This window comes from Phormidesmis sp. 146-33, from assembly GCF_052939515.1.
In genome coordinates, this window is record NZ_JBJPHU010000010.1 from 1 (window position 1) to 56,265 (window position 56,265).

56 protein-coding genes (1 of these 56 only partly in view) are annotated in these 56,265 nt (G+C 49.4%); 32 read left to right on the forward strand and 24 right to left on the reverse strand.

All coding sequences use genetic code 11. The features are described from left to right. The 4 genes from ACJ2PR_RS06160 to ACJ2PR_RS06175 form a co-directional block, all read right to left on the reverse strand. On the reverse strand, positions 1-316 hold a 316-nt coding region (locus tag ACJ2PR_RS06160; protein WP_446876383.1), incomplete at its 3' end, for a winged helix-turn-helix transcriptional regulator. 48 nt (positions 317-364) lie between these two features. After that, entirely contained in the window at positions 365-922 is a 558-nt protein-coding gene (locus ACJ2PR_RS06165) for a hypothetical protein (RefSeq protein ID WP_446876384.1), read from the reverse strand. A 203-nt stretch (positions 923-1,125) separates the two neighbouring features. Further along, on the reverse strand, positions 1,126-2,583 hold the full coding sequence (gene glmM, locus ACJ2PR_RS06170; protein ID WP_446876385.1) for a phosphoglucosamine mutase: 1,458 nt from the start codon (positions 2,581-2,583) through the stop codon (positions 1,126-1,128). 63 nt (positions 2,584-2,646) lie between these two features. Continuing rightward, a complete protein-coding gene (locus ACJ2PR_RS06175; RefSeq protein ID WP_446876386.1) occupies positions 2,647-2,946 on the reverse strand; it encodes a DUF7734 family protein in 300 nt (99 codons plus the stop codon). Positions 2,947-3,158: 212 nt separating this feature from the next. Between ACJ2PR_RS06175 and ACJ2PR_RS06180 the strand changes: the two genes are divergently transcribed. Further along, positions 3,159-3,728 (forward strand): hypothetical protein, encoded by a 570-nt coding sequence (locus tag ACJ2PR_RS06180; RefSeq protein WP_446866382.1) that lies wholly within the window; start codon positions 3,159-3,161, stop codon positions 3,726-3,728. A 124-nt stretch (positions 3,729-3,852) separates the two neighbouring features. Here ACJ2PR_RS06180 and ACJ2PR_RS06185 read toward each other — a convergent pair whose 3' ends face one another. After that, the gene (locus ACJ2PR_RS06185; protein WP_446876387.1) at positions 3,853-4,458 is read right to left on the reverse strand and encodes a DUF3177 family protein; all 606 of its coding nucleotides are present in this window, start codon (positions 4,456-4,458) and stop codon (positions 3,853-3,855) included. A 249-nt stretch (positions 4,459-4,707) separates the two neighbouring features. After that, positions 4,708-4,929 carry a CP12 domain-containing protein gene (locus tag ACJ2PR_RS06190; RefSeq protein ID WP_446861914.1) on the reverse strand — a complete coding sequence of 74 codons (222 nt, stop codon included), beginning with the start codon at positions 4,927-4,929 and terminating at the stop codon, positions 4,708-4,710. A 442-nt stretch (positions 4,930-5,371) separates the two neighbouring features. Between ACJ2PR_RS06190 and ACJ2PR_RS06195 the strand changes: the two genes are divergently transcribed. Together ACJ2PR_RS06195 and trmB are read left to right on the forward strand one after the other, a co-directional pair. Continuing rightward, on the forward strand, positions 5,372-6,643 hold the full coding sequence (locus ACJ2PR_RS06195) for an FIST signal transduction protein (RefSeq protein ID WP_446876388.1): 1,272 nt from the start codon (positions 5,372-5,374) through the stop codon (positions 6,641-6,643). Further along, the gene (trmB, locus tag ACJ2PR_RS06200) at positions 6,594-7,466 is read left to right on the forward strand and encodes a tRNA (guanosine(46)-N7)-methyltransferase TrmB (RefSeq protein WP_446876389.1); all 873 of its coding nucleotides are present in this window, start codon (positions 6,594-6,596) and stop codon (positions 7,464-7,466) included. Before ACJ2PR_RS06195 ends, trmB begins: the two co-directional genes overlap by 50 nt. Positions 7,467-7,547: 81 nt before the next feature. Here trmB and ACJ2PR_RS06205 read toward each other — a convergent pair whose 3' ends face one another. Continuing rightward, entirely contained in the window at positions 7,548-9,023 is a 1,476-nt protein-coding gene (locus tag ACJ2PR_RS06205) for a dolichyl-phosphate-mannose--protein mannosyltransferase (protein ID WP_446876390.1), read from the reverse strand. 244 nt (positions 9,024-9,267) lie between these two features. Here ACJ2PR_RS06205 and ACJ2PR_RS06210 point away from each other — a divergent pair, with 244 nt between their 5' ends. The 8 genes from ACJ2PR_RS06210 to ACJ2PR_RS06245 all read left to right on the forward strand — a co-directional run bounded on the left by ACJ2PR_RS06210 (position 9,268) and on the right by ACJ2PR_RS06245 (position 14,888). Continuing rightward, complete coding sequence (locus tag ACJ2PR_RS06210) at positions 9,268-10,110, forward strand: response regulator (RefSeq protein ID WP_446876391.1); 843 nt, start codon at positions 9,268-9,270, stop codon at positions 10,108-10,110. 276 nt (positions 10,111-10,386) lie between these two features. Then, positions 10,387-10,638, forward strand: coding sequence for a hypothetical protein (locus ACJ2PR_RS06215; protein ID WP_446861909.1), 252 nt, complete (start codon positions 10,387-10,389; stop codon positions 10,636-10,638). Between the two features lie 218 nt (positions 10,639-10,856). Further along, positions 10,857-12,344 (forward strand): argininosuccinate lyase, encoded by a 1,488-nt coding sequence (argH, locus tag ACJ2PR_RS06220; RefSeq protein ID WP_446876392.1) that lies wholly within the window; start codon positions 10,857-10,859, stop codon positions 12,342-12,344. Positions 12,345-12,359: 15 nt separating this feature from the next. Next, positions 12,360-12,818: a thioredoxin-dependent thiol peroxidase gene (gene bcp, locus ACJ2PR_RS06225; RefSeq protein ID WP_446876393.1), complete on the forward strand. Its 459-nt coding sequence runs from the start codon at positions 12,360-12,362 to the stop codon at positions 12,816-12,818. Positions 12,819-12,923: 105 nt separating this feature from the next. After that, positions 12,924-13,379: an NUDIX hydrolase gene (locus tag ACJ2PR_RS06230; protein ID WP_446876394.1), complete on the forward strand. Its 456-nt coding sequence runs from the start codon at positions 12,924-12,926 to the stop codon at positions 13,377-13,379. 30 nt (positions 13,380-13,409) lie between these two features. After that, on the forward strand, positions 13,410-13,613 hold the full coding sequence (locus ACJ2PR_RS06235; protein ID WP_446866372.1) for a hypothetical protein: 204 nt from the start codon (positions 13,410-13,412) through the stop codon (positions 13,611-13,613). Beyond that, on the forward strand, positions 13,610-14,482 hold the full coding sequence (locus ACJ2PR_RS06240; RefSeq protein ID WP_446876395.1) for a nucleotidyltransferase domain-containing protein: 873 nt from the start codon (positions 13,610-13,612) through the stop codon (positions 14,480-14,482). Before ACJ2PR_RS06235 ends, ACJ2PR_RS06240 begins: the two co-directional genes overlap by 4 nt. Before the next feature lie 193 nt (positions 14,483-14,675). Further along, positions 14,676-14,888: a DUF6887 family protein gene (locus ACJ2PR_RS06245; RefSeq protein WP_446876396.1), complete on the forward strand. Its 213-nt coding sequence runs from the start codon at positions 14,676-14,678 to the stop codon at positions 14,886-14,888. A gap of 17 nt (positions 14,889-14,905) precedes the next feature. Here ACJ2PR_RS06245 and ACJ2PR_RS06250 read toward each other — a convergent pair whose 3' ends face one another. Beyond that, positions 14,906-15,700: a pantothenate kinase gene (locus tag ACJ2PR_RS06250; protein ID WP_446861903.1), complete on the reverse strand. Its 795-nt coding sequence runs from the start codon at positions 15,698-15,700 to the stop codon at positions 14,906-14,908. Positions 15,701-15,854: 154 nt separating this feature from the next. Between ACJ2PR_RS06250 and ACJ2PR_RS06255 the strand changes: the two genes are divergently transcribed. Continuing rightward, on the forward strand, positions 15,855-17,597 hold the full coding sequence (locus ACJ2PR_RS06255) for a diflavin flavoprotein (RefSeq protein ID WP_446876397.1): 1,743 nt from the start codon (positions 15,855-15,857) through the stop codon (positions 17,595-17,597). Positions 17,598-17,860: 263 nt separating this feature from the next. After that, positions 17,861-19,576 carry a diflavin flavoprotein gene (locus ACJ2PR_RS06260; RefSeq protein ID WP_446876398.1) on the forward strand — a complete coding sequence of 572 codons (1,716 nt, stop codon included), beginning with the start codon at positions 17,861-17,863 and terminating at the stop codon, positions 19,574-19,576. 102 nt (positions 19,577-19,678) lie between these two features. Here ACJ2PR_RS06260 and ACJ2PR_RS06265 read toward each other — a convergent pair whose 3' ends face one another. After that, complete coding sequence (locus tag ACJ2PR_RS06265) at positions 19,679-20,725, reverse strand: squalene/phytoene synthase family protein (protein WP_446876399.1); 1,047 nt, start codon at positions 20,723-20,725, stop codon at positions 19,679-19,681. Positions 20,726-21,634: 909 nt separating this feature from the next. Between ACJ2PR_RS06265 and accD the strand changes: the two genes are divergently transcribed. The 6 genes from accD to petJ all read left to right on the forward strand — a co-directional run bounded on the left by accD (position 21,635) and on the right by petJ (position 25,779). Then, on the forward strand, positions 21,635-22,561 hold the full coding sequence (accD, locus tag ACJ2PR_RS06270; protein ID WP_446861899.1) for an acetyl-CoA carboxylase, carboxyltransferase subunit beta: 927 nt from the start codon (positions 21,635-21,637) through the stop codon (positions 22,559-22,561). 481 nt (positions 22,562-23,042) lie between these two features. Beyond that, positions 23,043-23,534 (forward strand): photosystem II cytochrome c-550, encoded by a 492-nt coding sequence (gene psbV / locus ACJ2PR_RS06275; protein WP_446876400.1) that lies wholly within the window; start codon positions 23,043-23,045, stop codon positions 23,532-23,534. 96 nt (positions 23,535-23,630) lie between these two features. Next, positions 23,631-24,125 carry a photosystem II cytochrome PsbV2 gene (gene psbV2, locus ACJ2PR_RS06280; protein ID WP_446876401.1) on the forward strand — a complete coding sequence of 165 codons (495 nt, stop codon included), beginning with the start codon at positions 23,631-23,633 and terminating at the stop codon, positions 24,123-24,125. Positions 24,126-24,195: 70 nt separating this feature from the next. Next, positions 24,196-24,744 (forward strand): protein-tyrosine phosphatase family protein, encoded by a 549-nt coding sequence (locus ACJ2PR_RS06285; RefSeq protein WP_446866364.1) that lies wholly within the window; start codon positions 24,196-24,198, stop codon positions 24,742-24,744. Positions 24,745-24,894: 150 nt separating this feature from the next. After that, entirely contained in the window at positions 24,895-25,308 is a 414-nt protein-coding gene (gene petE, locus ACJ2PR_RS06290) for a plastocyanin (RefSeq protein ID WP_446861895.1), read from the forward strand. A 147-nt stretch (positions 25,309-25,455) separates the two neighbouring features. Next, positions 25,456-25,779: a cytochrome c6 PetJ gene (petJ, locus tag ACJ2PR_RS06295; RefSeq protein WP_446876402.1), complete on the forward strand. Its 324-nt coding sequence runs from the start codon at positions 25,456-25,458 to the stop codon at positions 25,777-25,779. 81 nt (positions 25,780-25,860) lie between these two features. On the opposite strand, the gene ACJ2PR_RS06300 is transcribed toward petJ, so the two are convergent. After that, positions 25,861-26,544, reverse strand: coding sequence for a DUF1997 domain-containing protein (locus tag ACJ2PR_RS06300; RefSeq protein ID WP_446876403.1), 684 nt, complete (start codon positions 26,542-26,544; stop codon positions 25,861-25,863). A 445-nt stretch (positions 26,545-26,989) separates the two neighbouring features. Between ACJ2PR_RS06300 and ACJ2PR_RS06305 the strand changes: the two genes are divergently transcribed. Continuing rightward, the gene (locus ACJ2PR_RS06305) at positions 26,990-27,646 is read left to right on the forward strand and encodes an SDR family oxidoreductase (protein WP_446866361.1); all 657 of its coding nucleotides are present in this window, start codon (positions 26,990-26,992) and stop codon (positions 27,644-27,646) included. A 129-nt stretch (positions 27,647-27,775) separates the two neighbouring features. On the opposite strand, the gene ACJ2PR_RS06310 is transcribed toward ACJ2PR_RS06305, so the two are convergent. Further along, the gene (locus tag ACJ2PR_RS06310; protein ID WP_446861891.1) at positions 27,776-28,132 is read right to left on the reverse strand and encodes a metal-sensing transcriptional repressor; all 357 of its coding nucleotides are present in this window, start codon (positions 28,130-28,132) and stop codon (positions 27,776-27,778) included. A gap of 243 nt (positions 28,133-28,375) precedes the next feature. Here ACJ2PR_RS06310 and ACJ2PR_RS06315 point away from each other — a divergent pair, with 243 nt between their 5' ends. The 4 genes from ACJ2PR_RS06315 to ACJ2PR_RS06330 all read left to right on the forward strand — a co-directional run bounded on the left by ACJ2PR_RS06315 (position 28,376) and on the right by ACJ2PR_RS06330 (position 35,936). Next, the gene (locus ACJ2PR_RS06315) at positions 28,376-29,599 is read left to right on the forward strand and encodes an HhoA/HhoB/HtrA family serine endopeptidase (protein WP_446866360.1); all 1,224 of its coding nucleotides are present in this window, start codon (positions 28,376-28,378) and stop codon (positions 29,597-29,599) included. A 338-nt stretch (positions 29,600-29,937) separates the two neighbouring features. Continuing rightward, entirely contained in the window at positions 29,938-30,873 is a 936-nt protein-coding gene (argF, locus tag ACJ2PR_RS06320) for an ornithine carbamoyltransferase (protein ID WP_446876404.1), read from the forward strand. 368 nt (positions 30,874-31,241) lie between these two features. Then, positions 31,242-33,842, forward strand: a complete 2,601-nt coding sequence (locus ACJ2PR_RS06325) for a M1 family aminopeptidase (RefSeq protein WP_446866357.1) — start codon at positions 31,242-31,244, stop codon at positions 33,840-33,842. A gap of 192 nt (positions 33,843-34,034) precedes the next feature. Continuing rightward, complete coding sequence (locus ACJ2PR_RS06330) at positions 34,035-35,936, forward strand: iron uptake porin (protein ID WP_446876405.1); 1,902 nt, start codon at positions 34,035-34,037, stop codon at positions 35,934-35,936. A gap of 166 nt (positions 35,937-36,102) precedes the next feature. Here ACJ2PR_RS06330 and ACJ2PR_RS06335 read toward each other — a convergent pair whose 3' ends face one another. Both ACJ2PR_RS06335 and ACJ2PR_RS06340 read right to left on the reverse strand, forming a co-directional pair. After that, positions 36,103-37,287, reverse strand: a complete 1,185-nt coding sequence (locus ACJ2PR_RS06335) for an NAD(P)/FAD-dependent oxidoreductase (RefSeq protein WP_446876406.1) — start codon at positions 37,285-37,287, stop codon at positions 36,103-36,105. A gap of 17 nt (positions 37,288-37,304) precedes the next feature. Beyond that, positions 37,305-37,445 carry a hypothetical protein gene (locus tag ACJ2PR_RS06340; protein ID WP_446859402.1) on the reverse strand — a complete coding sequence of 47 codons (141 nt, stop codon included), beginning with the start codon at positions 37,443-37,445 and terminating at the stop codon, positions 37,305-37,307. Between the two features lie 25 nt (positions 37,446-37,470). On the opposite strand from ACJ2PR_RS06340, the gene ACJ2PR_RS06345 reads away from it, so the two are divergent. The 3 genes from ACJ2PR_RS06345 to ACJ2PR_RS06355 all read left to right on the forward strand — a co-directional run bounded on the left by ACJ2PR_RS06345 (position 37,471) and on the right by ACJ2PR_RS06355 (position 39,846). Then, positions 37,471-38,340 (forward strand): M23 family metallopeptidase, encoded by an 870-nt coding sequence (locus tag ACJ2PR_RS06345; protein WP_446866354.1) that lies wholly within the window; start codon positions 37,471-37,473, stop codon positions 38,338-38,340. A 188-nt stretch (positions 38,341-38,528) separates the two neighbouring features. After that, positions 38,529-39,014 (forward strand): rhodanese-like domain-containing protein, encoded by a 486-nt coding sequence (locus ACJ2PR_RS06350; protein ID WP_446876407.1) that lies wholly within the window; start codon positions 38,529-38,531, stop codon positions 39,012-39,014. Positions 39,015-39,168: 154 nt separating this feature from the next. Then, entirely contained in the window at positions 39,169-39,846 is a 678-nt protein-coding gene (locus ACJ2PR_RS06355; RefSeq protein WP_446876408.1) for an SOS response-associated peptidase, read from the forward strand. Between the two features lie 142 nt (positions 39,847-39,988). Here the strand turns inward: ACJ2PR_RS06355 and ACJ2PR_RS06360 are convergent, their stop codons facing one another. The 7 genes from ACJ2PR_RS06360 to ACJ2PR_RS06390 form a co-directional block, all read right to left on the reverse strand. Further along, complete coding sequence (locus ACJ2PR_RS06360) at positions 39,989-40,828, reverse strand: helix-turn-helix domain-containing protein (protein ID WP_446876409.1); 840 nt, start codon at positions 40,826-40,828, stop codon at positions 39,989-39,991. Continuing rightward, positions 40,825-41,628 (reverse strand): pseudouridine synthase, encoded by an 804-nt coding sequence (locus ACJ2PR_RS06365; RefSeq protein ID WP_446876410.1) that lies wholly within the window; start codon positions 41,626-41,628, stop codon positions 40,825-40,827. Before ACJ2PR_RS06365 ends, ACJ2PR_RS06360 begins: the two co-directional genes overlap by 4 nt. 163 nt (positions 41,629-41,791) lie before the next feature. Further along, positions 41,792-43,120 carry an ATP-binding protein gene (locus ACJ2PR_RS06370; protein WP_446876411.1) on the reverse strand — a complete coding sequence of 443 codons (1,329 nt, stop codon included), beginning with the start codon at positions 43,118-43,120 and terminating at the stop codon, positions 41,792-41,794. 573 nt (positions 43,121-43,693) lie between these two features. After that, entirely contained in the window at positions 43,694-44,485 is a 792-nt protein-coding gene (locus tag ACJ2PR_RS06375; protein WP_446859451.1) for a response regulator transcription factor, read from the reverse strand. Positions 44,486-44,619: 134 nt separating this feature from the next. Further along, a complete protein-coding gene (locus tag ACJ2PR_RS06380; RefSeq protein WP_446876412.1) occupies positions 44,620-45,615 on the reverse strand; it encodes an AEC family transporter in 996 nt (331 codons plus the stop codon). 98 nt (positions 45,616-45,713) lie between these two features. After that, complete coding sequence (gene hpxZ, locus ACJ2PR_RS06385; protein ID WP_446859410.1) at positions 45,714-46,088, reverse strand: oxalurate catabolism protein HpxZ; 375 nt, start codon at positions 46,086-46,088, stop codon at positions 45,714-45,716. A gap of 35 nt (positions 46,089-46,123) precedes the next feature. Beyond that, on the reverse strand, positions 46,124-46,828 hold the full coding sequence (locus ACJ2PR_RS06390; RefSeq protein ID WP_446859411.1) for a 2,3-bisphosphoglycerate-dependent phosphoglycerate mutase: 705 nt from the start codon (positions 46,826-46,828) through the stop codon (positions 46,124-46,126). A 123-nt stretch (positions 46,829-46,951) separates the two neighbouring features. Between ACJ2PR_RS06390 and ACJ2PR_RS06395 the strand changes: the two genes are divergently transcribed. Beyond that, a complete protein-coding gene (locus ACJ2PR_RS06395) occupies positions 46,952-48,052 on the forward strand; it encodes a DNA topoisomerase IB (protein ID WP_446876413.1) in 1,101 nt (366 codons plus the stop codon). Between the two features lie 46 nt (positions 48,053-48,098). On the opposite strand, the gene ACJ2PR_RS06400 is transcribed toward ACJ2PR_RS06395, so the two are convergent. Next, positions 48,099-48,512 carry a hypothetical protein gene (locus tag ACJ2PR_RS06400; protein ID WP_446859414.1) on the reverse strand — a complete coding sequence of 138 codons (414 nt, stop codon included), beginning with the start codon at positions 48,510-48,512 and terminating at the stop codon, positions 48,099-48,101. A 62-nt stretch (positions 48,513-48,574) separates the two neighbouring features. Here ACJ2PR_RS06400 and ACJ2PR_RS06405 point away from each other — a divergent pair, with 62 nt between their 5' ends. The 3 genes from ACJ2PR_RS06405 (at position 48,575) to ACJ2PR_RS06415 (ending at position 49,915) form a co-directional block, all read left to right on the forward strand. Next, positions 48,575-48,751 carry a hypothetical protein gene (locus ACJ2PR_RS06405; RefSeq protein ID WP_446876414.1) on the forward strand — a complete coding sequence of 59 codons (177 nt, stop codon included), beginning with the start codon at positions 48,575-48,577 and terminating at the stop codon, positions 48,749-48,751. A gap of 413 nt (positions 48,752-49,164) precedes the next feature. Further along, positions 49,165-49,584: a RusA family crossover junction endodeoxyribonuclease gene (locus ACJ2PR_RS06410; protein WP_446859416.1), complete on the forward strand. Its 420-nt coding sequence runs from the start codon at positions 49,165-49,167 to the stop codon at positions 49,582-49,584. Positions 49,585-49,603: 19 nt separating this feature from the next. Next, positions 49,604-49,915 (forward strand): hypothetical protein, encoded by a 312-nt coding sequence (locus ACJ2PR_RS06415; protein ID WP_446866344.1) that lies wholly within the window; start codon positions 49,604-49,606, stop codon positions 49,913-49,915. A gap of 94 nt (positions 49,916-50,009) precedes the next feature. Here the strand turns inward: ACJ2PR_RS06415 and pdhA are convergent, their stop codons facing one another. Next, a complete protein-coding gene (gene pdhA / locus ACJ2PR_RS06420; RefSeq protein ID WP_446876415.1) occupies positions 50,010-51,041 on the reverse strand; it encodes a pyruvate dehydrogenase (acetyl-transferring) E1 component subunit alpha in 1,032 nt (343 codons plus the stop codon). A 443-nt stretch (positions 51,042-51,484) separates the two neighbouring features. Between pdhA and ACJ2PR_RS06425 the strand changes: the two genes are divergently transcribed. Next, positions 51,485-53,659: an IMS domain-containing protein gene (locus ACJ2PR_RS06425; RefSeq protein ID WP_446876416.1), complete on the forward strand. Its 2,175-nt coding sequence runs from the start codon at positions 51,485-51,487 to the stop codon at positions 53,657-53,659. Positions 53,660-53,767: 108 nt separating this feature from the next. Here ACJ2PR_RS06425 and ACJ2PR_RS06430 read toward each other — a convergent pair whose 3' ends face one another. Both ACJ2PR_RS06430 and sds read right to left on the reverse strand, forming a co-directional pair. Then, entirely contained in the window at positions 53,768-55,048 is a 1,281-nt protein-coding gene (locus tag ACJ2PR_RS06430; protein WP_446876417.1) for a glycosyltransferase family 4 protein, read from the reverse strand. 824 nt (positions 55,049-55,872) lie between these two features. Then, a protein-coding gene (sds, locus tag ACJ2PR_RS06435; RefSeq protein ID WP_446876418.1) for a solanesyl diphosphate synthase crosses the window boundary here: on the reverse strand, positions 55,873-56,265 show its end. It continues 576 nt past the right edge of the window; 393 of the gene's 969 nt are visible here — the last part of the coding sequence; its start codon lies off the right edge, out of view; the stop codon is at positions 55,873-55,875.

The window sequence follows — 56,265 nt, forward strand, 5'->3', positions numbered from 1 at the left end:
TTGAGATGGGGCTGACTTCACTTTTAGCTGACGGTTGAGAGACAGAATTTATCGGAATAAAACTTTGACCTAACTCCGACATTTGCTCAAGTTCAGCTTTACCTTTTTCAGTTAAGTAAGCTCGAACAATTTGAAATTCTCTCGTGTCATTGTCATAAACTCTGGCTGCTTTTAAGTAACCATCTTCTGCCATTGTGTCGAGATAATATCGGAGCATTTGCATTGATGAACCCAACGCTTGAGCAATACTATCGCCCGTAATATTGCCCTGGTCGATCGCTCGTAAAATCCGAAGTTGTCGCTCATTCAATGGCATGGATTGGTACTATTTGACAGGATGCTATTCTAGCCGAGTTTGTGAAAATTACTGCTTGATTGCGCCAGCGTTACAATCCCTCAGCCAAATTTGTACTGCCTGACCGATGATGCCCTGACTGCTTTCTCTCGGTGGCGTGATAGGTTCTCCGATGGGCGCTCTCGCGGAGATGTCTGAAGCAGACCGCGTACGGGTAAACATCAGTGCCAATCGCCAGCCGCTGGTCGTTTTTGCCAAAAATAACCAATGATGTTGCTGAAGGTTAAATGGTTTGCCTGCGCTGTTTTGACGCTCCAATGTGGTGAGAAAAACTTGTTGGAGGTCAGAATCGGGCGGAATGTCAGTTCCAGGCTTTAAAGGCAACGGCGTGAATTCAGGTCTGCCTGCGGTCAGGACAAAATTCATCGAAGCGATCGCCGATCTGCGAGTCGATCGAGTTGCCACCCGGTTAGCATACCCCGGCAAATCGCGCAGTAGAAGGGTGACCAGGGGTTCGACTTGAGCAGAACAGGCTTTTTTGGAGATGGGCTGTGAAGGGGCGGATAGCGTAAATTCTGGAGCGAACCCTAGAGAGAGGAGCGCGATCGCCACAATTTGTATCTTCATAAAGACGTTGCATCCACTACAAATTGAGTCAACAACCCCGATCCTCTCTCAAAAGTTCTGCACTGTCATTGGAGGTTTGCCCGCTGAAGGCGTGTTCTAAACTCACTTGTCACTTGTCTTTGAGCGATCGCCCATACTCATCAATCAGCTTCTTGAGTTTTGCAAATGAACTCTTAAGCTCTGATGATAATCTGACTCACGCTCTATACCAGGTGCTGTTGAACTGTGCTGACCAGGTGATCTGTCCAATGGGTGGCTAGATCCAGGCTTTCTGCTTCTACCATGACTCGAATCACAGGCTCAGTTCCAGAAGCACGAACGAGGATGCGCCCCTGGTTGCCCATTGCGGTTTCTGCCTGCGCGATCGCCGTCACCAACGGATCACAGTCTTTCCAATTAATACGCCGATTGCGATCGACCACGCGCACATTTTTGAGAAGTTGGGGATAGGTCTGGAAGCTCTGATCCACCAGCTCTGAGAGAGAGCAGCCGACTTGTTGGACAAGAAACGCGACGTGTAGCGCCGTCAATAATCCGTCACCACTAATGCTGTAATGTGGGCAGAGAATGTGTCCTGACTGCTCGCCCCCCAGTTTTGCTCCGTGGCGCACCATTTCTGCATGGACATACTGATCGCCCACCGCCGCCCGAATTAAGGTGCCCCCCTGCTTTTCCCAGGCCCGCTCAAACCCTAGATTAGACATTACGGTAGCCACGATCGTATTGCCAGGTAGCTGCTGAGATTGCAACAACTGTTGTCCCCAAAAATAGAGAATGTAGTCTCCATCGACGATTCTGCCCTGACTATCAACGGCGAGAACGCGATCGGCATCTCCATCAAAAGCAAATCCTAAATCCGCAGAGCTTTCTTGAACGGCTGCTTGTAATAGGGCTAAATGAGTCGAGCCACAGTTGACATTAATGCGATCGCCATCGGGACGATCGTGCAGACAGATTAACTCTGCACCCAGCGATCGAAACACATCTGCGGACAATCGAGTGGCTGATCCCCAGGCCAAATCCAAAACGATCCGCATTCCTGCAAAGGGTTGAGGCTGGTCAGTCATTAAGGGATTTTTTAACGCTTCTACATAGTGACTGAGCAGTTCTGGACGGTGAGAATGCTGTCCCCAACGGTGGTCAGTGGATGCGATGGCTGAACTTTGACCCCGCAAACCCGCTTCGATCTGTTGTTGAAGTCTGGGAGCAAGCTTGGAGCCGTCTGGGTTAAAGAATTTGATGCCGTTGTCGGCTGGGGGATTGTGGCTAGCAGAAATCATCACCCCGCCGATCGCGCCTACAGTATGCGCGAGATGAGCCACGGCAGGCGTTGGACATAGCCCCAGATCCCACACTTCGACCCCGGCGGCCGTCAGTCCGGCAGAGAGTGCCATCGCCAGCATATTGCTTGAATTGCGCGAATCTTGCCCCAAAATGACAGGCTGGAGACTCATGGCGTTCGATCGCAAAACTTGACCCGCCCAAAAGCCCACCTGAAGCGCCAAAGGAGCCGTGAGCAGTTCTCCAGCGTGGCCGCGAATGCCATCGGTGCCAAACAAAGCCGAGTCAGGCAGCGAAACCGTCCCCCAGGGTTGCCCTAAATTTTGCTCAAAAGAACTTGTCAGACTGGAGGTTCCAGCCCTTGCAGGTGACGACACCATATAACACGACTCCTCACACAATATAGATCACAGTGGAGAATACCATTTCTCAGGAAGATCTCGTTAGAGTCCAACTGACGCAAGAATTTGCTGAAAGTTTTCCCAAGAAATTCCTTTCTCTATATATCGTGGATCATTCGGGTTATACGGACTCTGAAGGCGATCGATTGATAGAATCTTCACATTCTCTGGCAAAATTGGCACATCTGGATCAAACGCCGTCGGATTCATCAAAGAACTGGAAAAGCCTTTGAATATGGCAATTTCATCCAACGCTCCCTCGATCTCAGCCGAAACCAGCAGCACTTCTGTCGGACGCTTGAGGGTATATTGCTCCAAACGCTGCCCGATCGAACTTCCCATGTTTGCTCCAGTTGGTTTGCTTCTGGTTAGACTGCATCGTTCTTTAATCAAAGAATATTTAGCTGGTTGGCTAGAGAGAATACAGGATTTTTGAAGAGTGCTGTCTATCGCGATCGCTCCTCAAAACAATTTGCTGACCCTGAAAATTTTCTACATGTTAGTACAATAATGGATTGGTGCGAGACTGCCCTTATCAACTCAGAGTTCAACCTATGGCAGATGACAACAAGGAAAAACAGCAGAGCGACAGCAGCAAAATTCAAGTTTCACTCGCTGTAATCGCTCTTTTAGGGACTCTCGGCACAGCGCTTGTAAGCAACTGGGATAAAATATTTTCAAAACCTGCTGTATCTCCTGCCCTGCAATCCGGTGTTTCTACGCCTAGTGTTGGGGCTTCTCCATCCCCTGCTTCTCAGATGAGTGGTCTTTTTGAGGTCGCAGCGGCAACGGCAGAAGGGGAATTGTTTTCTAACCCTTTGGATAAGAAAGTCAAGATTAAATTTCAGGCTGAAGGTTACTGGAGTGCGAATCCAGGGTGGAAGGAAAATAGCACTTCGCCTGAAGGATATGATGCAAAATTTGGTGGAGATGCTCTCTGTGATGCACGCGCTTCATCTTTAGTCATGAGAAATTCAGTCGGTGACTGCTTGTACATTGGTAAAGATGCAACTGTTAATGTAGCTCCAAAGGAGACGCTTCGTTTCTACATCAACGATGTCCGAGGAAATTATTCGGATAACAAAGGGTTCGTTAAAGTTAAGTGGTCTATTGAAGACCAATAGCTGACCTGACGATTAAATATGTATTAGACGATCGATCATCCGGTCGCATCTAAGCGGGTCAAAACGATCAGTTAGCCTTGGCCAGACCTGTAGAGTTGATGAATCGCAGCATTGGGTTACGCGCTCAGTTGCTCATTGCCGATCGCTTACGCTTGCCTACTCTAAAGAAGACAAAATAGCCCAGATAAAGCGTGTAGACAATTAGCCCAGCAATGCCCAAAAATCCAAGAAACCAGGGCTGAGTGCTGCTGTGAAAAAATTCTCTAAACGCCCAGGGTGGCTCTAACCACAGTCGGCAGGATGCGTCATTTTGCAGTTGAGTATTTGGTAAAGTGGCACACCGTAAAAAGGGCAACTGAGTGATCGCGCCCAACGCACAATAGACAGAAACGCCCCATCGCCAGGAAGTGAGCGCCAACTTAAGCGGATTTGAGGGTTGCTCCCGGATTTCTTCATTCAGATCGGCCCAGTACCAGAGAGCGATCGGAATCAAAATGCGAGCCAGCCAGCCCGAAATGAAGCCGATCGGCAGTGCCCCAATCAGTAAATACACGGTAATCGCCAACAAACTTGCGACGCGCCAATAAATAATCAACAATCGCTGCATCGCATCCGACTGTTTGGTAAAGGCCCAAATCAGCAGAATAAGCGGCACAATCACAGTAAACAGCACCGCCAGGCGGTAATCTGTCCAAACGAGCGGGGAGATCCAAGCGGGTGCATCTGACATGGGGGTTCGCAATTAGCTTTTAGCGGTTGGCTTTGAGATGGACTTTACCATTTTGCCTCTATTATGTAGCCGATCGGACTGAAGCGAAAAGCAAATTACTAACGATCGCCATCAAAAATTGCCACTAAAAAACAAGCAACCAGGTCACAATAAAAGCTTCCAGTCACTTGTTTAGAGGAATATTTGATTTTGCAGGGGTCACTGTCTCAACGATCGCAATCAGGGCTGACCCCAAACGACCCAAGAAAATTAGTTGTCGTAAACGCGGCATTCTAGAGCGTCAGGATTGTCGTCGCAAAACTGCTCTAAAGAGTTTTTGGGTTTGACTTGACGTTGGTGCGAAGCTTCGGCTTGCAGTTCTTCAACGGCATCCCAGGCGGCAGCACACTCGCCAGAGTTAGAACCGCTCACGTCACAGACAGCACGAGCATTTTGCAGTTCTTCTTCAATTTGTTTTTTGATGTCGCTCATAGGTTTTGAATTTCGTCCTTTTTGAACGGTGAAACTGAGTTAGAGAGAGTAGATACAGCCCAACCTTAGCGGTGTGGCTGACCTTTATTCACTGTTTTAGTGATACAGGCGTTAGCAGATTTGACCTTGATCGATCGTAATCTCTTAAGGTTCGACCATCTGCAACTGACGCAACACTTCTTAGTCTTGGGGGTAGCTATCCGGGTTATGTTTCTATATCTTAACGTGTCTTGGGCAGAGGTTAAGTACGGAAAACCCGTCGAGATTCTACAGAAGGGAAGCTTGAGGGAATTGTTTCAAAGTTGTTGCAAAATATTGCGGGATTTGATCGTTTCTCTGGAATGATGCGATCGGTTGGGTAGTGCGATCGAGACGACCCCTGACAAGTTTTCAGTAAACTGGGGATACCCGCATTTCAGCACGCTGCACAAGAGGAATCACTATGGTGGAATCAACAACCGACTCAATGAGGTGGGCCAGCGCCCTTTCCACCCGTCCTTCGTTGGAGGCTGCGATCGCTGAGGTGGTAACTCAGGCCCAAGACCTGCTGCAAAGACCTGCGGATTTAGCATTTGTCTTCATCTCTTCTGCGTTTGCCAGCGAATATTCTCGACTGTTGCCTCTTCTAAGAAATCAGCTTCCTGATGTGCCGCTTATCGGCTGTAGTGGGGGTGGAATTGTCGGAGTCACTTCACGAGGCAAGGCGTTAGAGGTTGAGGGAGAACCTGCGCTGAGTCTGACGTTGGCCGCTTTACCCGGCGTTAAGGTCAAGACGTTTCATCTAGAGGCGGAGGAATTGCCCGACTTAGACAGTGCGCCGGATGCGTGGGCGGAGTTGTTGGGGGTTCCGCTATCCGACCAGCCGCATTTTGTGCTGTTAGCCGATCCCTTTTCTGCCAAGATTAACGACTTGCTGCAAGGGTTGGATTATGCCTATGCGGGGGCTTCAAAGGTGGGCGGGTTGGCGAGTTCGGGGGCGATCGGAGGCAACAGTGGCTTGTTTTGTGACGATCGCTTTCATCGAGAAGGTACGGTTGGGGTGGCGTTGAGCGGTAATTTGGTGTTGGACACGATCGTTGCTCAAGGATGCCGTCCGATCGGAGACGTGTACTGGGTGACTGAGGGCGAACGGAACATCTTACTGGGCTTGCAGGAGCAGGATTGTTTGGATGATAATTCGCCGGACTGTGCGACGCAGCGATTGCCGCTAGAAGTTTTGCGAGATCTGATTCAAACTTTGAGTGAAGACGATCGGGAGTTAGCGCAGCATTCGCTATTTGTGGGCGTGGCGCAAAGTGAGTTTAAGCAGGATTTGGAGCCAGGAGATTTTTTGATTCGCAACTTGTTAGGGGTTGACCCGCGAGTGGGAGCAATTGCGATCGGCGATCGGATTCGTCCTGGTCAGCGGATTCAGTTTCATTTGCGAGATGCGGCGACTTCTGCTGACGATTTAGAAGTGCTGCTTCAGCGGTATCAAAAAGACGCGGGGTCGCGATCGTCGCCTGTGGGCGCTTTAATGTTCTCTTGTATGGGACGCGGTGAAGCACTGTATGGCGAACCCAATTTTGATTCCCAATTGTTCTGCGAATATCTCGACAACATTCCGCTAAGTGGCTTCTTTTGTAATGGAGAAATCGGCCCAGTCGGCAACAGCACCTTTCTACATGGCTATACGTCCGTGTTTGGAATTTGTCGGCAGAAGCGTGAGGAGTGAGGAGTGGGGAGTGGGGAGTGGGGAGTCGATCTTTCCAAACTTCTCAAACTCATCCCTCAAACTCATCCCTCAACCCTCAACCCTCAACCCTCATCCCTCAACCCTCAACCCTCAACCCTCAACCCTCATCCCTCAACCCTCATCCCTCAACCCTCATCCCTTCTCCCTTATTCTGGAGGTTCCTTTGTCGATCGTTCGTGTGCGTGAACATGTCAATCCGCTAAGTCGCAAGTATCAGACTCCGATTCAGCCGCCCGATTGGGAGCAGGTGTATGCATTGAGCCAGCCGTTGCAGTTGGATATTGGCTGTGGGCGGGGGCGGTTTTTGCTCAAGATGGCCGAGTTGCAGCCTGACTGGAATTTTTTAGGACTGGAAATTCGAGAACCGTTGGTAGAACAGGCGATCGACCATCGCGACCAATTAGGCTTACAAAATTTGCACTATCTGTTTTGCAATGCCAACAATTCGCTACATCCTCTGTTGTCATCTCTAAAACCGGGAACGCTGCAACGAGTGTCGATTCAATTTCCTGACCCGTGGTTTAAGCGCAAGCACCAAAAGCGGCGAGTTGTCCAGCCAGAAGTCGTGGAGGAAGTGGCTAAATATCTGTGTCCAGGTGGAATGGTGTTTGTGCAGTCGGATGTGGAAGAAGTGGCGATTGAGATGGTCGATCGATTTGCTGACCATCCGGCTTTCGTTCGTCAAGACACGAGTTGGCTGCCCGAAAATCCGATGGCCATCCCCACTGAGCGCGAGTCTTCCACTTTAGAGCGAGGAGAACCCGTGTATCGATCGGTGTTCTTCAAAAAAGACGAAGGGTAGATTTTTCCTCCCTCCTCCCTCCTCGCGAAGCGGATTACCCCCAAAGGGGGAACAGATCAGCGCAGTTCTCCCTCATGCCTTCTAGACCCAACTCGGAAACCACATTCGCAGCTTGTATTGCCACTCCGTTAAGGGAAGTCCGAGGTAGATGGGCATCCAAAAAATGAAGGCGACGAGGATTAGCCCGATCGTCCAAATTGCCAAACTGCGACGACGAGGAATGGCGCTGCGGAGCCAGCGATCGACCAGCCAGGCCAGCCCCATTGAGGCAAACACCGCCGCTCCCATGTAGTGATACAAAAAGATACAGCGCGTCACTCTCACCCAGGGCAGCAAATTAGCCGCATAGTTGACCAGCAGATACAAAACGATCCAGAGTTCGTTAGGGGCGATAAAACCGCTGCGTGTGGGGGTAAAAAGGCTGTTGAAGTTTTCAATCAGGGCCCAGATGAGAAGCACGATCGCCGCCGACGAAAACCACCACAAAAAAGGATTTCCCATCGCGTGAACGTCATAGATCACACTGCCTGGCCCGATCGGGGTGGCCGCTCCACTTGTGGGAATGGGGGCCTGCAAACTATTCGTGACTTGATAAAAATAAGCCACCGGACGAATCATAAAAATCCAACTCAGCCAAGTCGAGCAATAGGGATGCACGGTCGCCCCACTACCCACTCGCTCGTGATAACTGAGAATCTGCTGCTGTAGCTGCCAAAAACCAGCGTCAGGGTTAAGTTGGAGATGCGGAATCCAGATCAGCCAGTAGAAGATCGCAGGAACAATCGCCAGCATCGCCCCCAAAGAAATTGGATTGAACTGAGTCAGGCGATCGAGCGGCGTTTCGGTAAAACTATCTGCCATGTGAGACGGCCGCTTGCGGGTTAGTCGAAATTGCAGCAAAAGTCTCACCAGCCGAATGCTCCAAGCGACAAACCACAGCAGATACGCCCCCAAGAGAAACCACAGCCCATTCCACTTGATCGAGGCCGTCGCCCCAAACCAGATGCCCGCCACGCCCATCCACCACAGCCATTTCTGACTTCGCAGCGCCATCAAAAAAAATAACTGTCCCAACAGCCCAAATAGCACCAAGTAGACATTGTTCAACGCATAGCGAGACTCGACCAAAAACAAGCCGTCCGCTGCCGCAAACAATCCTGCAATCAGGGCAAAACTGCGTCTGAGACTGAGTTGATAGGCGATCGCCGCCACTACGAGCGGAATCAACGATCCCGTCAGCGCATTCAGCCAGCGGTAGCTCCAGGTAGACAACGCCGAACCCCCCAGCGAATTGACCGCATCACGCCCGATCGGAAGCTGATTGCCAATCCAGATGCCAATGGCGATCAAATACTTACTCAACGGCGGATGCCCATCAAAAAAAGGAGTCTGCGTCAAATAGTTGTGGGCAAATTTAACGTAGTAAACCTCATCAAACACAAAGGTGTTGAACCGTCCCAGTCCCCAAAATCGCAGACCCAACGATGCCAAAAGTAGACCTAGCAAGCCCAGCCGCCACCACCAAACAGGTTTTTCAATAGGCTTTGATACACTCATTCATCTTGACCTCAGCCGCTACCAACCTCTCAGCATACGGTAGGAAGTCAAGCGTGAAGCGCCAGAAATTTAGGGGTTCTTAATCAAAAACTCATAAATCTTCCCGAATAGGGAACCCAGTGCTTCATAATCCGTCACCACAAGAAGTGATTTCAACTGATGATGTAAAGGTGTTCGCTGTAAAAGGACTCAGCTAGTTCGAGTTCAGAAATCCCCCGGCTGTTCATCGATCGGAGCTTACCCCATGATTCGTGTATTACTCGTTGACGACCAAAACCTCATTCGTGAGGGCTTAAAAGCCTTGCTAGAACAAGAGCACGACTTAGAAGTGGTCGGAGACGCAAACACCGGAAAAAGCGCCATTCAACAAGTCGAAGCCCTTAAACCTGATGTGGTTTTGATTGACCTCTGTGTTCCTAGAATCGATGGGATCGCTACCACTCAGACGATCTGTGAGCGCTTTCCTAACACTCAGGTTTTGGTTTTGACGACTTTGGATGACGAAGAATCGGTTGCCAATGCGCTCAAGGTTGGCGCGACGGGCTATCTTCTCAAAGATTTGTCTCCTGATGAGTTGGTGGGTGCAGTTCGCAATGTCCACAAAGGCTACACTCAATTGAGTCCGGGGCTTCTACCCAAGATTCTCGCTAGAGTTGATGCTAGAGGTGAGGGTGTGACTTCGGTGCGATCTGCTTCAGCAGATATCTCTACGAGATCGGTTTCGGCAGATAACGCTATGCGATCTGCTTCAGCAGATATCTCTACAAGATCGACTTCAGCAGAGGTCGCTTTGAAATCGACTCCTCCTACCAATAAAGTCCTGACCTTTTCTGCCCAACGTCGGTCTTTTCAAGCTTCTCGGAGTGATTCCACGCTGCCCCCCGGCTTCACCAAACTCACAACACGAGAACGCCAGGTTTTGAGACTGATTGCGGCCGGCTCTAGCAATCGAGAAATTTCACAATCCCTAGCCATTTCTGAGGGAACGGTGAAAAATCATGTTGCCAGCATTCTAGGGCGACTCAATCTGCGCGATCGCACTCAGGCAGCGATTATTGCCAACTCGGTCATGCCACTCCTCAGTTAGGGTTAGTTCGATCAAGTTTGGCTTCGTTATTGACGGCTTCTGCCCCTCAAGCTGTCAATCCTAGGGGACTTTTAGACAAGATTTCTCGTTCAAAGTCCTTCATCTTGGGAGCAACCCGGATCGGTAACCGAGAAGGATTTCATCGAACTCACTAGAGTGCGGGGCGTGGATAAAGCGGGTTACATTCGCCAATTCATGCCCCATTTCTCGATTCTGTGGTAGAAGGTTCCTCAAAAGCAAATAAAATAGCAAACGCTGCTTGAGGAGATTTACAGAATGATCATTCACATGGTTCAAGAGTTGACCAGTCTGGGGGCGATCGCGGGTCATTGGGGAGATGTCTTACAAACGCTGCACTGGCCCCTGCCTGACGATTGGATGGTGCTGGCTCAACAATTTAAAGAACCCGATTTTGCAGGAGACATCGGCAAGGCCTGGGCCCACTTTGTCAAAACCGGACAGGTGTGGGCCTTCTTGATTGGGCTGGTGATCGGTTACATGGTAAAAACTTTTACGACCTACGGCTAAGACCAAAAAGACTGAGGACGTTAGACCAAAGACCAAAGGCTCCAAATCTGATTCTGTCCAGAGTCCAGAGTCCAGAGTCCTAAGTCCCAAATCCGTAAACTTTTTCCTGGAGTGTCTTCAACGACGTAAGACAGAGGACAGACTAACGTAGAAACCTTTTCTGTTCCTCTGCTATAGTCAAATGTCTATCACTCATCCGCATTCTGGAGAAGATTCTCTTGAATCAAGAACCCTCTGCGCCACAAACCTGGAGTCAGCGATTTGAATCAGCCTTGCATCCGGCGATCGCTGAGTTTAACGCCAGCATTCACTTCGATATTGAACTGATTGAATATGATCTGACTGGCTCACAGGCCCACGCTGAAATGTTGGCCAAAACGGGCATTATTTCCCCTGAAGAAGGCACCCAGCTAGTAAACGGTCTGGAGCAAATTCGCCAGGAATATCGGCAGGGAGCGTTTTCACCCGGAACGGAGGCTGAGGATGTTCATTTTGCGGTAGAGCGGCGGTTGACAGAGCTGGTCGGCGATGTCGGTAAAAAACTGCACACGGCGCGATCGCGCAATGATCAAGTCGGCACTGACACTCGGCTCTATCTGCGAGATCAGATTCAACAAATTCGCCAACAGCTTCGAGCGTTTCAACAAGTTCTACTCGATCTGGCTGCCCAAAATGTGAGAACGCTGATCCCTGGATACACTCATCTACAACGGGCCCAGCCGATCAGTTTGGCACATCATTTGCTGGCTTATTTTGAGATGACTCAGCGAGACTGGCAGCGGTTGGGCGAGATTTATCAGCGAGTCAACGTTTCACCCCTCGGATCGGGAGCGCTTGCGGGGACGACCTTTCCTATCGATCGCCACTTCACCGCAGAGCGACTGGAGTTTACGGGCGTGTATGCCAATAGTTTGGATGGGGTGAGCGATCGAGACTTTGCGATCGAGTTTCTTTGCGCCGCCAGTCTGATCATGGTGCATCTGAGCCGCTTGTCTGAAGAAGTGATTCTTTGGGCTTCTCAAGAATTCAGCTTTGTGACGCTGACGGACAGTTGTGCGACGGGTTCGAGCATTATGCCGCAGAAAAAGAATCCGGACGTTCCGGAGCTGGTGCGCGGCAAGTCGGGGCGAGTCTTTGGGCATTTGCAAGCGATGTTAGTTTTGATGAAAGGACTGCCGCTGGCTTACAACAAGGATTTGCAGGAAGACAAAGAAGCGCTGTTTGATGCGGTCAAAACGGTGAAAGCCTGTCTGCAAGCGATGACAATTTTATTTGAGGAAGGGTTGGAGTTTCGGGTCGATCGCCTCACCCAGGCGGTTAATGAAGATTTTTCTAACGCCACGGATGTTGCAGACTATCTCGCCTCCAAAGGTGTGCCATTCCGCGAAGCCTACAATCTGGTGGGCAAGGTTGTCAAAACCTGTCTCGCGTCCAATAAATTGCTTAAAGATTTGTCGATCGCCGAGTGGCAAGATCTGCACCCTGCTTTTGAGGAAGATATCTATGGCGCGATCGCACCGGAACAGGTCGTTTCTGCCCGCAACAGCCACGGAGGCACTGGCTTTGATCAAGTCGAGAAGGCGCTAGAAGCCGCCAAAAAAACGGTGAAAAACGGCAAGAACCAAGAAGGGAAGGACAAAAAGGCAAAAGACGAAAAGGCAAAGGACGAAAAGGCAAAGCACAAGAAGTCTAAAAACAAAAAATAATCCAACTTTCTCCTTATGCCCCTAAAAATTGGCGACCTTGCCCCTGACTTCCAGCTTCCTGACACTCAAGGCAATCTCATTCAGTTGTCCAAATTCAAAGGTCAGCGAGTGGTTTTGTACTTTTATCCGCGTGACAACACGCCCGGTTGCACCAAAGAAGCCTGTAGCTTTCGAGATGCTTACGCAGAGTATCAGGCTCAAGACGTAGTGGTGTTGGGGGTTAGCACCGATGATGCAAAATCTCATCAAAAATTTGTGACTAAGTACGTGCTTCCATTTCCTCTACTCTGTGACGAGGGTGGAAAAGTGGCTGCTGAGTACGATAGTTACGGATTAAAGAAATTTATGGGGAAGGAATACATGGGCATCAGTAGAAATACTTTTGTCATCGGCCCAGATGCTAGGATCGAGAAAATTTACACAAAGGTCAAACCAGAACATCACGCGGCACAAATTCTGACTGACTTAGCGTAGTCCTAGACTATTTCCAGGATGCCTTTACCCTTAGATTCACATTCTGTATTTAGAGAAAGACGGTTGCTCTGTGTGCCTGTCCCATTTGCTATAGCGTTTTAACTCATGCGTCGGTCGTGGCATTTTATTCAAACTGTAATTGGGATTATTTTTCGCCATCCCATCACAGGCACCAGCATTATTCCCCTTTTGCCGGATGGTCGGATCGTTTTGATTCGTCGTCGAGACAACGGTTTGTGGGGTTTGCCAGGGGGCATGGTCGATTGGGGTGAAGACATTCCAACTGCGATCAAACGAGAATTGTCTGAAGAAACGGGGCTAGAAGTAGACAAGATTCGCCGATTGGTGGGGGTTTATTCTTCGCCCGATCGCGATCCGCGAATTCACTCAATCTGTGTCGTCGTCGAAGTTGAGGTGCGCGGAGAAATAGGAATCAAGGATACGATCGAGGTCTTAGATGTGCAGGCGTTTGACTCCAATTCTCTTCCTGAAGGCAAGCTTTCTCACGACCATCGACAACAGCTACAAGATTATTTCAAAGGATTGACAACGCTGGACTGAGTAAAGCCTGTGTGGAAGCAGATAGTAGCGATGATTCGAGTGAAGAGTGAGCAGCAGATTTTGCAGGAAGGATTACAAGTTCTCTTATCAAAGATGCAGCCATCTGAAGTCGCCCGATTTTGCGCGGCCTGCAATCTGGGAGGGGGAGACTACCTCAAATTGAAGGATGAACTTTTTGCACAAGAATCAGTCGATAGTTTGTATTCTAAAGTTTTAGATTTTCAGTCGATATGAGTCAGCAATTGCCTCAGTTTGTTCACCAAGTTATTAGTCGTTTGCAAACAGTTCAGGGAGTTGCAGCGATCGCTTTAGGTGGCTCAAGGGCAAGAAGCAACCATACGCAAAAGTCAGATGTGGATTTGGGAATCTACTACTCGCCTGAAAACCCACTTGACCTGATCGCACTCAATCACCTCGCCTCTGAACTCGATGATAGCCATCGCGCAAATTTAATCACCTCAATTGGTGAGTGGGGAAGATGGATCAATGGAGGTGGTTGGCTACAGATAGAAGGTGTACCTGTAGACTTTCTCTATCGTGATTTAGATCAGGTTAGTCGTGTTATTGATGATTGTCATGCAGGACAGATTACGATCGATTACCAACCAGGACATCCACATGGTTTTGTATCCTCTATCTATATGGGTGAAGTTGCTATTTGTCTATCACTTCACGATCCATATGAATATCTAAAAGGTTTAAAGGCTAAGACAGCCCCCTATCCGATTCAGCTTAAACAAGCAACGATTAATAGGTTTGCCTGGGAAATTAGTTTTTCATTGGCAATTGCGGAAAAGGCAGTTACACGCAACGATATTGTTTATGCAGCAGGGTGCTGTTTTCGTAGCGTGGCTTGCATGAATCAAGTATTATTTGCACTCAATGAAGAGTACCTATTGAATGAGAAAGGTGCAGTAGCAATTGCCAACAGCTTTGCGCTCTGTCCACAAAACTATCGGGAACGAGTTGAGTCAGCGTTTACTTTATCATCGGCTGATGCAAAGTTAATTATGGAAGCGATCGCAATTCTTGAAGAAGTTGAGCAAGACTTGAGTCAATGGTATGGCGATCGTCGGTTAGTCGTAGAAAGACTGAAGAGGTAACAGGGCTGCATAACAATTCAAAGATCTTTTAGAAATGCTGCAAGATGCGATTCAAGGTTGGCTAGAAGTTGCCATTGAGCGAGAGAACCTTCGGAGCGATCGCATTCTTAAGATATGGTAGTGACTTGCTACCGTAGAAAGTGTATGCCCCTAGAAATTCTGATTTTTTCAGATGGTCAATGGAGGTTTAACGATGACGAAGCCTGACTTTAGCAAAATGAATCGTCAAGAATTGAGAGCTTATGTATTGGCTCATCGGGAAGATGATGATGGGATCGAAGCCCTTATCAACCGAGGAAATCCCAACAGTCCCAAGTATCCATTTCCACAAAGCGATGAAGATCTCAAAGAAATGGAAGAGATTCTCAAAAGAAAGCTGAGTACCAATGGAGATGTGACACACTAGCGAGATCTGAACAGAAGCTAACGGCTCAAAACTTGTCTGACCGATCGCACTCCCCAAAACAATAAATTTGGCTCTAGTAGAATGCAATTGCTCATCTTAGGGAACCGTTGCTCAAGGTAGTGATGTAATCGGGCACTGTCTCCTCCCGTCAACACCAGAGCGCTATTAGGAAACTGTTGCTGCCAGTCTTCAATAAAGTCGCGAATGGTGGATATTAGCGAATAAACAATTCCGCTTTGGATGGCGGCGATCGTTCCCGTTGCCCAGCGAGACGGCAGATCTGTTAAGGTTTTGGTTTCAATTAGAGGAAGTGCTGCGGTTGCCTGGTGAACCGCCCGAAACTGTAGCTGCAACCCTGGGAGAATTGCGCCTCCAATGAATTCTCGTTGCTCATTTGCCCCAGTGAACGTTAATGCAGTGCCGCCATCGATGACTAAAACTGGACTTTTATATAAATCGCTGGCCCCCCAAATTGCCAAGGTACGATCGAGTCCCAAGGTTGAATAAGCGTTTTGAAGGGAAATTTGATCGGGAGCGATCGTTCTCACCTGAGAATAGATTTGCCAAAGGGCAGTCTGTTGTGGCACGACCGAAGCGATCCAGAGTTCGGGTGACGACGGTAGGCTGATAGGAGCAAGTTGGCATTTTGCAAAATCGAATGAGGTGTGAATTAAGTTCTCAACGATCGACTCCGATAAATACGATGTATCCCAGGATTGTTGTAGATTGTCATCTATGAACCAACCCCAATGCAGCCGAGAATTGCCGATAATTAAGGCTAACCAGTGCTGATTCGTCGGTTTCTCGCTCATTGCATCCAGCTTAACGATTGGAAAACGATTTATAGATAAGTTTCGCTGATAAGTAGCTTTGCCTATCGGAACTTTACAAAGACGCAATTCTCAAGCGAAGATTAAGATTGAAGAGAAACATAAGTTTACAAACTTTATTGGTACGGAGGCAGTTATGGTCGCCCTTTCAGATCGCACAAGCGCCAGCCGCAGTCAAACTCGACTCACGATCCAAACCGCCGATATTGCGCCTGATACGACAGTCATTCGATCGCTGGATTGGGATCGCGATCGCTTCGACATCGAATTTGCGCTGCAAAACGGCACCACCTACAACTCCTTTTTGATTCGAGGCGAGAAGATTGCCCTGGTCGATACCTCCCACGAAAAGTTTCGCGACCTCTATCTCGACACATTAACAGGGCTGATTAATCCCGCAGACATCGACTATCTGATCATCAGCCATACCGAACCTGATCACAGCGGCTTGGTCAAAGACGTTTTGGCACTTAATCCAAATATTACGATCGTCGCTGCCAAAGTTGCGATTCAGTTTCTCGAAGGCTTTGTGCATCAGCCCTTTGAGCGGCAAATGGTCAAGAGTGGCGATCGCCTCGATCTGGGCAACGGTCACACGCTGGAATTCGTTCAGGCTCCCAATCTACACTGGCCTGACACCATTTTTACCTTTGACCACAGTACTCAGGTTCTCTACACCTGCGACGCTTTTGGAATGCACTTTTGTGACGATCACACCTACGACGAAGATCTAGATCTGATCGAAGAAGAATTTCGCTATTACTACGACTGCCTGATGGGCCCCAACGCTCGATCAGTTCTCTCAGCTATTAAACGTATGGATGGTTTGCCCGAAATCACGACGATCGCCACAGGTCACGGGCCATTACTTCGCCATAACCTGCAAGATTTGGTGGGACGCTATCGCGAGTGGAGTCAGGCTCAAGCTAAGGCTGTGACGACGGTTGGAGTCTTCTACGTTGGGGATTATGGGTATAGCGATCGGCTCGCTCAAGCGATTTCTAACGGCATTACCAAAACGGGTGTCGCGGTTGAAATGATGGACTTACGCACCTCTGAGCCGCAGGATGTGAGGGAATTAGTTGAGTTGGTGAGCGGTGTTGTGATTGGGATGCCGCCTCAATCGGGTGAATTTGCCGCCAATGCCAGTGCAGCCTTGGGGACGATTTTGGCAGCGACTAACTCCAAGCAGTCGGTGGGCTTGTTTGAAGCAGGCGGCGGAGATGATGAGTCTGTTTATCCCCTGCGAAATCGCTTTCAGGAAATTGGCTTGACGGAAGCATTCTCACCGATTCAGATTAAAGAACCGCCGACCGATGCCACTTATCAACTCTGCGACGAAGCAGGCATCGACATGGGACAATGGCTGACCCGCGATCGCACTGTCAAACAAATGAAGTCGCTGGATGGTGAATTGGACAAAGCCCTGGGTCGCTTGAGTGGCGGTCTCTACATCATCACGGCTCAGAAGGGCGACATCTCCAGTGCAATGCTGGCATCCTGGGTGTCTCAGGCTAGTTTTGAGCCGTTGGGCATCACCATTGCTGTCGCCAAAGATCGGGCGATCGAGTCCTTTATGCACTTGGGCGATCGCTTTGTCCTCAACGTTCTCGAAGAAGACAACTATCAAGCCTTGATGCGCCACTTCTTGAAACGGTTTGCGCCGGGTGCCGATCGGTTTGCCGATGTCAAGACTTATCCTGCGACAAACGGTTCTCCCATTTTGGCGGATGCGCTGGCCTATATCGAATGCGAAGTCGTCAGCCGCATGGACTGCACCGATCACTGGATCGTCTACAGCACGATTCACACCGGCCGAGTCTCCAAAGCAGACGCACTGACTGCCGTTCACCATCGCAAAGTGGGCAACCACTACTAAAGGTACTAAAGGGGTGAGGGATGAAATGGTTTGGCATGGAGGTCTGAGGAGATTTCTAAGAGAGGCTTCGTCTGCCGCTTCAACTTTAGACTCTCTCAAAATCAAAGTCCCCCAGAATTGGGGGATTTAGGGGGCGAAAGGATGGACAACCTTCACGAGCATCCTTCCATTCAGCAACGCCTTCTTTCTCAGTTGAATAAAGTCTCTCGCCCTCCTTCTCATCTCTCTTGACGAAGCTCAATCAAGTTCATCCTCTTCTTTTTATGAACAAGCCTAAAGATGTGCAGGTTGCTGAAATTGGCGCAGATACGCGGGTGTTACGATCGCGCACCTGGGATCGCCTCAAGTTTGAAGTTGAGTATTCTCGTCAAAAAGGGACGACGGCGAATTCTTATTTGATTCAGGCAGAAAAAACGGCGCTGATTGACCCGCCTGGAGCCTCTTTTACAGAGATTTTTCTCAAGGAACTCCACGATCATCAGTATTTTCAAAAGCTGGACTATATGATTTTGGGTCATGTCAATCCCAATCGCATCGCTACTTTGAAGGTCTTGCTGGACTCGGCTCCTCAACTGACGATCGTCTGTTCAAGACCTGCGGCCATTGCGCTCAAAGCGGCCTTTCCCGATCGCGACCTGCAAATCAACGCTGTCCGAGGTGAGGAAGTGTTGGATCTGGGCAAGGGGCATGAGTTGCGATTTGCGTTTGTGCCGACACCGCGCTGGGTGGATGGACTTTGTACCTTTGATCCCGCCACGCGCATTCTCTACACCGATAAGCTGTTTGGCGCTCACATTTGCGACGACGCGATTTTTGATGAAAACTGGAAACAGCTAGACGGCGATCGCCACTATTATTTCGATTGTCTCTATGCGGCTCAGTCTCGTCAGGTCGAAGCGACGCTTGATAAGATTGCCAATTTTCCTGCCAAGATTTATGGCGTGGGTCACGGTTCTCTCGTGCGCTACAGTCTCAGTCGTCTCACGTTAGACTATCGCCAATGGTGCGAACAGCAAAAGACTCAAGAACTCTCTGTCGCCCTGCTCTACACCTCTGCCTATGGCAATACCGCCGCGACCGGACAAGCGATCGCCAAAGGGCTAACTCAATCTGAAGTAGACGTGCGATCGATTAACTGCGAATTTGCTGGCACGGCAGAAATCACGGCGGCGATCGAACAGTGTGACGGCTTCATCATCGGTTCGCCAACCCTGGGGGGACATGCCCCAACCCAAATTCAGACCGCTCTGGGACTCGTGCTTTCGACGGCGGCAAAAAACAAGCTGGCTGGGGTGTTTGGGTCTTATGGCTGGAGCGGAGAAGCGATCGACCTGATCGAGAGCAAACTACAAGATGCGGGCTATCCCTTTGGCTTTGAAACGATTCGCGTCAAATTTAAGCCAACCGACGAAGTGTTGCAACAGTGCGAGTTGGCAGGGACAGAATTTGCTCAAGCGCTCAAGAAAGCGAAAAAGGTGCGAGTGCCTCGACAAGTGGCAACCGAAGCTCAGAGCGATCGCACAGAACAAGCATTAGGGCGGGTGGTTGGCTCTCTTTGTGTCGTCTCTGCCAAACAAGGTGACACGACATCGGGAGTTTTGACTTCCTGGGTGTCACAGGCGACGTTTAATCCGCCGGGGGTGACGGTGGCGATCGCGAAAGATCACGCAGATGGCGTGCTGGATCATGCGGGCGATCGCTTTGTCCTCAACATTCTCAAAGAGGGACGAAACCTGAGACGACACTTTATGAAGCCTGCTGCCCCTGGAGAAAATCGCTTTGCCGATGTAGACACCCAAGAAGCTTCTAACGGTTGCCCTGTGCTGTCAGAGGCGCTGGCTTATCTGGAATGCACTGTGCAAAATCGAATGGAATGTGGGGATCACTGGCTACTTTATGCAGTGGTCGAGAGCGGCAAAGTGCTAGAGCAAAAGGGCGTAACGGCGGTCTACCATCGCAAATCAGGAAGCTACTACTAATAGCCGTCCACCTCTTCAGTGCAAAGGGCTTCGGGCAGTAGATGGACATTGCGCATAAAGCCTCTATCCTCTTTCCAGGCCTCACTCCAGATCCAACTTTTTCTAGCCTGCATTGAGGGTGTAGGGGGATACAGGGTCTACAGTGGGGTCTTTGGGATGAGAGAGGCGAGTTAGCTCAGAAATCTGGAACAGCTTGCTAGTACGGCTGAGATAAGAAGTTTGTTTAGCTGACTTCTCGATCGCTGACCCAAACGTACCGGGCAGCATCAACACCAAATCTCGCTTGACTTCTTGCCAATACAGTCTTGGAAAGCGCAAATAGTCATAGTCGCAACGACGAAAGATCCGCTCAATACGCCGATAGCGATGCAGTGACCAATCTCGCAGCATTTGCCAGGAAGGATGCAGATCGGGTGCCAAAATAAATGGGTAGGCTTTGCGATGCAACTGAGGTAAATACTCATGTATCCAAAACTTCATCATCGGACGGTAGCCCGGATTGTCGATCGCCTGCAAGCTAAGAATTTCTGCTCGGCTGACCTTAAAGCGATCAAGTAGCTCTGTTGGCAAATAGCAAATTCCCTGTTCAGCATCTTCCCGCAGGTCTCGCAAGTTGTTGTAGAACTGGTCTAATGTGCCAAACTGTCCCGCAGCGTGCCACTGATGCTCTGATAAAAAAGGCAAAACTTGGAAGAAAGGGGCGGCCAAATCTTCTAGCATTCCCTCAAATTGGTCAAAACTACTGATGACAAGATGTTCTTTATGATACTTTGCTAGAGAGCTTAAGTATTGATCCCAGGATTGAATTGAGAGATGACCGATGGGGTCAGATAAGTCTTCAAACCAGCGATCGCGCATTCGATAGAAAAGTTTTGAGTGAGGGCATCCGGGCTGCACCTCTCCGGTTTCTTTGAGCCAGTTCCAGCTATCGTAAAACCACTGAAACTGAGATTTTTCTGAATGAATCAGACCGTTTTCTGCCAGACGATCAGCTAACCGAATCCAGTGAATCCGCTCAATCCACTGCTCGCGAATCTCTGGGTCAAGCTCTATAATCCAGGCGGCGTTGTCTTCATCTTTGAGTGTGTCATCCGCGATCGCACGATATTCCGAAGAACCCACCAGGCGAGAAATGGGCAAAGTATTCATAAGTGAACGGTAAACTTCCCTAAGTCACATATTAATGATGATTTCATGATTCCCATGTTTTGTTACGATTAACGTGTGATAAAAAATACAATTTAACATTCTAAATGCCCGTAGAAACAACCACCTACTGAAAGAGTAACTTTATTGGTCAATTCTTCTTATTGATGATGTTTACAAAAGCGACCTTGACCCAAAAGCAGCGACATGGGTTGGCTACAAAAATTCTGCTACGCAGCAAATGTCCTAAATCCTGCAAAGCTTTTTGCTAGTAATTGTTTTTGTTGAACAGCAGATTGAACCGTAAAAGTGCTCAGTAATTTGAGAGATGCTTGGTTCAGTTGGTTTCTCTGAACTACTAAGTCAAGATTACTAAGTCAAGGCAATAATAGAGCGTGCATTTTTGATGGGGTAGCCATTGCCCACAAAACCCTGCGACCTAATGCATGTACGGAGAAAGGGCTGCAAAGTTTAGATAGTCTTGAGCGCCAGGTTAATAACTAAGGGCAAGACCGCCCATTTTTTGGCGAATTTTTAATAACAACAGCTTTATCAAGAACATTAGTCCCTCAGCTAAAGTCTGTTGGTTAAAGCCTGCTGTTTAGAGTTCTCCACCGTACCCTTCTGCAAATCCCCATTCTGCAAACTCCCATAGAGATTGCTCCCTTTCTCACATAACCAATGCTGATTGAGTCAACGTTTCGTGACCGATCGCACCGTCCTATAATGCTGATTGTGTGATTGATTTCTGAAATCGATCGACTGTCTGCGATAATTTCACACAGTCTTAAGAAAAAAGAAACCTGGAGAAAAGCGGAATTAGTTCTCATCCCTTCGAGGGCTAAAACCCAAGAATGCGCTCTATCTGGGTCAAAAATTGTCAGTTATCCACTTTGAGGAAAAAACTTGGCTATGTCACTATTTGATTGGTTTGCAAATCGCCGAAAATCAGGTTCTACGACTCCTGATGGGCAAGAGCGAGAAATCGCTGATGGACTCTGGACAAAATGTGAAGCTTGTGGCGTGTTGACTTACACCAAAGATTTGCGATCGAATCAAATGGTCTGTCTGGAGTGCGACCATCACCTGCGAGTCTACAGCGATGAGCGAATCAGTCAGCTAATTGATGCCAATACCTGGGTTGCGATCGACGAAAACCTGCAACCTGTTGATCCTCTAAAATTTCGAGATCGTAAATCCTACAGCGATCGCATTCGTGAAACACAAGAAAAAACCCGGCTTACGGATGCCGTTCAGACTGGAATGGGGCAAATCGAAGGTCTACCCCTAGCTTTAGGCGTGATGGACTTTCGCTTTATGGGCGGCAGCATGGGGTCGGTGGTCGGCGAAAAACTAACCCGCTTAATCGAACGGGCGACTCAGCAGCGAATTCCAGTCGTAATTGTTTGCGCCTCCGGGGGGGCCAGAATGCAGGAAGGCATGTTGAGCCTGATGCAGATGGCCAAAATCTCAGGGGCGCTCGAACGTCATCAAGAAAATCGCCTGCTTTATGTGCCTGTGTTGACCCATCCGACTACGGGCGGCGTAACTGCAAGCTTTGCCATGTTGGGTGACATTATCCTGGCCGAGCCGAAAGCTACGATCGGATTTGCGGGTCGCCGTGTTGTTGAGCAGACCTTGAGAGAAAAGCTGCCCGATGATTTCCAAACTTCTGAGTATTTGCTGCAACACGGGTTTGTGGATGCGATCGTCTCCCGCACTCAGCTTAAGAAAACGATCGCTCAACTGATTCGACTACATCAACCAATGGCTCCGTCCTCTCATCTCATGAACCAGTTTCCTAGCATTAAGGCTCTCAGCACAACGGGGCCGGATTAAGCACGGCTTAGAGAAGTTTTTAGCCTTGGGCGGTGAGAAGTAGAAAAGATTCAAAAATCGTTAATTTGACTGATAGAAGAGGACATCGAGAGTTTTTCTGAACCTTAAGCGCTCAATGTCTTTTTTTCATAAATCTTTTTCTCCCATCTGTCGTCACTTCGCTTAGCTGCTTCCTGCTCTCACCAGATACTCAATCTCTAAGATTCATCGCTGGATCGGGGCATTCACATGATATTGGTATTAAAGAGGTCAATTTTTATCATCAGCAAACATCATCTAAATTTCGCCACTTCACACCATTGAGACCTTTTCAGAGAAATCCCATTTCTGAGAAACCCGGTGGATTTATGTAATCAGTTGTGAACTTTCTTAAAAGATGTGTCTGCTTGTCGCACCTCTTGCCAGCGGGTGGAGGGCGCGATCGATTGAGCCAGCTTGTTGTGTTGTGATTCTGATAACCGAGCCACATTTAAGGAGAACCATGCTTAAAAGATACTTCTGGCTTGCTGTAGCCACTGTATTCTTTACTTTTCAGGTGTTTGCCCCCAGCGCGAACGCGGCAGAACTCGATAAAGCCATTCGGACTGTGCCGCTCAATGAGTCGGGCGATACGACGGTGCTAAGCCTGAAGCAAGTCAAAGAAGGGAAGCGACTGTTCCAATATGCTTGCGCTCAGTGTCATGCGGGCGGCGTGACCAAAACCGATCCCAACGTGGGTCTTGACCCAGAAGCGTTGTCTCTCGCGACTCCCAACCGTAACAATATTGAGGCGCTGGTTGACTACATGAAGGTGCCTACTAGCTACGATGGCGCGACTGAGATTTCAGAGATTCACCCCAGTCTCAAGAGCAAAGATCTGTTTCCAGAAATGCGTAACTTGACTCAGGATGATCTGGTGGCAATCGCAGGCCACGTTTTGCTGCAACCCAAGATCGTAGGCGACAAATGGGGCGGTGGCAAAATCCACTACTAAAAGCAAGCGATGATTTTCGTCAGGGCAGGTTCTTTTCTTGATCGCAACGATTTCAAAAGAGCCTGCTTTTTTACACACCATTACTACAAGAGTTGAATGCTGTCTCGATCGTCGTGGGTTCGCGTCTTATCTGGAGTGATGGCTTGTCTGAGTCTGTGGATGGTGACTCTGCCTGCCTATGCTGCTGATAAATATGTCACTAATTACCTCAAAGTCATTGATCCCGTTTCTTTGGAGTTAGACCATCAAGGCAATAGCCGTTTGTTTTCCGCAGAGGAGTTAGCCAGCGGCAAGAAAGTTTTTGAGCAAAGCTGTCTCACCTGCCATGTAGGAGGCGCAACGCTGCCCAATCCTAAAGTGCCACTGTCGCTCAAAGCGCTACAAGGAGCGATGCCGCCGCGAGATACGGTCGCCAGTCTGGTTGAGTTTATGCGCGCCCCAATGCTGTATGACGGAAGTGAGGAGTCGTTTGAGTGCCGCAAGGTGCCCACAAGCTGGCTGTCTCAAGCTGAGGTCGAAAGCGTTGCTGGATTTATTCTTAGAGCTGCTCAAAAAGCACCGGGATGGGGAGATAGTTTGGGGCAGTTCTAAATCTTAAGTTTTGAGCTTAACTGGAGAGAAGTTTCTGTCAGAGGCTTCTCTTTTTGTTGGAGAAACAATGATGAGTCCATACAGATTTGCGGCTGCTGGAGAACAAGAGGCGATCGTTTTTGGGGCTGCAAGACCTGGCCACTCTCAGCAGAACGTTAGCGAGTGGTTGGAATTTATGCGAAATCAAGGAATTCAGCGAGTTTGCTGTCTGCTGCCTACAGCGCAATTAACCCCCTTCTCGATAAATCTGTTGGAGGCTTATCAGCAAGAATTTGGCACAGATCGCGTTTGTTGGAGTCCGATCGCGGACTTTCAACTGGCTGATCGTGAGACGCTAACTCAGCAAATCCTGCCCTTTCTCAAAGTCGCTGACCAACAAAATGAAAAGGTTGTTGTTCACTGTGGGGGCGGCATTGGGAGAACGGGACAGGTGCTGGCGGCCTGGTTGGTTAGTGGACGAGGCTTGCCGACTCGATTAGCGATCGCCACCGTCAAAAAAATGGGTAGAAATCCTCATGAGGCGGCGATCGTGGCTCCCCTTCGGGGGCAAAGTCCGTGGAAGGTCATGAGAGAACTTGACACATTGCTGAACCAGTGCGGTACGGAGATCACTCCTTGAGAATGGAATGGTGTGATCGTCTCCCAGTAACAATCTCTCAAACCCTTTGAAAAATACCTTTTAGAGAAGTTTGACTGCTTGTCAAAGTAGAGTCCGCCAGGTTGTAAAATATAGAGAGAAGTGGAAAATATTCGTATTCCAGAGAAATCTATGAAATCAATTGCTTCCGTTACGCAGCGTCTCTCCCTGGCTTTCTGCACCATTCTCCTAGTGGTTGGCAGTCTATTTGTCGCAGTTAACCCCGCATCTGCTGAAACCTACACCGTGAAGATGGGCACTAACAAAGGGTTGGTTTTTGAACCCAAAGTTGTCAGCGTCAAGCCTGGTGATGTCGTCAAGTGGGAAGTTGGCGCGCTACCTCCTCACAATGTGGTGTTTGACGTTTCCAAAATTCCCGGTGGCAGCAAAGACTTGGCAGACAAACTGTCTCACAAAGGGCTAGAGAGCGCTGGTAAATCCTTTGAGTTGACCATTCCTGCTGACGCACCTGCGGGCGAATACTCTTACTTCTGCCTGCCTCATCGCGGTGCTGGCATGGTTGGAAAGGTTGTCGTTGCGGGCTAGTTTTTTGCGATCTCAGGTTCTCCTTCTTGCTGGGTTGATTACTAGAGTTGGTTGTTTAGGCTGATCAAAAACCACTGACAAAGGTCATAGAATAGGTTTGCCACAAACATTCAGCCTACAATCATCACCGAATCGGGGAGAACCGCCTTGCGAAAACTGCTGCCCATTCTGTTGCTGGCGATCGCGCTTTTTACCTTCACTCAGCCTGCCTGGGCCCTCAAACCGGACGGTCAGCAAATCTTCAACGCCAACTGTTCGGCTTGCCACATTGGGGGTAACAACGTCATCATCGCCAACAAAACGTTAAGGAAAGAAGCGCTAGAGAAATACAGTATGAACTCTCTAGCAGCAATTAGAACTCAGGTGATAAACGGCAAAAACGCAATGCCTTCCTTTAAAGGTCGTCTTCAGGATGACGAGATAGAAGCTGTCGCTGAATACGTTTTAAGTCAGTCTGAGAAAGGTTGGTAGGTACTGAGTCTTTTCTATAGGAGTTTTATAGGACACCCTCCAATGATCTGTTGGGGGTTTTTAATGGCTTAAATTTAATGCCTAAATCCATTTTCTAGAACGCTTGGGTAGAGGTAAGCCTCTCGATGTGTGAAAGTCTTCTTGTACCTTGTGAGTGAGCCGTCGTGAGACTTGTCGAACGACTTGTTTTAGCACTCGATCGCCCGTTTTTTGAATCAAGTGATCAGGGAGGGCATGAATAAATTTGGGAAACTGAATGCTGACAAGCAGATCCAACTGCCACTGGATTCGTGTCGTCTTGAAAGATGCTTGGACTTGAGAAAGCTCGACTAGCTCCATTGCGCCTCGAAAGTCGATTTCATAGCCAGCGGTCACATAATCGGGCACAGGCACCGTTTCGATCCGATAAACGCCTTCTTGCTGGGGCAATAGGTCTAAGCCGACTTTGGGTTCAATTTCGTAGCCAAACGCCCCAAAATTGCCGATCGTCAGCGCATAGCTATTTTGCCCGATCGCATCCACCTGCATCGGATGGGCACAGCGTCGAAACCAACCGTGATGAGCATCCAAATATTCTGCGACAGTCTTGGGGTCAGCAGACATCTCCATGCTGTCAACAAAGTGGCTGTGAAATTGGGTTGGCTCGGTCACGCTGGGGATTGCGTCTCCTGGCTGGGAAGGGTCAAGTGATGGGATTGCATCAGGTTGAGCAATTGGACGGCTCACGATGCGAAGCTTCGGTGAATCGGTCGAATGGGACTGCATGGACACTCTCTTGCGTAAGTTGCCGTGGGTCTATAGTCCAAAGTTCCCCCAGGATATTGATTCCTTCACTGCGATCTGGCTTCAGACCCGAAAGTTTATACAATCTAAATTTATTGGCAATTGTTTGCGGTGATTGCGGATACGGTAATTCCCAGGAGGTTGAATGTTTTTGCAGATCCAGGCTTCAAGTCCGGTGAAAGCTCGGTAGTGATGCGGATTACTGAGATCTGTTCTACGTAGTTTGGTTTAATTTGATTTAACGTTACGCAATGTATCTTAAAACAGCGTGAGAAATCTGGGAATGATTTGAGTCACAAATTTAGGTTGAGTCATTTTTGAGCCATGTTTTGAAGGCGGTTGACGATCGCCTCCTTCTTAAACCAGATGACAGGATAGCGATTAGATTGATAAATGTGCAATCAGCTTAATTGAGAGAAAACTGTTTATGAAAGCATTTGTCGCAGGGGCAACCGGAGAAACGGGACGGCGAATTGTTCAACAACTAATCGATCGCGGCATTCCCGTAAGAGCATTGGTACGCGACCCGCAAACAGCCCGATCGGTCTTGCCAACCGGAATCGAGCTAGTTACTGGGGATGTTTTGAATCCAGGAAGCCTGCGCTCGGCAATGGGAGACAGTACGATTGTGTTTTGTGCCACGGGTGCCCGTCCCAGCTTTGATCCCACGGGCCCTTACAAAGTGGATTATGAAGGCACAAAAAACCTCGTTGATGTCGCTAAATTCAAAGAAATCGAACATTTTGTCCTGGTGACTTCGCTTTGTACTTCAAAGTTTTTTCACCCATTAAATTTGTTTTGGCTGATTCTCGTCTGGAAAAAGCAGGCAGAAGAATATCTGCAAAACAGCGGGCTGACTTATACGATTGTGCGTCCTGGTGGGCTGAAGAATGAAGATAACGCAGATGCGATCGTGCTATCCTCGGCAGACACTTTGTTTGATGGTAGTATTCCTCGCACTAAGGTGGCTCAAGTCTGTGTGGAATCTGTCTTTCAAGCCAATGCCCGCAACAAAGTTGTAGAGATCGTCGCCAAACCTGATGCGCCTCAGAAGGAGTTGAGGGAGTTGTTTGAAGTGGTTTGATGGAGGGAGAACTTTGTTCCGCTTCGGGATGAGGGATGAAAGAAGAGTTGAAATTGGCTTTATCCCTTGTTCTTTGCCTGACGTAGCGATTTCCTCTCGTAGGAGTGTGAAGCCAAATTAAGTGTGAAGCTAAATTAGAAAGCGATCGAGGGCGGCTTTTAACTCCTTGATTTCTTCTTGAATGTTTCCGGCTTCTGCGGCACGGGCGACGCATTGGGTCAGGTGTTCGTCCAAAATGATGCGGGCTACGCGATCGAGGGCACCTCTCACCGCCGCAATTTGCACCAGAACGTCAGGACAGGGGCGATCGCTCTGCACCATCGACTTGATCCCCCGAATGTGACCTTCGATTCGAGACAGACGATTGACGACCTGCCGGACAGATTCCTCACTATGGACATGGGGATGATCAGAAGCGCCATGATCGTGAGTCTGATCGGCAGAATCTTTCAAATTCTCGCTGCGGGGAAGGTCTGATGTTGTCATTGGTGTTTTTTGCGAAGGGGTCTGTAGGGGTATTCCCGATCTTAATGGATGTTAAAGGGTTTCTAGGCTAACCCGTTACCCAGGTCTACTCCGAAATTGGCAGAATAGATTTAACTGTTGTAAACAGAATTGTCGATCGTTCTTTGATGACCCCCGCTCAAGAATCTTTAGACTGTAGGTGGGGATCAGAGGATCACTCCTCGATCGCTTTGCAACTGTTCGTTTGCACTATGAGTTGATGCTATGCGATTCACCAAGGTTTTCAACGTTCTTCGTCGAGTTCGAGCCATTGTGCTGACCTGTCTTCTGACGCTGGGATGCGCTATCGGACTTCAGTTTTCGGCTGAAGCGGCCGCCCTGCAAGAAAAATTGACTCCGGAGGTTGCGTCTCAAGCGGTTGCGCCTCAAGAAAAGATCGCATTGAAGAGTCGAGCGATCGAGCGAGGGAGTTTTGTGGCAGAGGCGGTTAAGCTAGTTGGCCCCGCAGTCGTGCGGATTGACACCGAGCGAACCATTACTCGTCGGGCAACCACTGACCCCATGCTTGAAGATCCCTTCTTTCGGCGCTTTTTTGGCGAAGAGGTCATTCCTCAGATGCCCAGAGAAGAGCGGTTGCGGGGACAGGGTTCTGGCTTTTTGATCGATAAGAGTGGCGTAATTTTAACGAACTCTCATGTGATCAATGGCGCAGACAAAGTGACGGTGACGCTCAAAGATGGGCGAGTGTTTGAAGGCAAGGTGCGCGGATTTGATGAAGTGACCGATTTGGCAGTCGTCAAGATCGACGGCACCAATTTGCCTATAGCTCCGTTGGGCGATTCGGATGCGATTGATGTCGGAGAGTGGGCGATCGCCGTCGGAAATCCCCTCGGCTTAGACAACACCGTCACGCTGGGGATCGTCAGTACTTTGAAGCGATCGAGCGCTCAGGTGGGCATTCCTGACAAGCGATTAGACTTTATCCAAACCGATGCGGCAATCAACCCTGGCAATTCGGGCGGCCCGTTGTTAAACGATCGCGGGGAAGTGATTGGCATCAATACGGCGATTCGAGCCGATGCGATGGGGATTGGGTTTGCCATTCCGATCAATAAGGTCAAGTCGATTAAAGATCAGTTGGCGCGGGGCGAAAAGATTCCTCATCCTTATCTGGGCGTTCAGATGACAACGCTGACTCCAGAAATTGCTCAACAAAACAACAGCGATCCCAACTCTCCCTTCACCGTTCCTGAACTGAATGGCGTGATTGTGGTGCGAGTCTTGCCCAATACACCAGCGGCGATCGCAGGCATTCGTCGAGGCGATGTTGTGACCCAAATCGATGGAGTAAAGGTTGCCTCCGCAGAACAACTCCAAACGATCGTTGAAAACAGCCGCCTCGGACAAACCCTCAAAGTCCAGATCCAACGAGGCGATCAGACTCAGCAGCTTGCAGTCAAAACCGCAGAACTGAGGAATGCGGCGTAGGGAGGGATGAGGGATGAGGGAGGGCTTTGCCCCGCATTCGCGAGGAGGGAGAACTTCGATGATCTGTTCCCCCTTTGGGGGTAATCCGCTGCGCGAGGAGGGATGAATTGGAAACGGTTTCGTTCTTCATGGTTTCTCAATGAGAAGTAGGCTGCTAAAAATTCGGCGAGAAACGTTGGACTCTATAAATCGATCCGAACAACCCTTTTATCCCTCCTCCTTCATCCCTAAAAAAACTAGGCTAACTGGGTCAGATTTGGTAGGGTTTTAAGATGATTTGCTTGTGCCAGTTTGAGGTGCAAGATTTTTTGTTTTTTTGGCAACTACCGAGGATGGGCATGAGCGAATTGAAGGGACGAGATCTGTTGAGTTTGGTCGATTTGAGCGCAGATGAACTGCACGAACTGTTAAATATTGCCGCCCAAATGAAGGCAGGAAAAATTAATCCTGTTTGCCAGGTCAAAGGTCATGCGCCAACTTTGGGACTGCTGTTTTACAAAGCGTCTACTCGGACTCGTGTGAGTTTCTCGGTGGCAATTTATCAGCTAGGTGGGCAAGTGCTGGATCTGAATGTGAGTTCGATTCAGGTGAGCCGGGGTGAACCGATCGCTGATACCGCTAGAGTTCTCGATCGTTACCTCGATATTTTGGCGATTCGTACCTTTGAGCATCAAGATCTGGAGGTGTTTGCTGAGTATGCGGAGATTCCGATCGTCAACGCGCTGACTGATTTAGAACATCCCTGTCAGATTTTGGCGGATTTGCAAACGGTGCAAGAAAAATTTGGTTCGCTGGCTGGGCTGACGCTGACTTATTTAGGCGATGGCAACAATGTGGCGCATTCTCTGATGTTGGGTTGTGCTTTGGCGGGGATCAATGTGCGGATTGCCACGCCGCCGGAATATCAACCCAGTGAAACGATCGTCCAACAAGCCAGAACGATCGCTGCCGGAAAGTCAGAAGTTATGTTAACCAACGACCCGATCGCCGCTGCCAAAGACGCTCAAGTTCTCTACACCGATGTCTGGGCCAGCATGGGGCAAGAAGATCTCGCAGACAGCCGCATTCCGATTTTTCAGCCGTATCAGGTGAATGAAAATTTGCTGACTTATGCGGATAAGGATGCGATCGTGCTGCACTGTCTCCCGGCTCACCGCGGCGAAGAGATTACCGAAGGCGTAATGGAGGGCGCACAATCAAAGCTCTGGGATCAAGCAGAGAATCGGATGCACGCTCAGAAAGCGCTGTTGGCGGCTCTTTTGGGAGGAGTCTAATCTCAAGCTGGTCTGCTAAGGATCGTGAATTAAACAACCTGTAATTCTCGCGGTTTCGCGTCGTTTAATTTGGCTTCTGCCCCCCAAATCCCCCAAATTTGGCGGACTTTGAACCGCGAAACTGCCTTAAATTCTAGAATGTCTGCTTTCTCAAAGTCCCCCAGAATGGGGGATTTAGGGGGCGAAGCAACCAGGCAATCATCGATCTTATTCAGTTCACGATCCTAACTGAGTGAAGGCGCGGGTAAAAACTTTTTTCTCCACAGCTTTTCCATCCGTTTTTTGATATTGTCCATAGTCATAACGAGTTTATGCTTGTTCTTACTGAATCCGTCTCTCACTGAACCTTTAAGGTTGCTCCATTCATCATGCTGAATTCCTATTTTGATGCCGACAGTCGTCACAAGTCCTTTGAACTGCCCGGCGCACGACCTCACTACAATCCCGATCGTCCCGGTCAAGTGGAGCATATCTGTCTCGATTTGAGTTTGGATATTCCCAATCAGAGCTATCAGGGCACTTGTGTAACGCGGCTCAATCCGGTAAGAAGTGGAATCGATCGCCTGACCTTAGATGCGGTGAATCTTGAGATTCAAACGGTGAAAGTGTCCGAAGTTGAGCAGCCGTTTGACTATGACGGGGATCAGCTACACATTCGTCTCAAGCAGCCGACTCAGGCAGGAGAGGCGATCGAGGTGGCGATTTTCTACAGCGTCGAGAAGCCTCAGCGGGGTATTTATTTCGTTCTTCCTGACGAGCATTATCCTCAAAAGCCTGTGCAGGTTTGGACTCAGGGCGAAGATGAAGATTCTCGCTTTTGGTTTCCCTGTTTTGACTATCCGGGGCAGTTGACGACTTCCGAGATTCGGGTGAGTGTGCCGCAGCAGTATACGGCGATTTCTAATGGTGAGTTGATCAGCGTCGATTTGGAGGGCGATCGCAAAATTTATCACTGGCTACAAAAGCAGGTTCACCCAACGTATTTGATGACACTGGCGGTGGGTGATTTTGCGGAACTTAAGGACGAGTGGAAGGGCAAGCCCGTCACCTATTACGTCGAAAAAGGTCGAGAAAAGCAAGCTCAAATCAGCATGGGCAAAACGCCGCAAATGATTGAGTTTTTTAGTCAAACCTATGGCTATCCCTATCCGTTTCCTAAATACGCGCAGGTTTGTGTCGATGACTTTATTTTTGGTGGTATGGAAAATACGTCCACCACGCTGCTCACCGATCGCTGTCTTTTAGATGAACGGGCGGCGATCGACAACCGCAGTACCGAGACGCTGGTGGCTCACGAACTGGCACATCAATGGTTTGGCGATCTGGTCGTCATCAAGCATTGGTCACACGCCTGGATCAAAGAAGGCATGGCCTCTTATGCCGAAGTGCTGTGGATGAACCATGAATACGATGCTGAAACGGCTGCTTACTATTTGCTCGGAGAAGCCCGCAGCTATTTGGATGAAGATGCGTCTCGCTACCGTCGCCCGATCGTCACCCACATTTATCGAGAAGCGATCGAACTCTACGATCGTCACTTATATGAAAAGGGTGCCTGCGTCTATCACATGATTCGCACTGAGTTGGGAGACGACCTGTTTTGGAAAACGATCGCCACTTTTCTGCACGACAACGCTCACAAAACGGTTGAGACGGTGGATTTGTTGAGAGCGATCGAGAAATCAACAGGACGAAATCTACTATTTTTGTTTGATCAGTACGTTTTTCGAGGCGGTCATCCTGACTACAAAATCGCCTACTCCTGGGATGGTGACAGCAATCTCGCCAAAGTGACAGTGACGCAGACTCAGGTCAAAGAAGGCGAAACCAAAGAATTGTTTGATCTCAAGATTCCAATCGGATTTGGATTTGTGGGAGGTGAGGAGAGAGGAGAGAGGAGTGAGGAGAGGCAGCCAGAAGCTCAACTCAAAACGTTTCCGGTTCGGATTCACGATCGCGAACAGACTTTCTACTTCCCCCTCGAACAAAAGCCTGATTTTGTCAGCTTTGATGTGGGCAACTCCTATCTAAAGACGGTCGAATTGGAGTATCCAGTTTCAGAACTCAAAGCCCAACTTCAGCATGATCCTGACCCCGTTTCGCGAATTTATGCGGCGGAAGCGTTGGCCAAAAAAGGCGGGTTAGAAGTCGTCAAAGTCCTGTCAGAAGCGCTAAAGAGCGATCGCTTTTGGGGAGTGCGTTCAGAAGTTGCCAGAAGTTTGGCTGCCATTCGGCTTGACCAGGCTTTACAAGGACTACTCACCGGATTGTTGGATGAAGATGCGCGAGTGAGAAGAGCGATCGTCGAAAGTCTCGCCCAAATCAAAGCAACCGACAGCTACAAAGCGCTCAAATCGACCGTTGAGCAAGGCGATGCCAGCTATTACGTCGAAGCGGCCGCCTTGAGAAGTTTGGGTAAAGTCGCCACCTCCGACGAGTTAAACGACGACCTTTTGAAGCTGATCGAAACCGTTCTCAAAGAGCGTCAGGGCTGGAATGAAGTGGTCAGATCAGGGGCGATCGGTGCCCTCAGCCAACTCAAAACCTCAGAATCAGCGCTAAATCTTGTGCTGGAATATACGGCGATCGGCGTTCCTCAACCGCTGCGTCTAACGGCAATTCGAGCCTTGGGAGCGATTTCGAGCGGACAGAGCAATCTCAACTTAGAGCGAATTTTGTCTCGCTTTCAAGAACTCTCACGCGAAACCTTCTTCTTGACTCAAGTGGCAGTAGCCGTTGGACTGGGACAGATGGAAACGACCAAAGCGATCGGCATTCTGCAATCTCTGGCTGACCAGACTCCCGACGGCCGAGTGCGCCGCATTGCCGAAGAGTCGATCCAAACCGTCCAAAAAAATGCAGGTGCCGATCAAGCCGTCAAACAGCTACGCGAAGAACTCGATCAGTTAAAAAAAGACAATCAGACCCTAAAAAGTCGGCTAGAAACCCTGGAGGCAAAAGAAAAGTAAGACTCAAAAGCGGGTGATGGAGAATGAAGCGATCGCTTTCCACCTTCACCCCTCACTCTTCTGCATTCACTCCTTCCGCCTTACACCTCACTCCTCACTCCTCACTTTTTTCTGTTCACAAAGTTACAGTCTCGACAACACTTGTTTGGTACGATACACACCAAAGTTATGTTCGGATAGGTGTGAGGCTGTATGTTGAGTAAGTCTAATTTCTGGAAGCCCTTGCTGCTTTCTCCAGTCGTTTGGGCGACGTTAGTGGTATCCAACTCTACGATCGGTTTCGCAGCGCAGCCGACTGATACCCAAGATCTGCTAGAGAAAGTTGATCTGGTGGTTGCTGATTCTTCTCAGACTGCGGTTGCTCCTGCTTCTCCGCTCAAAGTTGCCGATGCGACGGTTCCCACAAGCTCAAGTTTGGATGCGATCGAAAGCATTGCCTCTTTAGATCAAGCCGAAGAGACTCCAGAAACCCCCATGTCGCAGGTGACTTCGGTGTCTCAATTGGGCGATGTGCGCCCCACAGATTGGGCGTTTCAGGCACTTCAGTCGCTGGTTGAGCGCTACGGCTGTATTGCGGGCTATCCCGACAAAACCTATCGCGGCAATCGGGCCATGACTCGCTATGAGTTTGCGGCTGGGTTGAATGCTTGTCTCGATCGCGTGAATGAATTAATCGCCGCAGCCACCGCAGATCTCGTCAAAAAAGAAGATCTGGCGACGCTGCAAAAACTGCAAGAAGAATTTGCCGCAGAACTGGCCACCCTGCGCGGACGGGTCGATGCCCTCGAAGCGCGAGCCACCACCTTAGAAAAGCAGCAGTTCTCAACCACCACCAAGCTGCAAGGAAATGTCTGGGTCAACATCACAGGCGCGACCGCCGGGCGCGGAGTCTTGTATGAAGGGCCCGTTTCTGGAGCCAACGATCCTGGGAACGGTCGATTCTTTGCAACCCGAACTGGAGGACTGCCTACAACCCTAACAGCCACCGACCCCAACATCACGATGGGCTTCTTAACCTGGCTGACCCTCAACACCTCCTTTAGCGGAAAAGATCTGCTGGTGACTCAGTTGGCGGCTGGAAACTCGATTTCTCCTTACAACCAATATGCGTCGGCTGGCTTTTTTAATGCGAGTGGTGTTCCTTTCTTTGACCAATCAGCGGGAACGGTCAACGGTCGTCCTGATGTCGTAATTCACGATCTCTTCTACAGCTTTCCGGTGGGCGAAAATGTCAAAGTCACCGTTGGCCCTCGCATCAACTGGTATCGTCACTTTGACTTCAATCGCTTTAACTTTGTCTTCAATTCGGGAGCCAGCTTTGACACCTCCAACAGCACTCAATCCAATTCGATCGACCGGGGTTCAGGAGCCGTCGTTGAAATCAATCTGGGCAAACAGTTTCGTCTAGCGCTCGGCTATTTGGGTGAAAACACTGAATTCTTGCCTGCTCAGTTTGGCTTTAATACGTCGAGCAATCCCCAGTTTGGTTTGTTTGGCGGCACCAACACGACATCAGCAGAACTCACCTTCTCGCCCAACGATAAGATCAACCTGCGCTTTCAATACAACCACTCGCGCATTCAGGCCTACGGCGGACAGGTGGGCGGAGCGATCGGAGAACCCATTCCCTATGGCTACCTGGATGCGGGCCCTGGTTTCTCAGAGGGGGGAATTGGTGGTGGACTGAGATACGCCTCAGCAGACATGTTTGGCGTAAACTTTGACTGGGCGCTGACTCCTGGGATTGGTGTATTTGGGCGCTACAGCTTCGCGAATATCGATCTGAATCCGGTGGATGGAAGAGTCAGAACTCAGTCCTTCCAGGTGGGGGTCGGCTTCCCTGATCTGGGTAAAAAAGGTGCGTTGGGTACGGTCACTTTCTTGATGCCGATGGATATCACAAGGGGGCGGCGATTCTTTGCATCGGGGGGTGGCGACGGTGGCACCCAGTATGAGTTAGAAGCGTCCTATTTTTATCCGTTGACTCAAAATATTGCTGTAGTGCCGACGTTCTACGCGATCTTCAACCCCAACAACTTTGAAGTCAATCCAACGATCTTTGTAGGCAGCTTCCGAACGCAGTTTAGCTTCTAGACATTAACGTAGGTTCGATGAAATTTTTCGCTACGTTCAAGCCTTCTTCGCCCCTTAAATCCCCCACCAGTCAGGGACTTTGAACTAGAACTCTCGTCTTAAAGTCCTTCAGAATGGGGGTTGGGGGCAGAAGCGCTGAATATCGAAGTGAAGAATCTTATCAAATTCACACGACCTTCTCATCAAACCGGCCGGGCGACAATTGAACGATCGCCTCGTCGGTTTTTCCATTCATACAAGCCGCAAATCGTCGGGCGACTGTAGGAACCACCACCAGCGGATTGCTAAAGCCTGAGAAGACATGGATGCCCCGCGTGCCCGGAATTGCGCCGATGAGAGGAAGGCGATCGCTGCTAAAGGCAATCAAACAATGGTGCCAGGTTCCTGGTAGGTCGCCGAGTGTGGGGAGAATGGTTCTGATTTTGGCTCTCAGATCGGACTCGCTTTGAAGGGGGTCGATCGCCGCATGGGGATCAGTTAAAGTGCGGCTGACTTGTCCCAGGCGAATTGTGCCGTTGAGAAACTGGATGGCTCCTGCATCGAGAATGGCTGGCGTTGGCTCGTGTCCGAGTTCGTTCCATAAGTCTTCGACGGTGGGCTGGGTCGATTTTGCTTCGAGTTGAAAGCGCTCTCCTTCGGCAGGCATGACTAGAGTGCGAAGCTTGATTTCGACAGGCGGCGTTTCGATTAATTCTGCATGAGTAAAAAACTGCTTAACCCTGATCCCGGCTTCTTTGAGCAGTTGACGGCTGATTCCTCCTGCACACATGACGACATGGGCGCTGTGAAAGGTTTGATCACGAGTCGTCACGCCAGAAACTTGATCCCCGGTTCTCACCAACCCTGTAACGTGAGCAATTTTGAAGTCTCCGCCCAATTGTTGAAAGGCTTGACAATAGCCCTGAGTCGTCAGTTCTGGCTCAATGTGTCCATGTTTGACCGTCAGGGCACCGGAGATCGCCTCTCGATTCAGTAGCGGCTCTAATTCGCAGGCTTCGTCAACGGTGAGTAACTGAGGTGGGATGGCAAACGGAGTGTAATTTTCTGCCATTTTTTGGGGATCGTTGTGGGCGGCGATCGTCAGCAGCAAATCCATTTCTCGAAACTGCGTGTCTGTGTCCAACTCATCCGATAGCTGACGGTGCATCTCAATGCCTTCGGCAAACAGTTGGCGCGTTAAGTCCGTCGTGCCTGACCAAAATGCCAGCCCCCCATAGCTATAGCGAGTCGCACCCTGGAGGGGATCGTGCTGCTCTAAAAGTAGGGTTGAAAATCCTTGTTTGGCGAGTTCGTAGCTGAGGGCGGCTCCCGTCATGCCTGCGCCTACTACAATCCAGTCGTATGTTTTCATGCGAATCCATCTTGAGGCTAGAAAAAGTTTAGGGGATGCAGGGGGCGATCGACCGTCTCTAGTCGTACAGACTGTTGAACTTTTCTAGACGAGATTGCGGATGATGCAACTTTAGAGAGAAACAATTCTAGAATGACTTGAATCTGATACTGAGTCACCTCTTCTCAACTCCTCACACCACGAATGTTCAATTTACTTAAACTTTCAACGCCTGTAAAAGTGATTTTGGCTGGCTGTGTGGCGATCGCGACGATTTTGATTGCCCATCCTTCTCGCGCTCTACAAGCTCAGATCACACCTGCTAACCCTCAATTGGGCGATACGCTCACGGTTTTGGTACAGTCTCAAGGCGCTGCGCCGACGGTGACGCTGGGGAACAAATCCTATCCCACCTTTGCGGTCGGAAGTCAGAAATTTCGCGCCCTCTTACCGACGACTCCCCTTGATCGTCCCGGTCGCCTCTCTCTTAAGGTCACTGATGGCAGTGAAACTCAAAATTTGACGGTCAACTTAAAGAAGCGATCGTTTCCCACGCAGCGCATCTGGCTTCCACCGGGCAAAGGTGACGACGGCACCGATTTTGAGTTCGATCGCGTAGATGAATTCAAAAAAATTGTCAGTCCTCAAAAGTTTTGGTCAGGTAAGTTTCTGCGGCCCAACAATGGTGAAACGACCACAGGGTATGGAGTACGTCGCTACTACAATGGCGTGTTTGCTCAGGACTACTATCACCGGGGGGTGGATTATGCGGGCAACTCTGGATCTGCCATTATCGCGCCTGCGGATGGTCGAGTGGCGCTAGTGGGACGAGAAGCAAACGGCTTCAAAATTCACGGGAACTGTGTTGGAATTGACCACGGTCAGGGCGTTTCTACCATTTATCTCCATCTGAGCCGCATCAACGTCAAAGAAGGCGATTTCGTCAAAGCTGGACAAACGATCGGCGCCCTAGGGGGGACGGGTGCCGCGACTGGCCCGCATTTACACTGGGGATTCTACGTTCAAGGATTGTCAGTTGATCCGACTCCGTGGCGAACTCAAAGCTTTAACTAACCGCAGATCAGCAGGCTTGTGATTCTGAATAATTAACGGTACAGATCCCTGATTTTGAAGTTGGGGATCTGTCGTGATCGCGCTCATTTATGCCTAAAGAAAATCACTTCCTCTCACCTGAGAAAGATTAGATCCCGATCGCTTTTTCAGTAAAGTTTCTGAGTAATTGATTAGACACAGAGGAAATTATGAAAAACCCACAAGATCTTATTAAAGACGCTAAAGACGCACTCCCTAATGTCACGCCTACGCCCCCAGATTTGAAGAAAGAGTCTTCAGTTCATGATCTCAAGTCGCGCTTAGAGTGGGGCGAACCTGCTCTGACGATTTTGGATGTCAGATCCCGTGAAGCGTTCAACGACAGCAAAATCATGGGCGCAATGAATTTCCCCCTGAGTGAGTTGGTGGACATGGCGCAAAAGAATCTGGAGTCAAAGCGCGATATCTACGTTTACGGAAACAGCGCTGAAGAAACTTCTCAGGCTGCTCAACTACTTCGTGAAGCTGGATTTAAGAGCGTTGCAGAAATCAAAGGCGGACTGGCTCAGTGGCGAGCGATCGGCGGGTCTACCGAAGGCAATGTTGATGCACGCGAAGAACCCGGCGAACATGCCTACAATGTGGTTTCTCAGGTGAAGCATCACGCAGATACGCAAAAAATCAACTTTAAGTAAGTTCAAACAACAGGTTCAGAGCGTTTAATTGGATTGTTCTCTTCTATAGGTTTAGTTATCAGGTAATGGGTCAGGCTTGGCTCGTTACCTTTTTTGCACAAGTTTTTTGAGTCGTTTTCTTAAACCTCTTTTTTAACCAACCTCTTTTTTAATTATGTGTGGCAGATTTACTCAAAGCTTGACAGGTGAAGCGATCGCCTCCGCCTTTGGTCTCGAAGACATCCCTGACTGGACACCCCGCTACAACATTGCACCGACGCAAACCGTTCCGGCAATCTTGAGCGAATCGGGCGATCGTACCTTCAAAGCCTTACGCTGGGGCCTGATCCCCACTTGGGCAAAAGATCCGGCAATCGGCGCGAGACTGATCAATGCGCGATCGGAAACCGTCACCGAAAAACCCAGCTTTCGATCAGCCTTCAAAAAACGACGCTGTTTAATCACGGCAGACGGGTTTTATGAATGGCAGAAAACCCAGGGCAAGAAGCAGCCCTTTTACTTTCGGTTAGAAAACGGTCAGACGTTTGGATTTGCTGGCTTGTGGGAGCAGTGGTCGTCCCCAGAGGGCGATCTATGGCAGACCTGCACCATTCTGACAACCGATGCCAATTCACTTCTGAGTCAGGTACATGATCGGATGCCTGTGATGCTGCACCCCGAAGATTACGATCGCTGGCTCGATCCCCAAAATCAGGACACAGACGCTTTACAAGCCCTGCTTCGCCCTTATGAATCAGAAGCGATGCAATCTTATGCGGTCAGTCCCCTGGTCAATCGCCCCACTCACGATCAGCCAGACTGTATCGAAGCGATCGCGGCAAACAGTCACTAGATATGACGGTTGAACCCCCTGACAGGCGAACAAACGCCACCGCAAATTCAAAGATCTCAGGAATCTTGAGTTTGCGAAGACGGAATTTATTCGGATAGCTGCGACCTTTAGTTACCTAGTTACCAGGATTGTTTCGACCAGTCTAAAAGGCGCGATCGGGTGAATCTACGCTCATCTCATTGACTACGGGCGGCAAATTAGCAAAGCGGGGATCAGGCGGAAAGGCGACTTCTTCGATCGCACCGGGCTGACCCAACTGTTTTGCCTGACTATCGTTGTAAGTGACCATCACGCCTCCTGCATTTCCTGCGCGTACGACAACCTGCTTCTCAGCCATCCAGGTCTTTTGAGCGCCCTCCGACAAAACGCCTTCATACTCAGTTTTGCCATCGGCGACTACCCGCACCCAGGATTGAGAAGTTAGTGTTAACCCGACTCGAATGGGCTTTTGCGTTCCAGGTTTGGCGGCTACGTTGGCGACCGGAGTCGTTGGGTTTCGCATTGGACTGGCCGGCCCGATCGCCGTTCCTGGTGCGGCCTGCAATCGCTGTACTTCTGGTAGCTGCGCCTGAGTTGACGAACGATTAAGAAAATAAGAAAGACCGTTGACCGCAGAGACGATCAAAAACATATAAAGCAAATATAAATGTATTGGACGCAACTGGGCCCCCGGCAAACTGCGCCACGAAGGACGAATTTCGGGCAGACCAAACCGAGTCGGAAAGGCACTCGCAAACTCTACGCCATCCAGTCCGATCGCGTCGGCATACTGTCTCAAAAAACTTTGGATGTAGACAGGCTCAGGCAAAATGTTGAGATTGCCTTCCTCAATCGCCCTCAAAAGTCTGGGCTGGATGCGAGTAATCCGAGCGACTGCTTCGAGAGAAATTTCTTGCTGCTGACGTAACTGAGCCAAGCGCATTCCCAACTCTGCCAGCCGTTCTGCTTGCTCTCGGTTTGCCTGGAGGACTTGCTTATTCATACGCTCTGCTCCTTGATCTCTGCTGGCAACCTAATCGATGTTAGGTCAAATTGGTCTTTCAACAAACGGACTTCAAAACTTTTTAGAGGGCGATATTGGCCACTCAGTACAGGAGGACGATCGACTTGGATAGTGGCGATCGCGGTTCTGTGAAGCTGTAGCACTGGATGCCCTAATTGTTCTGCAACTTTGCGAATCTGGCGATTTCTCCCTTCAATGAGAATCACCTCTAACAAAGTCTGGACATCTGAACGCTGAAGAAATTTTACCTGAGCGGGTAACGTCTTTCGACCTTCTAACATAACTCCCTGCTGCCACTGTCGCAAGACTGCTGACGAAAGTGAGCCTGCTACCAAGACTTGATATGTCTTAGGAATGATGTGACGGGGGTGGGTGAGATAGTAAGTTAATTCACCATCGTTAGTCAAGAGGATCGCTCCGGTTGATTCTACATCTAATCGCCCTACAGGATGAAGCCCCTGACCCTTCTGCAAGAAGTTGGGTAGTAGGTCAATCACAGTGGTTCGTCCCTGGGGATCAGCGCAGGTTGAGACCACTCCGGCTGGTTTGTTAAGCAAAAAATAAAGGGATTTAGGGCGCGAAATGTCGCCTGCTGGTGTGGAGGTCGATTGAACCAGCTTGCCGTCTACTTCAACGCGATCGACTCCTAAGCTGGCTTTGTCACCCAAATGAGCGACTTGCCCGTTGAGCAAGACTCGACCTTCCAGGATTAGCTGCTCGGCTTGACGACGGGAGGCGATGCCCCACTGGGACAGAATTTTTTGCACTCTCTCAGACATAAATCAGAGGCTACACAAATCCTTAAAATTGCGGAATCAAAAACCATAGTGTCAAAGCAGCTATGTAGAACCACTATTATGTACAAATATTACATGAGATGGTGATTGGCACAATCTCTCAATCAGCGGCACAATGTTTTCCAAAGTCCAGCATAAGGGCTGACTATTCAAACTGCTCTGACCAAGGTAGCAAGATTTGTAACCACGCGCCTCCGGTACCGGGATCATTTTTAGCACTAATCTTTCCATGATGAGCTTCGACGATTTGCCGCACGATCGCCAGTCCCAACCCGCTGCCGCTACTTAATTGGACAGGCTGTAAGGCGATGTCAGCGTTAGGTTGCCATTCAGTGTCACTGCGCGATCGAGAAGGGTCGGCTCGATAAAAGCGATCAAACACGAAGGGCAGAGAATTGTCTGGAAAGCCCTGTCCTGCGTCGATAATGTCGATTTGAATTTCGTGGGTCGCTTGTTTAGAGGGTTGAGTTAGGGGATGCAGACCAAGACGAACCGCGATCGAATGCTGAGGCTGGCTATATTTGAGGGCGTTGTCGAATAGGTTGAGAAAAACTCGATGTAAGCGAGACTCATCGCCTCGAATCAGCAAGTGATCCAACCCTTGATAGTCTAGCTCGACTGACTTTTCGGTAGACAACGGCTCTAGACTTTGCCAAGCTGCCTGAATCAGATTTACCAGGTCGATCGTCTTCAAATTTAAGCGCTGAGTCGGACTGATTTCTAACTGGCCGAGATCGAGCAATTCTTGTACCAAGGTACTTAGACGCACCGCTTCTTTGAGCAGGCGATCGACCCAGTTGCGGGTAGGTGGTTCCAGACGAGATTGAAGAGTTTCGGCAACCAGACGAATAGAGGTGAGTGGGGTTTTTAGCTCGTGGGCCACATCGGAGGCCCAGCGATCGCGCTGTTGAGTCAAGGTGAAGGCTTCTTGACGGTCTTCTAGATATACGCCCACGTCTCCTTCTGCCAAGGGAAACGCTACCCCCCGTAAGGGGATCGCCTGCTGCTCAGACATATTCACCGCATCGACAGAAGCTGCGTAAAACGTCCAATCTCGCTGACAAAGCTTTTGGCTATCTCGTGCCTGCTCGATCAGAGAATCTAGCTCATACGATCGCACCAGCTCCAACAACAATCGGGGCTGATTTGTATTATGGGACTGAATATGCAGCGTTTGACAGGCGTAGGGGTTGCACCAAATAAGCTGATTTTCTTCGTCAACCTGCAAATAGCCGATCGGGGCTAGATCGACAATTTGTTTCCAGGTTTCGAGGCGGCGTTCTAGCTGTCTGCTTGATCGCTGATGATGAGTTACCGCCAAGGTCAACTGAGATGTCAGTGATAGCCCAGCATCCACATTGTCTGTACTCATGTCTTGAGTTAACTGCTTGAGTTTTGAAGTGAGTCGATATCGAAACCAACTCAGTAGCAGCAGTCCGATCGCGAGTCCGAGCAGAAACCACAAAAATTCCACAGGTTAGCCACAGGGTCACGGGGGCAATTGACCAATTTGCACTGATCAACGCCTACTAGCTTAACCGAACCCAGGGAGTGGCATTTGAGAAACGCTATAGGATCGTGAATTAAACAACCTGTAATTCTCGCGGTTTCGCTTCGTTTGATTCGGCTTCTGCCCCCTAAATCCCCCAAATTTGGGGGACTTTGAACCGCGAAACTGCCTTAAATTCTAGAATGTCTGCTTTCTCAAAGTCCCCCAGAATGGGGGATTTAGGGGGCGAAGCAACCAGGCAATCATCGATCCTATTCAATTCACGATCCTATAGAAAGTCAACCAAAACGAGTAGACCAACTTGATAAAGCGATCGTCCTACCTACTGTTAACGTAAATTCGACGAAATACTTGGTCTCAAATACAGGTTTGGAAACGTTCCTAACTCGCCCTAAGTAAGAGCCTTCCAAAAATCTTGCCTAAAAGTCCCCCATTGGGGAGGTTGGGGGCAAAAGAACAGACCGACGAAGCGCGAAAAGTCTGTCAAACCGACGTATTTTTAACCTTTCTCACATTTTTAACCCTTCTCACACAGATCTAGCCAAACCGATAGCCAAATCCCCGAACCGTCACCAGATACTCAGGGTTGCTGGGGTCGATCTCCAGCTTTTCTCGGAGCCAGCGAATATGGACATCGACCGTTTTGCTGTCTCCGATAAAGTCAGGCCCCCAGATGCGTTCTAGCAATTGTTCTCTTGACCAGACCCGCTTGGTGTGGCTCATAAACAGTTCGAGCAGTTTGAACTCTTTGGGCGAGAAATTGACTTCTTCTCCGCGCACCGTGACGCGACATTCTTGAGGAAAAACAGTGATGTCTTGAAACTTAAGCGTAGGAGCCTGAGTCGAAGACTGAAATTGTTGATGCCGACGCAGCAAGGCTCGACAGCGAGCGACTAACTCTCTCATACCAAAGGGTTTGGTGAGATAATCATCGGCCCCGACTTCTAGCCCGACGACGCGATCGGTCTCCGTCCCTTTAGCGCTCAACATCAGAATGGGGATGCTGTTTCCTTCTCGACGCACAAACCGACACAAGTCTAAACCGTTGACGTAGGGCAACATCAGATCCAAAATCATCAGGTCAAACTTAGCGGACTCTTGAGCAGCAGAAGGAAACGATCGCGGGGGAGTATTCCCTTTACCGATCGCCGTCTGAATCATCTCTAAAGCACTGCGACCGTCGGCGGCCGTTAGCACTTCGTAGCCTTCCTCGCTGAGGGTGAGGGCGATCGTGTCGCGAATCAAATCTTCATCTTCGACGACCAGAACCCGACCGATTTTCATGTTGGGCTGGACTTTTTTAACTTCGAGCGAAGGCGTGGATAGCATACATGTGCTGGAGGCGAGCTTTTCCACGCTGATTCTACCATTGATTAAAATCGCAGTATGGTTTTATACATTTTCTACAGTTAATTATTTCTCATCTGTTTCTTTAAGAAAGCTCGATCAATTGCCCAAACTTATTACCCAAAAAGCGCCAGCCATAGCGGAATCATGACCAGTAGCACGATCGTACTCAAAGCAATGCTGCTGGCTGCCAAGTCGTGATCAAGGTTATATTCTTCTGCCAAAATCAAGCTTGCAAAGGCGCTGGGCATTCCGGACATCAAGACAAGCGACAGTCGGGGATCACCAGACAACCCCAATAGCGTCGTGCCAATGCCAACCAGACCGGGTAAGAGCAGCACTTTGAGCAACACCGGGAGCAATGCAGCTTTTAGACTTTGAAGGCCTTGAAGCTGACTGAGCCGCATTCCCATCAAGAGAAAGGACGCAGGAATCACGAACAGTAAAGAAGCGTCGATCGTCTGCTCTGCCCATCCGACAAATGGAATTGACTGGGTAGAATAGCCGATCGCAAATGCCCAAAGTGAGGGCACTGTGACCAGATCTTTGAGCAGTCGCCAGCCGTGGTTGGGTTGCTCAGGTCGTCCGTAGTGGCTGGCAATTAATACCCCAACGCCGTAAGTGCCAATTAGATTTTGGGTAACGCTAAAAAAAACCGCCCAACTCATATCGCCCGTCGTCAACAGGGCAGGAATGATCCCCAGACCGACAAAGCCCGTATTGCCGATCGTGCTGGCGATGATCAGGGTGCCTTGATGGGGGCGATCAAGCGGTGGAATCCAGGATCTGAGTGAGGCGTGAGACGTTAAGGAGAGTTCTTCTTTGGCTTGAATGCTCCAATCTCTGGTGAATGAGATCAAGATTTGGAGGGTGAGCCAGGCGAGGAGTAGCCCAGTACCCAGGGTGGCGATCGTGATGGCGGGAGCTAACTCTACTTGATGAGAAAAATCAGTCTGCCTCGCCAGGGCAAAAATCTGCCAGGGAACGCCCACCCAGTATAGGGTGCGACCCAAGAAACGCGGAAAATTTTCTGGTAGAAAGCGAAAAGAGAGAATGCCCAACCCTGTCCAGACGAGCAAGGGGGTGTAAGCGTGAAACAGGGTCTCGATCATGCCAAAGCGACTCAGGGCAATATCCCTAGAAATGCTGTCTTTCTCCTCAATTCTAGGTTTGATTGACGACTTATTTTAACAAAAATTTACAGAGATGCTCAAGCCATGAGCGACACATGAGCCGCGACGACTCGCCAACCATCGGGCGTGCGTACCCAGGTCTGGCTTTGTCTGCCGATCAGACCCGATCCTTTGCGCTGAAATTCGGTGTTGGTGGTGGCAAAGTGGTGGCTGTAGGTGGTGATTACGGTGTTTTTGAGAATGCGATCGAGACTCGAAATATCCCGTGCGTTGCGAAAAGCTGTGATTGATTCGTATCCATACAAATTTTCGGTGACTCCAAAGCGGATGGTGTGGGGGCTGTCCCAAAATAATTCGTTGAGGACGGTGAGATCGTTGTTGACGAGGGCCGTTTCGTAGCGCTCAAAGGCGTTTTTGATTTCGGTCAAGGTGTCTGGGTGGTTGATTTCCATTTCGGAGTTCCTTTCCTGATCAATAGAGGATCGCTCTACAGTGATTCATTCAAAACGATTTTGTCTGTCACTTTTGCTGCTTCATCAAGGTCGTAAACGATCGGTACACCTGTCATAAGTTCTAAATTGGCGATCGTTTGACTGTTGAGGTTGTCCAAAATCATGATGATCGATCGTAGAGAATTGCCGTGAGCCGCGACCAAAACGTTTTCGCCTGCCTGCAAGTGAGGCAAAATGCGACTTTGAAAATAGGGAATGGTGCGATTCAGGGTGTCTTGCAGACTTTCGCCCTGGGGAGGACGAGTGGAAAACGATCGCCGCCATTGTTGCACCCTGTCTGCCCCATATTGTTCGGCGGTTTGGGCTTTGTTGAGTCCTTGAAGCTGACCGTAGTAGCGTTCATCAAGGGCGGGGCTGAGAAAAATCGGCAGTTCTTCGTCGGAGTTGCCTTCGTACTGATCCCAGCCGTGCCAGTCGGGGTCGTTGGCAGCGTGTTGAATGATTGGAGAGTGACCCGCGCAGACTTCAGGATATTCGGTCAGGCAGATGACGGCGGTTTCGATCGCTCTAATCAACAAACTGGTGTAGCAGACATCGATTTGATAATTTCTCAATCGATAAGCGGCTTTGGCGGCTTCGAGTCGCCCCAATTTGCTCAAAGGCACATCGACCCAGCCTGTAAATTTGTTGGCTGCGTTCCAGATACTTTGCCCATGCCGAATCAGGATAAGTTTTGCCATGTTTTTTTATGAATTCTACCCGATCGCTCCTTGAGACTATACTTCTGTGTGGATTTCGCTCGGTCTCAGATTCGATAGTTTTTAAACAACTAATCGTCTGATTTTCCGAGTAGGTAACGAGTTATGCAGCTTAAGGTTGAGCAAGCTTCTGTTGAGGAGGCGATCGAGTCTGTCATTCCAACTGATCCCGTTGAGTCTGCTGAGGCGGTGGGACTGCGATATGTGACGGATGATGTTCCAGGGATTCAGCGCAAACCTTCTGGCAAAAAGGGTTTTATTTATCTGGGTGTAGACGGCAAGCAGATCCGCGATCGCGATGAAATCAGTCGCATTGAGTCTTTAGCGATTCCACCTGCTTACAAAAAAGTGTGGATTTGTCCTTATCAAAACGGTCATCTGCAAGCGACGGGACGCGATGCCAAGGGACGCAAACAATATCGATATCATCCACTGTGGCGATCGATTCGTGATCAGACAAAATTTACGCGCATGATTGCGTTTAGTCAAGCGTTACCTGACCTTCGGAAGCGGTTGGATCACGATTTGTCGCTGCCAGGATTGCCCAAACAAAAAGTGTTAGCCGCCATTCTCAAATTGATGGAGCTAACTAGAATTCGAGTGGGAAATGAGGAATACGCTAAAGCAAACAATTCCTATGGTTTGACGACGCTTCAAGATGATCATGTAAATGTTTCGGGGACAAAAATCGAGTTTAGTTTTCGCGGAAAAAGTGGCGTTGATCATGAGATTGAAGTGAGCGATCGTCGTCTCGCCAAAATTGTCAAACGCTGTCAAGAAATCCCCGGTCAAGAGTTGTTTCAATATCTAGACGAAAACAAACAGCCGCAAGATATTACTTCGACCGACGTGAATGATTATCTAAGAGAAGTCACAGGTCAAGACTTTACTGCCAAAGACTTTCGCACCTGGGCTGGCACTGTTCTTGCGGCCTCTCACCTGGTAGAAATTGGTCGGTTTACGTCCCAAACGGGGGCTAAAAAAAACATTACGCAAGCCCTAAAAACAGTCTCTGCTCACCTGGGAAATCGCCCTGCAACCTGCCGCAAATATTATGTACATCCAGCAGTCTTTGAGGCATATTTGGATGAAACGCTGCATGATGTAATGGGAGAATATGGAGCGATCGTGATTGCCGATTCTCACGCTTTGAAGTGTGAAGAACTAGCCGTCGTTGCGCTGTTAGAAAAAGTTAATTGTGTATGAGGTCAGCCTCCTAAATCTCCCACAAGTCAGGAACTTTAAGCGTGTATTAGCGCTCTTCTGATTGTTCGTTCACTTGTTGCTGGATCTCGGTCAACAGGCGGTTAAATCGATCGCGTCTTCCCCTCAATCGATCGCGCTGCTGCTGCAATACCTGAATGTCATCCTCAATATCAGCTAGTTGATCTTCCACTTCTGCAACTAATTCACTCAATACTCTCTCACTAATTTTTGCTCCAGGCTTGAGGCTGATTTCTTGTCGTGCAATCTGCTCGATTAGCTCTGACATGCTGAGATTGCGCTGACTTGCCATGACCGAGAGGTTTGCTTTTGCGGTCGGTGTCACGGTCAGATTTAGCTTGTCTCTGTTTTCGCCTCTGGCTCCCGAACTCGCTCTCGGACTCACAAAAACTTCTAGCTCATAGGTGCGTATATCGTCCCAATTATCTTCTACGAAGCGCACATCTCAAATGCGCCTGATACGCTTATAATTTTTTTGCATATAAGGCGTATAAAGGATATTTTATGAGCTACCGACCTTGGGCGATCGTGGCCATCTTTCCAGGACACAAACCTCGTGAAATTGTTCGTACGGTGACTCGATCGGATGCCGAAGCGTTTGCTAGATTTCTAAACCGCAGCGTCAAGCAAGGAAATTTTTACGTCGTGTTCAATCCACCTTGTGCCCCAACCGAGGAGTGAACCTTTTGGAGGAAACAAGCGCCCAATAAAAAACCCCCAGCGCGAACGCCAGAGGTAATATCAGGGTGCATCTACCATTCCCCTATACACAATTAGCCCTCCTCATCCGGAAAAGCATTCAAAGCATTCAATATTTTATTTTGAACTAGCGATCGGGCTTGAACTTTAATCTAGCGTCCAACGTCTAAAATCCAGAGATCTCGTCTGCCATCTCAACAGTCAAAATTTTTGCTCAAAGCGCATAGTGCAGGCGATTTTACTGACTTGCATCACACACAAACGATAGAGTGCAGACTTACTATAGGAGATGGACGAAATTAGTCTCTACCGATGGGTAGGAACCTTTTGGGGTGTATTTCTAATCTCAATTTTTGTAGCTGATCCGCCAGAACTTCCGCAAAGGAATACCTCCAGTGCTACCCTTTGAATTCGTCGTGACTGGGAAGCCAGTTTCTCATCAAACAAAAGACAAAAAGCGCCTTCAAGACTGGAAGCAAACCGTTCGTAGAACCGCCGAAGCTTGTTGGCAAAACAAACCCCCGATCGGCAACTACGTTCGAGTGGTCATTACACATTACTACGATGCAGAGCCGGGTAACGAAAACTGGGTTCCCGACAGTGATAATATTGTAAAGCCTATGAGAGACGCTCTGAATGGGCTAATCTATGTAGATGACTACCAGATCACGGATTTCGTGAGTCGTCGGCGTAGTCTTAATGGATCTTTTCGGATAAAGGGCATCTCTCCTGTTCTTGCAGAGGGATTTTGTCTAGGAGTAGAATTTCTACATATAAGAGTAGAAGTTGCTCCCAATCCCGAAGAGTTAGATTAAGATTCTCCACTGAGTTCCTATGAATCACTCAAACAACCCAACCCCATTAGAGCATCGGCGACTTTTAACGCTGGCTAAAGAATACCGAGAGCAAGGATATGCTGTGATCGTTAATCCTTCCCCTGAAGACTTGCCGCCTGCTTTAGCAAAATGTCGATTTGACCTGATTGCTAAGACTTCCAGCAAGACGATCGTCGTCGAAGTTCGTAACCGAGACACTCTGACCCTCAACGGTGCCGAAGATTTGCGCCGCATGACCAAACTGGTCGAAGAAATCCCCAACTGGGAACTTGAGTTAGTTGTGACTAACCCTCGCAGACGAGCCAGTTGAGCGATCGCGTGATCCCAATATTTTTTCGTAGACAAGCGGACAGCAAGGGAGCAGAGGCCCCCTTTTTTATTGTCTACCTATTTCTGTTATCTACCTAATCTTCAGCAAAAATGTACTTGTATAACTCGCTCGGATCGGGTTCAGGACTGTTGATGCCAAACTCGACCGCTTCATCGACGATCGCCTGAATCTTCTTCTCGATCGCCTTTAACTCAGACTGATCCGCCAAATTTTGCTCTAACAGGTAGCCCGCCAGCTTTTTGATCGGATCACGGGCCAGCCAACGCTCTTTTTCATCCTTCGATCGCAACTCATCGGGATCAGCCAGCGAGTGTCCTCTAAAACGGTAGGTCAAGCATTCGATCAGCGTCGGCCCTTCTCCCGCACGGGCACGAGCCACCGCCTCTTGAGCGATCGCTCTCACCGCTAACACGTCCATTCCGTCCACCTCGTAACCGGGCATCCCAAAGGCGGCGGCTTTTTTGTAGATTTCAGGCTGAGAAGTGGCTCGATCATGGGCCATCCCGATCGCCCATTTGTTGTTTTCTACGACAAACAAAATCGGCAACTTCCAGAGCGCCGCCATATTCAAACATTCAAAAAACTGACCGTTGTTGGTCGTCCCGTCCCCAAAGAAGGCAGCCGTCACCTGATCTGCGCGCTCATCGCCCATGACTTCTCGACGATACTTAGACTGAAAGGCCGCCCCCGTCGCCACAGGAATCCCTTCACCAATAAACGCAAAGCCCCCCAACAGCCGATGCTTCTCCGAAAACAAGTGCATTGAGCCGCCGCGACCCTTACTACAGCCCGTCGCCTTGCCAAATAGCTCCGCCATCACCTCTTTAGCCGGAACCCCCGCACACAGCGCATGAACGTGATCGCGATAGGTACTGCACACATAATCTTCGCCCGGCCGCATCGCCTGAATCACACCCGTCGAAACGGCCTCTTGACCGTTGTACAAGTGAACAAACCCAAACATTTTGCCGCGATAATACATCTCAGCGCACTTATCTTCAAAAAAGCGCCCCAGGATCATATCCTCATAAAGTACCAGCCCTTCTTCTTTTGTGATCTGGGCAGAAGCAGATTGAATTTTCGGTAAAGCTCTTTCTTGTACCATTTGCTTGTAGTAACCTCGCTGCAATACCCAAAAAGAGGGGACGTTGAACTTTAGACGTTGGACTTTAAATGCGGGACGTTAGACGCTGGGTTTTGGACACTGGACAAGGCAAGGTTTCATCCAGAGCGTTAAGCGCTAACCCGATCGCACCCTCAATTTAATCTAAAATACCGCCCTGTTGGATCAAAGATCAAACAACTGAACTAGAGAATTCTCTGCTGTCTGGTGGCAAAACTTGAAAACTTCACCTTCTATTAAGTGAATAGTGCTTCCACAACAATCCAGAAACCTCTATTGTGAGAAATTGTGAGAAATCAAGCGATCGCCCAAACTAGAGTTTTCTAAAGGTAAACAGCCGACTTTGTATCTACGGGTTATCATGACAGTCATTCGATTGCGGTTATAATTTTTGCTCTTGTCGCTCACTGCTGGGGAAGTCAACCGTGCGTATTCCGCTCGATTATTATCGAATTCTGGGTCTGCCCATCCAGGCGACTGCCGAACAACTCAAGCAGGCACATCGCGATCGTACGCTGCAACTCCCGCGCCGTGAGTACTCGGAGGGAGCGATCGCCACTCGTCGGCAGTTGATTGACGAAGCATACGCCGTGTTGTCAAGTCCAGAAAAACGCCGGGACTATGACGAAGGTTTTTTGGCCAAAACTTATGAGCCAGACCTGGAGGCGAGCAGTTCATCTGGTGTATCACAAAGCACCAATCGACCCGAAGCGGCTGATCCGTCCCCTAGTATTGAGATTCAAGATAGACAACTGATCGGGGCACTGCTGATTTTGCAAGAACTGGGCGAATATGAACTCGTTCTCAGACTCGGCCGACCTTATCTCACCAGTGGCAGCGCCAATCTCAGAGACGGCAAACTGGGCGATCCCAAGATCGTTCTATCAGACATCGTGCTGACTGTTGCCCTGGCCTGCTTAGAACTGGGTCGAGAACAGTGGCAGCAAGGACAGTATGAAAACGCCGCCGAAGCCCTCGAAACGGGGCAAGAACTGTTGCTTAGAGAAGGTCTGTTTGCCAGCGTTCGAGGCGAGATTCAGGCTGACCTGTTTAAGCTGCGTCCCTACCGAATTTTGGAACTGTTGGCCCTCCCGGATGAACAGTCACCCGATCGCCACCGGGGGTTGCGGCTGCTTCAAGATATGCTGCGAGAGCGCGGCGGCATCGATGGCACGGGCAACGATCAATCGGGGTTAAGCATTGATGACTTTCTGCGATTTATTCAACAACTGCGCGGCTACCTGACCGCCGAAGAACAGCAAACGCTTTTTGAAGAAGAGGCGCGTCGTCCCTCGGCCGTTGCTACATATCTGGCGGTTTATGCGCTGATGGCTCGTGGGTTTGCTCGACAACAGCCGGCCCTGATTCGACGGGCGAAGTTGATGCTGGTGCGGCTCGGCAGTCGGCAAGATGTGCATTTAGAGCAGGCTGTTTGTTCGCTTTTGTTGGGGCAGACCGAGGAAGCCAGCCGTGCGTTAGAACTCAGCCAGGAATATGAGCCGCTCGCCTTCATCCGCGAAAATTCTCAAGGGGCCCCTGATCTCTTACCTGGCTTGTGTCTCTATGCAGAACGCTGGCTTCAGGATGAGGTGTTTCCCCATTTTCGTGACCTCGCTCAACAAAAAGCAGCGCTCAAAGATTACTTTGCCAATGACCAGGTTCAGGAATACTTAGAAGAACTGCCCGTCGAAGCTGAACCGATCGAGTGGGGCGCAAATCCCATCGGGCGATCGACCCCGACTCGGCAAAATGGCAGAGTGGATCAGTCCGTCCATTCCGTGAGTCGCGCCTCGACAGCGACGATCGCGACTGACGATCGCCTCACTGATGACGTTCTGGCGATGCCTGCTGCCCAGCGTCTCTCTCAACTCTCACCCGAAGGCAGTTTGCAAACCGACTCCTCTCCGCCAGTGGGAACGCGCACTCGCCCCAGAGTCGATCGCCCCCGTGGAGAACTCAATAACGGCCACCGCATTCCAGACGCAGATGATTTGCCGCCGCGACGATCGGACGGGAGACCTGCTAAAACTCGTAGAAAGTCGAGGCTTTCCCTTCCCCTAGTTCTTTTGGGCATTCTTGCCGTGGGTGCTTTGGGGTTTTTGCTCATTCGAGGCTTGCGGGCCCTCACCGGACAGTCTGCTGGCAATGAGCTTTTGGTACAACTTGATCAGCCCGTAATGGCCATCCCTGAAGTCGTCCCCGATTCGCCACTGGCAGGTGATATGAATGAGGCGACGGCTCAACGAGTTTTAGAATTTTGGCTCAACACCAAAAAAGAGGCGATGGGTGAGTCTTATGCAACGACCAAACTCAATCAGATCTTAGTAGAACCCAAACTCGCAGAATGGCGCGCCTCTTCTGAAGAAGCCAAACGTGAAGGGCTGCACATTCAGTATGAACATACTATAAAAGTCGATTCTGTTGAGGCAAATTCGACTGATCCCAATCAAGCGATCGTCACCGCCACCGCGTCTGAAGTCAGAAAATACTATAGAGGTGGCAGCCTTTTTGATACCCAAACAGACACCAATCTCAAGGTTCGCTATTCTCTGATTCGTCAAGACAACCAGTGGCGCATCAAAGATTGGCAAGTACAGTGAGCCGCTTTTGGTGAATATCGCTAAAGGTTCTGACAAAAATTGGGCAGATTTGCCGAGATCAAGTTGTTTATCTCAGCCAATTTGCCCTGTTACTTTACTCGCTGCAATTTATGCGCTGACTGCCGCAGAACGATTTTTAGCCGCAACAGTCTGCTCTTCCATCACCTGGCTATAGAGGTCACCCAACTGAGACGCAACGCCATCCCAGCTAAACTTCTCTTCGACTCGCTTGCGACCCGCCTTGCCCAACTGATTGCGCCACTCAGGGTTAGAGAGAATGCGATCGATACCCTCTGCAAAGGCGGCATCATTTTTGGGAGGAGCCAAAAGCCCCGTCACTTCAGGAACCACTGTATACTGCAACCCTCCCACATCACTGGCAATCACAGGTGTATGGCTGGCCATGGCTTCGATCGCCACCAATCCAAACGGCTCATAATGACTCGGCACTAGACAGACATCGGCCGCTGCATAATACAGGTGCAGATTCTCATTGCCCAGGCGACCCGGAAACTGAGTCGCGTTTTGCAGTCCCACCGCTGAGACGATGCCCTCAATCCGTTCGCGTTCAATCCCGTCGCTCTGACCAGGCCGACTGCCGCCCCCGATGATCAGTTTAATTTGGCTGCGTAGTTGAGATTGCGCTACCGCTCGGACTGCTGTTTCGATGCCTTTGCGTCGATCGAATCGCCCCACATACAGCACTACTTTCTCATCTTGAGGAATGCCTAGTTGCCGTCTCGCTTCGGACTGAGAAACGGAGCCATAGCGACGAATATCGGTGCCACAAGGAATCACATCAATGTTGCCGTGAGTCGAGACCAGCGATCGCATATGGTCGCGTTCTTGAGGACTGGTAGCCACGATGCGATCGGCCGTTTCCAGGCAGAGTTTCTCAGTCGCTAGTCGAGTTTTGGCAATCATTGGAATCGTCGCGATCGATTGATATTTGACTGCACCGAGCGAATGGTAAGTGTGCAACAGCTTTAGAGACTGGTGCTTTCTCAACTCCATGCCTACCCAGCTAGACATCCAATAGTGAGTGTGAGCCGCCTTGTATTGAACGCCGTTATCTGCCTGAAATCGCTGGAATGCCCGAACAAATTCTGGCATGTAGGGAAACAGATCATCTCTGGGAATAAACGTCTTTGGCCCCGCCGTCAAGCGAATGGTACGGCAGTGACGATTGTGCTGAACGATCGCAGGCTGGTCTGCATCCGATTGACGAGTAAACATATCAACCTGCCAACCTTGACGAGCTAGTGCTTCTCCGACTTGACGCACATAGACATTTTGCCCGCCAGCTTCTTCTTTACCAATCTCAATGGCCGGGTCGCCATGTTCCGAAATCAACGCAATGCGAGGCTGCTTTTGACCTAGAAAAAACATAGTTTTATTTCCCAAGATGCGGTGAATGAGGGCACATTAAAAATTGAAATCGATCAATGTTTCACAGCTTTATAAGTCATAGAATACAGGTGAAATTTCTTACCTTAATCAGTCATGGGTAAGAAAAGACGACCAAGAAATTGACCACCCTGGGATGAGAACGTGCCCTTTATTCTCATCGGTAGAACTGCTTTCAGGAAATTTTTGATGAGCAAAATAGCGCTACAACTCGCTAAAAAATGACTTGATCAAGTGCTTTCTTTTGCTGCGCTCCAGTTATATTTATCGCTGAAAAGCCGCGTTGGACTTGACTAAGCGCTACACTGCGAAGCTTTAGGAAAGACAACTATCAAATCGATGAAATTAACGATGAAATTAACAACATTGGGGAACTTCTAATCGAAAAGGTCGCTCTAGTAAACAGTAAACAACTTACCTTTTCTCTTCTGCATCTGAGTCATTCAATCTGTCAACGATTCAATCAGGCTCAGGAACGTTAAATAGTCAAACGAGCTACGTTTTTGATTTTGCTTGGTTTAATTAAAATTTGATTTACCTAAATTTAGATCACCCCAAAGTATTATTCTACTTGCCTAACTTTAGAGGGTTGACAAAAGTACATACTTAAGCGGGTACGAAATTTTGAGTGACAATAAACCTGTTTGAAGCGATTGAGTTGTTGCCACTTTGTAGAGTTTTTGCCGTTTAATCTGGCTGCGATCGTCCCTTCCAGCTCTCTTTTTTCTTACTCATACGATCGCACAAAAAACAAGGGCAGATGATCACCTACCCTTCAGAACTATTTTGATCGTAAAGTGCCCGATCTAATACAGACGACTGAGAACGTAGTCAGCTAGTTTGACCAGTGCCTGCCGAGGCTCCGAGACGGGAAGCTCAGACAGATGTTCTACGGCCATCCGCGCATGACTGGCGGCCAATTCGCGCGATCGCTCAATGCCTCGACTATCTTTTACTAGAGCCAACGCCTGCTCTAAGTCATCTTCTTGAGCAAACTCGCGCTCGATTAAGGCCTCTAAATAAGGCTTTTCTTCTAATGCATAAAGAACCGGAGCCGTCAAATTGCCGCTTTTAAGATCAGACCCGGCAGGCTTACCCAGTCCTTCTGTCGAGCCAGTGAAATCTAAAATATCATCCACAATCTGAAAGGCGAGACCGAGATGTCGCCCATAGTGGTACATGCTTTGAGTCTGAGCGTC

What these genes read in the sequence shown, in the direction of transcription:
- ACJ2PR_RS06215 (WP_446861909.1), top strand. Translation starts at nt 10,387, where the DNA reads ATGATCATTCACATGGTTCAAGAGTTGACCAGTCTGGGGGCGATCGCG.
- trmB (WP_446876389.1), top strand. Translation starts at nt 6,594, where the DNA reads ATGGCTATACGTCCGTGTTTGGAATTTGTCGGCAGAAGCGTGAGGAGT.
- ACJ2PR_RS06190 (WP_446861914.1), bottom strand. Translation starts at nt 4,929, where the DNA reads ATGAGCGACATCAAAAAACAAATTGAAGAAGAACTGCAAAATGCTCGT.
- accD (WP_446861899.1), top strand. Translation starts at nt 21,635, where the DNA reads ATGTCACTATTTGATTGGTTTGCAAATCGCCGAAAATCAGGTTCTACG.
- ACJ2PR_RS06210 (WP_446876391.1), top strand. Translation starts at nt 9,268, where the DNA reads ATGATTCGTGTATTACTCGTTGACGACCAAAACCTCATTCGTGAGGGC.
- ACJ2PR_RS06330 (WP_446876405.1), top strand. Translation starts at nt 34,035, where the DNA reads ATGTTGAGTAAGTCTAATTTCTGGAAGCCCTTGCTGCTTTCTCCAGTC.
- ACJ2PR_RS06310 (WP_446861891.1), bottom strand. Translation starts at nt 28,132, where the DNA reads ATGACAACATCAGACCTTCCCCGCAGCGAGAATTTGAAAGATTCTGCC.
- psbV (WP_446876400.1), top strand. Translation starts at nt 23,043, where the DNA reads ATGCTTAAAAGATACTTCTGGCTTGCTGTAGCCACTGTATTCTTTACT.
- bcp (WP_446876393.1), top strand. Translation starts at nt 12,360, where the DNA reads ATGCCCCTAAAAATTGGCGACCTTGCCCCTGACTTCCAGCTTCCTGAC.
- ACJ2PR_RS06250 (WP_446861903.1), bottom strand. Translation starts at nt 15,700, where the DNA reads ATGAGCGAGAAACCGACGAATCAGCACTGGTTAGCCTTAATTATCGGC.
- ACJ2PR_RS06205 (WP_446876390.1), bottom strand. Translation starts at nt 9,023, where the DNA reads ATGAGTGTATCAAAGCCTATTGAAAAACCTGTTTGGTGGTGGCGGCTG.
- ACJ2PR_RS06360 (WP_446876409.1), bottom strand. Translation starts at nt 40,828, where the DNA reads ATGAATAAGCAAGTCCTCCAGGCAAACCGAGAGCAAGCAGAACGGCTG.
- ACJ2PR_RS06395 (WP_446876413.1), top strand. Translation starts at nt 46,952, where the DNA reads ATGCAGCTTAAGGTTGAGCAAGCTTCTGTTGAGGAGGCGATCGAGTCT.
- ACJ2PR_RS06260 (WP_446876398.1), top strand. Translation starts at nt 17,861, where the DNA reads ATGAACAAGCCTAAAGATGTGCAGGTTGCTGAAATTGGCGCAGATACG.
- ACJ2PR_RS06255 (WP_446876397.1), top strand. Translation starts at nt 15,855, where the DNA reads ATGGTCGCCCTTTCAGATCGCACAAGCGCCAGCCGCAGTCAAACTCGA.
- ACJ2PR_RS06240 (WP_446876395.1), top strand. Translation starts at nt 13,610, where the DNA reads ATGAGTCAGCAATTGCCTCAGTTTGTTCACCAAGTTATTAGTCGTTTG.
- ACJ2PR_RS06265 (WP_446876399.1), bottom strand. Translation starts at nt 20,725, where the DNA reads ATGAATACTTTGCCCATTTCTCGCCTGGTGGGTTCTTCGGAATATCGT.
- ACJ2PR_RS06195 (WP_446876388.1), top strand. Translation starts at nt 5,372, where the DNA reads ATGGTGGAATCAACAACCGACTCAATGAGGTGGGCCAGCGCCCTTTCC.
- ACJ2PR_RS06235 (WP_446866372.1), top strand. Translation starts at nt 13,410, where the DNA reads ATGATTCGAGTGAAGAGTGAGCAGCAGATTTTGCAGGAAGGATTACAA.
- ACJ2PR_RS06345 (WP_446866354.1), top strand. Translation starts at nt 37,471, where the DNA reads ATGTTCAATTTACTTAAACTTTCAACGCCTGTAAAAGTGATTTTGGCT.
- pdhA (WP_446876415.1), bottom strand. Translation starts at nt 51,041, where the DNA reads ATGGTACAAGAAAGAGCTTTACCGAAAATTCAATCTGCTTCTGCCCAG.
- ACJ2PR_RS06375 (WP_446859451.1), bottom strand. Translation starts at nt 44,485, where the DNA reads ATGCTATCCACGCCTTCGCTCGAAGTTAAAAAAGTCCAGCCCAACATG.
- ACJ2PR_RS06230 (WP_446876394.1), top strand. Translation starts at nt 12,924, where the DNA reads ATGCGTCGGTCGTGGCATTTTATTCAAACTGTAATTGGGATTATTTTT.
- ACJ2PR_RS06380 (WP_446876412.1), bottom strand. Translation starts at nt 45,615, where the DNA reads ATGATCGAGACCCTGTTTCACGCTTACACCCCCTTGCTCGTCTGGACA.
- ACJ2PR_RS06415 (WP_446866344.1), top strand. Translation starts at nt 49,604, where the DNA reads ATGAATCACTCAAACAACCCAACCCCATTAGAGCATCGGCGACTTTTA.
- ACJ2PR_RS06430 (WP_446876417.1), bottom strand. Translation starts at nt 55,048, where the DNA reads ATGTTTTTTCTAGGTCAAAAGCAGCCTCGCATTGCGTTGATTTCGGAA.
- ACJ2PR_RS06165 (WP_446876384.1), bottom strand. Translation starts at nt 922, where the DNA reads ATGAAGATACAAATTGTGGCGATCGCGCTCCTCTCTCTAGGGTTCGCT.
- ACJ2PR_RS06315 (WP_446866360.1), top strand. Translation starts at nt 28,376, where the DNA reads ATGCGATTCACCAAGGTTTTCAACGTTCTTCGTCGAGTTCGAGCCATT.
- ACJ2PR_RS06285 (WP_446866364.1), top strand. Translation starts at nt 24,196, where the DNA reads ATGAGTCCATACAGATTTGCGGCTGCTGGAGAACAAGAGGCGATCGTT.
- ACJ2PR_RS06405 (WP_446876414.1), top strand. Translation starts at nt 48,575, where the DNA reads ATGAGCTACCGACCTTGGGCGATCGTGGCCATCTTTCCAGGACACAAA.
- ACJ2PR_RS06245 (WP_446876396.1), top strand. Translation starts at nt 14,676, where the DNA reads ATGACGAAGCCTGACTTTAGCAAAATGAATCGTCAAGAATTGAGAGCT.
- ACJ2PR_RS06175 (WP_446876386.1), bottom strand. Translation starts at nt 2,946, where the DNA reads ATGGGAAGTTCGATCGGGCAGCGTTTGGAGCAATATACCCTCAAGCGT.
- glmM (WP_446876385.1), bottom strand. Translation starts at nt 2,583, where the DNA reads ATGGTGTCGTCACCTGCAAGGGCTGGAACCTCCAGTCTGACAAGTTCT.
- hpxZ (WP_446859410.1), bottom strand. Translation starts at nt 46,088, where the DNA reads ATGGAAATCAACCACCCAGACACCTTGACCGAAATCAAAAACGCCTTT.
- ACJ2PR_RS06335 (WP_446876406.1), bottom strand. Translation starts at nt 37,287, where the DNA reads ATGAAAACATACGACTGGATTGTAGTAGGCGCAGGCATGACGGGAGCC.
- ACJ2PR_RS06180 (WP_446866382.1), top strand. Translation starts at nt 3,159, where the DNA reads ATGGCAGATGACAACAAGGAAAAACAGCAGAGCGACAGCAGCAAAATT.
- argF (WP_446876404.1), top strand. Translation starts at nt 29,938, where the DNA reads ATGAGCGAATTGAAGGGACGAGATCTGTTGAGTTTGGTCGATTTGAGC.
- ACJ2PR_RS06300 (WP_446876403.1), bottom strand. Translation starts at nt 26,544, where the DNA reads ATGCAGTCCCATTCGACCGATTCACCGAAGCTTCGCATCGTGAGCCGT.
- ACJ2PR_RS06185 (WP_446876387.1), bottom strand. Translation starts at nt 4,458, where the DNA reads ATGTCAGATGCACCCGCTTGGATCTCCCCGCTCGTTTGGACAGATTAC.
- psbV2 (WP_446876401.1), top strand. Translation starts at nt 23,631, where the DNA reads ATGCTGTCTCGATCGTCGTGGGTTCGCGTCTTATCTGGAGTGATGGCT.
- ACJ2PR_RS06390 (WP_446859411.1), bottom strand. Translation starts at nt 46,828, where the DNA reads ATGGCAAAACTTATCCTGATTCGGCATGGGCAAAGTATCTGGAACGCA.
- ACJ2PR_RS06365 (WP_446876410.1), bottom strand. Translation starts at nt 41,628, where the DNA reads ATGTCTGAGAGAGTGCAAAAAATTCTGTCCCAGTGGGGCATCGCCTCC.
- ACJ2PR_RS06355 (WP_446876408.1), top strand. Translation starts at nt 39,169, where the DNA reads ATGTGTGGCAGATTTACTCAAAGCTTGACAGGTGAAGCGATCGCCTCC.
- ACJ2PR_RS06305 (WP_446866361.1), top strand. Translation starts at nt 26,990, where the DNA reads ATGAAAGCATTTGTCGCAGGGGCAACCGGAGAAACGGGACGGCGAATT.
- ACJ2PR_RS06325 (WP_446866357.1), top strand. Translation starts at nt 31,242, where the DNA reads ATGCTGAATTCCTATTTTGATGCCGACAGTCGTCACAAGTCCTTTGAA.
- petE (WP_446861895.1), top strand. Translation starts at nt 24,895, where the DNA reads ATGAAATCAATTGCTTCCGTTACGCAGCGTCTCTCCCTGGCTTTCTGC.
- ACJ2PR_RS06350 (WP_446876407.1), top strand. Translation starts at nt 38,529, where the DNA reads ATGAAAAACCCACAAGATCTTATTAAAGACGCTAAAGACGCACTCCCT.